Raw genomic sequence first — 54315 nt, forward strand, 5'->3', positions numbered from 1 at the left:
CCACGACCCGGCATCGGCCGGGCTCGGGCCCGCCGAGGCGGGCGTCGCGGCCGTGGAGGACAAGCTACGGGTGTCTCCCTTCGTCGCCCCGGAGAGCAGGGAGCTCGACGCGCTGGGTCTCGGCTCCACGGAGCTGGCCGCGGCCGCGCGGTTGGGGCGTCTGCTCCGGCTGCCCGACGAGGTCGTGCTACTGCCCGATGCGCCGGCGCGCGCGATGCGGGTGCTGGCCGCGCTCGAGCAGCCCTTCACCCTGAGCCAGGCCCGGCAGGCCCTCGGGACCACGCGGCGCGTCGCGGTGCCGCTGCTCGAACACCTCGATGCGCGTGGCTGGACCCGCCGGGTCGACGGGAGCCTGCGGCACGTCGTGCGCTAAGCGGAGGTGCCGGGCCTGAGGACGTGGAGGCCAGCTGACTCCGCCGCCGAACACAACTCCTGGTCGTAGGCGCCGATGACGTCGGCCTCGAGTCGGAGGGCAGTCGCCAGATGCAGCGCATCCTCGCTGCGAAGGCCCCACCCGCTCGTGGCTGCGCGATTGAGGTCCTCGCGCGTCAGGTCGACGAGGGAGACCATGTCCAGCACCGCATTGACCTCGGCCACATCCCAGACCGATCGCCGCTGCGCGGCGCAGTGCAGCTCGGTGAAGAGCAACCGCGAGGACAAGAGGACATCGGCTGCGTCCAAGGCGGTGAGGGCCTCCGCGAGGGCGTCCGACTCCGGCTCGGTGGCCAGGAGCTTGAATGCCGCAGACGTGTCGAGGTAGACGATCACCGGTCACCCCGGAGGTCCTGGAGGACCTCGGCGGTGTCGACACCCTCGACGCGGCGGATCGCCATGAAGTCGCGCCGTTCCCTGGCCGGCTGCACCTGCCCCGCGGACTCGGCCTCCTCGAGGGCCGTGGTGCCCAACGGGACCAACCGTGCGACCGGCTCCCCCCGGTTCGTGACGGTCAGGCTCTCGCCAGCGGCAACCCGACGCAAGACCTTCGGGCTGTCGTTGCGGAGCTCGCGGTGCGAGATGTTGGCCATGTAGCAAATGTAGCAACTGGCGGGTCCATGGACCACGCCCCCGGCCGAACGAACTACTGCAGGCCGCCCTTCGTAGCGTCGGCAGCACCTCGAGGTACTGCTGACGAGACGAACTGCTGCCTGCAGTAGTTCGTAGGCCGGGGGCCGGAGGGGTCAGGCGGCGGGCACCTCGACGGTCGTCGTCACCGGGACGCCGTGGGTGAGGTTGTCCAGGACGGGGCAGTGCGCGGCGACCTCCTGCTCGAGGCGGCGGTAGTCCGCCTCGCTCTCGGGGCCGCGCAGACGGACGGTGAGGTTGATGCCCTGGAATCCGGGGCGCACCGACTCATCCGTGCCGAGGAATCCGGCGAGGTCGAGGTCGCCGTCCAGCTCGACGTCGACGCCGTCGAGACGCAGGCCGAGCTTGTCCGACCACACCTGGTAGCTGATGACCGTGCACGAGGCGAGGGCCGCGAGGAGGTGCTCGACGGGGTTGGCACCCTTGTCCGTCCCGCCGAGGGTCGGCGGCTCGTCGATGGTGTAGCTGAACTGGCGGCTCGTGATCGCCACCTCGGTCCCGGTGACGAGGGACCCGGAGGTCGAGACGTTGAGCAGGGTCGTGGGGGCAGCAGTGGCCGTCATGGATGGCTCCTCTGATCAAGGGCTCGTGGTGAACCCATCGCTTGGCACGGCCGGTCGACCGCGCCCAGGTCCTCACCCGGGGCACCCCACCGACAGGTGGAGGGTTGCCGCCCAGCGAGCCGGGGCTTCGCGCTGGGACTCATGACCTGTACATAAGGTGACATGCGGTCATCCATAACGTCCAGTTATGTATCAGTGGTGGGACCGCGCATTCGCCCGGGCGGATGCGCGCACGGGAGGACCCCGCGACGCCGAGGCCCCGCCCGCGGGGACGGGTCCGGTCTAGCCTGAGGGAGCAGCCCCCTTCGCACTCCGCCGGCCCACCCAGGAGACGACATGACCGCATCGACGCCGACCGTCCCGGACACCGCGGGCCTGCGCGCCCTCTACATCAACTGCACCCTCAACAAGTCCCCGGCCATGAGCCACACCCAGGGACTGATCGACCGGAGCGCGGCAATCATGACGGCAGCCGGCGTCTCGGTGGACCAGTTCCGCGCGGTCGACCACGACATCGCGACCGGCGTCTACCCCGACATGACCGAGCACGGGTGGGCGAGCGACGAGTGGCCGCAGCTGCTCGAGCGCGTGCTCGCGGCCGACATCCTCGTCATCGCCGGACCGATCTGGCTCGGCGACAACAGCTCGGTGACCCGTCGGGTGATCGAGCGCCTGTACAGCCACTCCGGGGAGCTCAACGAGCACGGGCAGTACGACTACTACGGCCGGGTCGGCGGCGCGCTGCTCACCGGCAACGAGGACGGCATCAAGCACTGCTCGATGAACATCCTCTACAGCCTGCAGCACATCGGCTACGTCATCCCGCCGCAGGCCGACGCCGGCTGGATCGGTGAGGTGGGCCCGGGCCCGTCCTACCTCGACGAGGGATCCGGCGGCCCGGAGAACGACTTCACCAACCGCAACACAACCTTCATGACCCACAACCTCATGCACCTGGCGGCGATGCTGCGCGCCGCCGGCGGGATCCCGGCCCAGGGCAACCGCGTCGACGAGTGGGAGGCCGGGTCCACGCCCGACTCCACCAATCCCGAGTACCGCTGAGCGCCGGGGTCAGGCGTCGTCGTCCCGTCGCAACTCGACGGTGAAGAGGGGCAGGAAGAGCTGGGCGAGCGGCCCGATCGCGAGCGCGTAGAGCACGGTGCCGAGCCCCACGACACCCCCGAGGAACCACCCGACGACGACCACGGCGATCTCGATCCCGGTGCGCACCAACCGGATCGAGCCACCCGTCACGCGCGCGATGCCGGTCATCAGGCCGTCGCGCGGGCCGGGGCCGAACTGCGAGCCGATGTACATCCCGGTCGCGATGCCGTTGAGCACGATGCCGCCGATGAGCAGCGCGAACCGCCAGCCCAGATGGGTGGGCGCCTCGAGGACGGAGAGCACGAGGTCGGCGGAGGGTCCGATGAGCAGCGCGTTGCCGATCGTGCCGAGACCGGGCTTCTGCCGCAACGGGATCCAGCCGAGGAGGACGAGCAGCGAGACGCCGATGACGATCGTGCCGAAGCTCAGCGGGATGTGGTGCGAGACGCCGACGTGCAGGACGTCCCACGGGATCTGGCCAAGCGTGCCGCGCAGGACCATCGCCATCGAGGCCCCGTAGAGGAAGAGCCCGACGAGCAGCAGCGGCAGGCGTACGCCGAGCCGGCCAGCCCGCAGCTGGGCCAGGGGGCCGATGTCGGCGAGCTGTCGCCCGCGGGGTGGCGCGTCGTTGGTCGTCACCGGGTCAGCCTGCCTCCACGAGGCCGAGGGTGTCGACCTGCCGCTCCAGCAGCGCGGCGAAGAACTCGTCGGCCGGGTCCGCGCTGCCGACGAGGTGCCCGCCGAGCTCGAGCGTCACGGCCCCGACGAGCGCGGCCAGCTCCGCGATGACCGCGGCGGCGCGATCGCCCGTCAGACCGTCGGCGACCTCCGCGACCGTGGCCATCTGGGCCACAAGACCCGGCCGGACGAAGGGGGGCGCCTCCGCCCCCTTCGCCCCCACCTCGAGGAAGGGGGCCGCCACCGCCGCGGCCGCCGGGACCGTCTCGGGAGGGGCGACGTAGCCGGGGATGGGAGTGCCGTAGATGAGCTGGAACTCGTGCGGACGCCCCAGCGCCCAGGCGCGCAGCGCGTGGCCGAGGGCGACCCAGCGGCGGTCCGGACGGCGCGCGCCGACCTCGCCCAGCGCGCTCGCCAGCCCCTCGTAGCTCTCGAGGATCATCGCCGTGAGCAGCGCCTCCCGGGTCGGGAAGTACCGGTAGACCGCCGAGCTGACCATGCCGACCTCGCGGGCGACCGCCCGCATGGACAGCCCTCCCCCGCCGTGCTCGGCGATCTCCGCCCGCGCGGCCGCGAGGATCGCGGCGGTCGTCCGCGCCCTCGACTGCTCCCTGACTCCGACCATGCGACCGATCATGGCACACGAGCGAGAGCACTGCTCTTGTCAAGAGCAGTGCTCTCGTCTACGGTTGACGCAACCGAGAGCACCGCTCTCATTGCGGGAAGAGGGACACCATGCGATCGACCACCACCCACCACCTGGTCATGCCGGCCGCGTCGTCCGGCGTGCTCATCGCCGCCTACCTCCTGCTGCGGCCCTACGGCGACGCCGGCTCCCCGACCTCGCCCGAGGCGGCCGCGGCCTACGCAAGCACGTGGTGGGTCGTCGCCCACCTCGCCGGTGCCCTCGGGCTGGTCCAGCTGGCCCGCGTCGGGCTGCGCATCGACGACCTGCTCGGCACCACGACGACGATGATCGCCCGCTGGGCAGGGCTCGCCGGCGCGACGCTCGTCCTGCCGGTCTACGGGGCCGAGACCTTCGGCCTGCACTCGGTCGGGCAGGCCGCCGCCACGGACCCGTCGGTCATGTCACTGGTCGCCGGCGTGCGCGGCCAGGAGCACCCGGCGGGCATGACGATCTTCGGTCTCGGGCTGCTCCTGCTGGCCGTCAGCGGGATCGCGACGGCGCTCGCGTGGCGGGGCGCCGTGCGCTCGGGCCGGTGGACCGGGCCGGTTTGGGCCGCAACGCCGCTCGCCGTCGGCGCGGCGCTCGTGCTCCCGCAGTTCTTCCTGCCACCGGCGGGCCGGGTGGCCTTCGGGGTCGCCTACGCCGCGGCGGCCGCGCTCCTCGCGGTCACCGCCCAGTGGGCCGGCTCACGAGGGGGCGCGGGTGCCCCCTTCGTCCCGGCGGTGGAGGTCCGGGCCTGACGGACGCAGGGAGGTCAGTCGCCCACGATCTGCTTGCCGCGGGCGACGACCTTCTTGTCCGGGGCGTAGACGATCTGGGAGTCCTTGCCCTCGTACTCGAACTGGTTGAGGAAGAAGCGCATCGCGTTGATCCGGCCGCGCTTCTTGTCGTTGGACTTGATGACCGTCCACGGCGCGTGCTTGGTGTCGGTCCGCTCGAACATCGCCTCCTTGGCGGCGGTGTACGCGTCCCACTTGTCGAGGCTCTCGAGGTCCATCGGCGAGAGCTTCCACCGGCGCACCGGGTCGATCTGGCGGATGGCGAAGCGGGTGCGCTGCTCCTGCTGGGTCACGGAGAACCACAGCTTGGTCACGTGCACGCCCGCGTCGTTGAGCATCCGCTCGACCTTGGGCGCCTGGTCCATGAAGCCCTCGTACTGGTCGTCCGTGCAGAAGCCCATGACCCGCTCCACACCGGCGCGGTTGTACCAGGAGCGGTCGAAGAGGACGATCTCGCCGCTCGTCGGCAGGTGCTGCAGGTAGCGCTGGAAGTACCACTGGCCCAGCTCGCGGTCCGTGGGCTTGGTGAGCGCGACGACCCGGGCACCACGCGGGTTGAGGTGCTCGGTGAAGCGCTTGATCGTGCCGCCCTTGCCGGCCGCGTCGCGTCCCTCGAAGAGGAGGACGAACTTCTGCCCCGTGTCCTGCGCCCAGTACTGGAACTTCAGCAGCTCGATCTGCAGCAGGTACTTCTCGACGTCGTAGTCGTTGCGCGTCATCAGCTCGTTGTAGGGGTAGTTCTCCCGCCACGTCTCGACGGCCCGGCCGTCGGGCTGGATGAGCATCGGGTCGTCGCCCTGGTCGTCGCGGACGGTGTACCCCTCGGCGATGAGCCGGTCGATGTACTCGCGGAGGTTCTGCTGCATGAGGTGTGGATACCACGGCGAGGTGACCGGCAGGTGACGATGTACTGGCCGAGGCCACCACGCTGGCCGAGGTGCGAGGGACGAGCCTCGACCCAATGCTGGCCGAGGTGCGAGGAATGAGCCTCGACCCAATGCTGGCCGAGGTGCGAGGAACGAGCCTCGAGGCCCGCTGGCCGAGGTGCGAGGGACGAGCCTCGACCCAATGCTGGCCGAGGCGCGAGGAACGAGCCTCGAGGCCCGGTGGCAGGCTGGCCCCATGGCCAAGAGGACGAAGGGCGGCGGCGCCACCCCTGCGACGCGGGCTCTGGCGGCGGCAGGCCTCACGTACACGGAGCACCCGTACGAGCACGACCCCGCCGCGCCCTCCTACGGCCTCGAGGCGGCCGAGGTCCTCGGGGAGCCGCCCGAGCGGGTCTTCAAGACCCTGCTCGCCCAGACGGACCTGCCTCGCGACCACGGGCTCGTCGTCGGGATCGTGCCCGTCGCGGGCCAGCTCGACCTCAAGGCCCTGGCCGCTGCGGTCGGGGCGAAGAAGGCGACGATGGCCGACCCCGCCCTCGCGGAGCGCACCACCGGGTACGTGGTCGGCGGCATCAGCCCGATCGGCCAGAAGCGCCCTCTCACGACGGTCCTCGACGAGTCGGCGCTGGGGCACGACACGGTCTTCGTCAGCGGTGGGCGACGTGGGCTCGACCTGGAGATCGCGCCGGAGGACCTCGTCCGGGCCACGACCGCAGTGACGGCGGCCATCGCGAGAGTCTGAGACGCGACTGCGTGTCGTACTGCAGTTCGGCTCACCGGCCACGAGAGATCGCGGGCAGCAAGGGCGCGCCACCACGAACTGCAGTACGACACACCTCCGAGCTCAGCGCTCGAGCGGGTCGACCTGACTGACGCACCCCACCGGCAGGTCGCCGCCATAGACGTGCGGGAAGAGCTCGTCACCACCGAGGACCGCGGGCTCGTAGCGCACATCGAGGCCGTGGACGCCCAGGGACTGCTCGTCGAGGGTGAGCACGAGCAGCGGCTCGTTGACGCCGGCATAGAACCGGCCCAACACCCCGGCGAGCTGCTCCGCCGAGCCGCTGCAGTGCATGAACCCCTCCTCGGCGATGGAGCGGCCGAGCGTCGAGACCGGGTAGGTGCCGGTCTGCTGCGCAGCCTGCCAGTCGGACTCGAGGGCGATGTGCTGGAGCGTCATGGGTCCATGGTGCCCCCTTCGAGGCTCGTCGCAGGGCTCCTCGCACCTCAGGGAGCGTGTCAGGCTCGGCCGTGGGCGGCCTCGCACCCGAGGGAGCCGCAGGCGCGATACTCGACAGGTGAGCATGAGCCCGCGCGAGGACCAGAACCGGCGCCTCCTGCGTGCCCGCGACACGATGGACCGGGACTACGCGAGCCCGCTGGACATCCCTTCGCTCTCCCGGGTGGCACTGATGTCGCCGGCGCACTTCTCGCGACAGTTCACCCAGACCTTCGGCGAGACGCCGCACCGCTACCTGCAGCGGCGCAGGATCGAGCGGGCCATGGCCATGCTGCGTGACCACGACCGCAGCGTCACCGACGTCGCGCTCGCCGTGGGGTACGACAGCCTGGGGACCTTCAGCCGGACCTTCCGCGAGATCACCGGGCGGACGCCGAGCGAGTTCCGCGGCGACAGCGAGCTCGACGCCCCGGGGTGCGTCGTGCGGCGCTGGACGAGACCGAGCAGTTTCGGAGAAGCGCCCGGCACCCCACGTCCCTAGGTTGGAGCCATGTTCACAGGGATCAGCCACCACTCCGTCTACGTCCTCGACCAGGACCAGGCGCTCGACTTCTACTGCGGCAAGCTCGGCTTCGCGGTGAGTGCCGACGTCGACCTGGGCTTCATGCGCTGGCTCACCGTCGCGCTGCCCGCCCAGCCCGACCGGCAGATCATGCTGGAGGTTCCGGGCGCCCCCTTCGTCGACGAGGAGACCGCGGCGCAGCTGCGGGACCTGCTCACCAAGGGCGCGCTCGGAGCCGCCGCCATCCTCACGACCGACGACTGCCGGGGCACCTACGAGGACCTGCGGGCGAAGGGGGTGGAGTTCACCGAGGAGCCGACCGAGCGCCCCTACGGCATCGACTGCGCGCTGCGGGATCCCTTCGGCAACCACGTGCGGATCACGCAGCCGACCGAGGGGCCGGTGACGGCCAAGGACTTCGAGGAGCAGGGCGAGTACGCGCGCGACCTGACCTGAGCGTCACAAGGTCTCGAGGCTCGCTCGCTGCGCGAACTCACACCTCGACCCACGGTCACATCTTCACCCCGATGTACTTCGTCTCGAGGAACTCGTCGATCCCGCTCAGACCCCCTTCGCGGCCGAGGCCGGACTCCTTGATGCCGCCGAAGGGGGCGGCGGGGTTGGAGACGACGCCTTGGTTGAGGCCGACCATGCCGGCCTCGAGGGCCTCGCTGACCCGCAGCCCCCGGTCGAGGCCCTGGGTGAAGACGTACGAGATGAGGCCGAAGGGGGTGTCGTTGGCCATCGCGATCGCCTCCTCCTCGGTGTCGAACTCGGTGATCGCCGCGACCGGCCCGAAGATCTCCGCCTCGGCCATCTGGGCGTCGGCGGGCACGCCGGTCAGGACCGTCGCCGGGTAGAAGTAGCCCTCCCGGTCGACCGGCTCACCTCCGAGGGTCGCGGTCGCGCCCCGGCCGACCGCGTCGCGGACGAGCTCGTCGACCTTGTCCACCGCCTTCTGGTTGACGAGCGGGCCCACGACGACACCGTCCTCGACGCCCCGGCCCATCGGCAGTGCGCCCATGCGCTCGGCGAGCCGGCGGCCGAACTCGTCTGCGAAAGAACGCTGCACGAGGATCCGGTTGGCCGCGGTGCAGGCCTGGCCGATGTTGCGCATCTTCGCCGCCATGGCTCCGTCGACCGCGACGTCGAGGTCGGCGTCGTCGAAGACGATGAAGGGGGCATTGCCGCCGAGCTCCATCGACGTGCGCATGACCGTCTTGGCCGCGAGCTCGAGCAGGTGCTTGCCGACCGGCGTCGACCCGGTGAAGGAGAGCTTGCGCGAGCGCGGGTCGAGGATCATCGGGCGCATGACGTCGTCGCTCTTGCTCGTCGTGACGACGTTGACCACACCGGCGGGCAGCCCGGCCCGCACGAGGATGTCGGCGAGCGCGAGGGTCGACAGCGGGGTCTCGGCGGCCGGCTTGATGACCGAGGTGCAGCCGGCCGCGATGGCCGGGCCAATCTTGCGGGTGCCCATGGCCATCGGGAAGTTCCACGGCGTGATGAGCACGCACGGCCCGACGGGCTGGCGGGCGACGAGGAAGCGCGAGCCTCCGGCCGGCGCCGTCATGTAGCCGCCGTCGATGCGCACGGCCTCCTCGGCGAACCACCGGAAGAACTCGGCGGCGTACGCGATCTCCCCCTTCGCCTCCGCCAGCGGCTTGCCCATCTCGAGGGTCATGATCAGCGCGAGCCGGTCGACGTCGGCGAGCATGAGGTCGCGGGCACGGGTGAGGATCTCGCTGCGCTCGCGGGGCGCGGTCGCGGCCCACTCCGCCTGCGCGTCGGCGGCCGCGTCGAGGGCGGCCGCTGCTTCGTCGGGGTCGGCGTCGGCGATCTCGCACAGCGGCTGCCCCGTCGACGGGTCGACGACCGACATCGTCGCCCGGGTGGTGCGCCACTCCCCTGCGATGAAGAGACCCGTCGGCACGGAGGCGATGGCCTCGCGCTCCTGCTCCTGGGTGACTTCTGGCGTGTCCGTCGTGGTCATGGAAGGCTCCTTCGTCAGCGTCCTTGCCGTCCCCCTCACCGTAGACGTATTGTCAACAATCAGACGAACAACCCGGAGGTTCCGATGACAGCGCTGTCCCCCCTGCTCAAGCAGGCCACCCCCGTGACGATCGACCACGCCCTCGGCAGCGAGGTCTTCGACGTCGACGGCAACCGCCACCTCGACTTCACGGCCGGCATCGGCGTCGTGAGCACCGGCCACTGCCACCCCAAGGTCGTCGCGGCCGCGCAGGAGCAGGTCGGCAAGCTCATCCACGGCCAGTACACGACGGTCATGCACCAGCCGCTGCTGCGCCTCGTCGACAAGCTGCAGGACGTCCTCCCCTCGCACCTCGACTCGCTCTTCTTCGCCAACTCCGGCAGCGAGGCGCTCGAGGCCTCCCTCCGCCTGTCGCGTCAGGCGACCGGCCGGCCCAATGTCATCGTCTTCCACGGTGGATTCCACGGGCGCACCGTCGCGACGGCGACGATGACGACCTCCGGAACCCGCTTCTCGGCCGGCTTCTCGCCGCTCATGGGCGGGGTGCACGTCGCTCCCTTCCCCACCGCGTACCGCTACGGGTGGAGCGAGGAGGAGGCGACCGCCTTCGCGCTCAAGGAACTCGACTACATCCTCGCGACGCTCACCTCACCGCAGGAGACCGCCGCCTTCATCGTCGAGCCCGTGCTGGGCGAAGGGGGGTACATCCCGGGCAACACCGCCTTCTTCCAGGGTCTGCGGGAGCGGGCCGACAAGCACGGGATCCTGCTCGTCATGGACGAGGTCCAGACCGGATTCGGGCGGACGGGCAAGATGTTCGGCCACGAGCACTTCGACGTGCGCCCCGACATCATCACGCTGGCGAAGGGGATCGCCTCCGGCTTCCCGATCTCCGGCATCGCGGCCTCGCAGGAGCTGATGAGCAAGGCGTGGCCCGGCTCCCAGGGCGGCACCTACGGCGGCAATGCCGTCGCCTGCGCCGCCGCCGTCGCCACCCTCGAGGTCATCGAGGAGGAGGGCCTGGTCGCCAACTCCGCCGAGCGCGGCACGCAGCTGCTCGAGGGCGCCCGGGCGGCGGCCGTCGACGGGATCGGTGACGTGCGCGGTCTCGGCCTGCTCGTCGGCAACGAGTTCACCGCCGCCGACGGCACCCCTGACACCGCCCGCGCCCAGGCTGCCCAGCAGGCCGCGGCGAAGAAGGGCCTGCTCCTGCTCACCTGCGGCGCGCACATGAACGTCGTGCGGATGATCCCGCCGCTCGTCGTCACCGCCGAGCAGGTCGACGAGGCCCTGGAGATCTGGGGCAAGGTCCTGGCGGAGGTCTGAGCCAGTCGCCGATTGGAGGTAAACCCGCTGATCAATCGCCCGCGCGTTTACCTCCAATCGCAGCACATGAATATCCCGTTGGAGGTGCGCGTGAGTAGGTACATGTCGATCGCTCTCGAGTCGCGCGGCGTGGTGTGCCGGGCGCGGCTGCTCGACGACGAGGCGCCGCTGACCTGCGCCGCGGTGTGGGACGCGCTGCCGGCCGGCGGCGACGCCTTCCACGCGAAGTACGCGCGCAACGAGGTCTACACACTCATCCCGCGGATCACCGCGGCACCCCACCGGGAGAACCCCACGGTCACCCCGATCCCGGGCGACGTGTGCCTCTTCGATTTCGAGCCGTGGGAGATCGGCAACCCCGCCTACGGGTACGAGCCGGGGTCGACCGCGCACGCCGAGCAGGGCGCGACCGACCTGGCGATCTTCTACGGCCGCAACAACCTGCTCATCAACGGCGACATGGGGTGGGTCCCGGGGTCGGTGTTCGGCGCGATCGAGGAGGGCCTGTCCGAGATGGCCGAGGCCTGCAATGACCTGTGGCGCAACGGGTTCGCCGGGGAGCGGTTGGTCTTCGCCCGAGCCTGAGGGTGCGTGCGCACAAGGGTCTCCTGGTGCGGCCGGTGGCCGAATCCGGCATGTCGTGCACCAGGAGACCCTGTCGCGTACAGGCTCGGTGGGTCAGACGCCACGCGCAGCCGCCCGGGCAAATGCGCGCCCCGCGACGAGGACCGCCCCACCCGACAGGTCAGGCGAGCACCGACTCGATCCACCGGGCCACGGCCAGGACGAGGTCGTCGGAGTGCCTCGGGCCGATGATCTGCAGCCCGACGGGCAGGCCGGCCTCGGTGGTCCCGCACGGGATGCTGATCGCCGGCTGCTGGGTCATGTTGAAGGGGTAGGTGAACTGGGTCCACTGTGGCCAGGTCGTCAACCCGCTGCCCGGGGGGACGTCGTGGCCGGCTTCGAAGGCGGGGATCGGCATCGTCGGCGTGATGAGCACGTTGTGCTCCTCGTGGAAGGCGCCCATGGTGATCCCGAGGGCCGCCGCGACCGCCCGCGCCTGGAGGAACTCGACCCCACCGGTCCGCTCGCCGCGGTCCCAGAACTCCTCCAGGGCGGGGTCGATGGTCTCCCGCACCTTCGGCATGCTCCGCAGGAGCGTCGCCGCGCTGACGCCCCACAGCAGCTCGAAGTCCTCGAGCGGGTCCGCGAATCCCGGGTCGGTCGCCGTCACCGGCAGCCCGGCGGCATCGATCTTCGCCACCGCCTCGTCGCAGATGCGGCCGACCTCCGGGTCCACGTCGACGTACCCGAGGGTCTTGGAGTAGGCAACGGGCAGCCCCGTCACCTCACGGTTGAGCTCCCCGCGGAAGGTCGACCGCGGCGGCGCGAGCGAGGTCGGGTCGCGATGGTCGGGCAGGCTGATGATGTCCATGAGCAGCGCGGCGTCCTCGACGGTGCGCGTCATCGGTCCCGCGTGGGCTAGCGGCCCGAAGGGGCTCGCCGGGAACATCGGCACGCGCCCGTGGGTCGGCTTGAACCCGACGATGCCGCAGAAGGATGCCGGGATGCGGATGCTGCCGCCGGCGTCGGTCCCCACCGCCACCGTCGCCATCCCCCCGGCCACCGCGGCCGCAGCGCCGCCGGACGAGCCGCCGGCGGTCATCCGCGTGTCGACGGGGTTGCGCGTGACCCCGGTCAGGGGCGAGTCGGTCACGCCCTTCCACGCGATCTCGGGAGTGGTGTTCTTGCCGACGAAGACCATCCCGTCCTCGCGCAGCCGGGCGGTGACCGGCGCGTCGACGTCCCACGCCTGGTCGGGGTCGATCGCCCTGGAACCGCGCAACGTCGGCCAGCCCTTGGTGAGGAAGATGTCCTTCATCGAGGTCGGCACGCCGTCGAGCAGACCCTTGGGCGTCCCGGCCTGCCAGCGCGCCTCGGACTCGCGGGCCTGGACCAGGGCGCTCTCCCGGTCGACGAGGCACATCGCGTTGATCTCGCCGTCGACCTGCTCGATGCGGTCGACGATCGCATTCGTCACCTCGACGGGTGAGAGCTCCTTGGCGCCGTAGGCCGCGACGAGCTCGACGGCGGTCATCTCGGTGGGGGTCATCTCAGCTCCCGTCAGTCGGTACGTATCCCAGGGTCGTGTCGACGACGTGCCGCAGCGGCTCCTCGTCGACCCAGCGGACGAAGTTGTCGGCGAACAGCCGCACGAGCTCGTCGCGCCACCCGATGAAGTCCCCCGAGTTGTGCGGGGTGACGAGCACGCCCGGCAGGTCCCACAGCGGGTGGTCCGCGGGCAGCGGCTCGGTGGCGTGCACGTCGAGCGCGGCTCCGGCGATCGCCCCCTCGCGCACGGCGGTCACAAGGTCGTCGGTGACGACCGACTCGCCACGGCCGACGTTGACGAAGCGGGCGTGGTCGGGCATCGCGCGGAAGGCAGCGGCGTCGAACATCCCCCGCGTGTCGTCGGTGAGCGGGGCGATGCACACGACCCAGTCGGCGCCGGCGAGCGCGTGGTGCAGGTCCGCCTGCGCCGTCACCGTCCCGAAGTCCGGGTCGTCGGTGCGTGCTCGCCGCCCGGAGCCGGCGACCTCCATCCCCGCCGCCCGCAGCAGGCGGGCGACGGCGCGACCGATCTGGCCGGTGCCGACGACGAGCGCCCGGGAGCCGGCGACCCGCTCGGACTCGCGGTGCACCCAGCGGCGGGCCTGCTGCAGCTCCCACGAGCGGGGCAGGTCCTTGGCGAAGGCGAGAACCACACCGAGGACGTACTCGGCGATGGCGCCGTCGAAGACACCGCGGGAGTTGGTCAGGACCACGTCGCTGCCGCGCACCTCCGGCGAGAGGAGCGCGTCGACACCCGTCGAGGCCACGTGGATCCACTCGAGGGCGTCGGCCGACGGCCAAGCATCGGGGATGGCGCTGGAGAAGAAGTCGTAGGCGAAGAGGACCTGCGCGCCCCCGATGGCCTCCGGCAGCTCCTCTGCGGTCGCGTAGCGGACCTCACGGGCCCGCTCGACGACCGGCGCCATCGCCTGCTCGCCGGGGAGGTCACCGTCGTGGAGCACCACGACCACGGGCTGCCTGGGCATGTTGACAACGTATGAGCGGGTTCCTAGATTGTCAACAATCTGGCAATCCAAGGCGAAGGGCGGTCCTCGCGTGGAGCTGACTGGCGTCGAGTTCGACGGTCCGCTGGCCCAGCGCGGCATCGGCGTGATCGCCCCCTTCGACCTCGCGCTGGAGCGTGAGCTGTGGCGCTGGGCGCCTCTGGAGGTCACCTTCCACCTGGCGCGCACCCCCTTCGAGCCGTTGCCGGTGAGCCTCGAGATGGCGCAGCGGGTCTCCGACGTCGCCGCGCTGCAGACCGCCACCCGGGAGCTGCTCGGGGTCGAGCCCGAGGTGGTCGCCTACCTGTGCAGCTCGGGCAGCTTCATCCACGGCCGCGACGGCGAGGTCGCACTCGCCGACGCCATCCGCGCCGCCGGGGCCCCCGACGCGGTCACCTCCTCCGGCGCCCTCGCAGAGGCCGTCACCGCCCTTGGGCTGCAACGGATCTCGGTCATCACGCCCTACGACGCCCCGCTGACCGACCGGCTCGTCGCCTTCCTCGGGGAGCTGGGCGTCGAGGTCGTCACCGCCCAGCACCTCGGTCTCGGCGGTGGCATCTGGCGGGTCAACTACCGCACCGTCGCCGAGCTCGTCTGCGCCGCCGACGACCCGGCCAGCGAGGCGCTCTTCGTCTCCTGCACCAACCTGCCGACCTACGACATCATCGACCCGCTCGAGCGCGACCTCGGCAAGCCGGTGCTCACCGCCAACCAGCTGACCGTCTGGTCCTGCCTCGACCGCCTCGGGCTCCCGATGATGGGACCGGGTCGCTGGCTCGGGGAGGTGTTCGGGCGATGAGCACGACCTCCCGAGCCGAACCCGTGACGGCGGGGATCATCTACCCCGACCACGCGGCCGAGGACGAATACCCCTGGGCGGCAAAGCTGCTCGGTCACCACCTGCCGGTCACGCACGTCTACGGCACCGACCTGCACGCCGTGCCCGAGCTGCTCGACCTCGGCCGGCCCGACCGACTGGCCGGCGGCGCCGCCGCCCTCGCCGAGCACCGGCCGCAGTCGGTGATGTGGGCGTGCACCTCCGGCAGCTTCGTCTACGGCCCCGAGGGGGCGCGCGAGCAGATCGACCAGCTCGCCGCGGCCGCGGGCGTCCCCGCGTCGAGCACGAGCGCCGCCTTCGTCGGGGCGCTCGCCCACCTGGGCCTGACCCGCGTGGCGGTGGCCGCGAGCTACCCGCAGGCCGTGGCCACGCTCTTCGTCGACTACCTCGCCGCGGCGGGCGTCGAGGTGCTCGCCATGTCGAGTGCCGGCATCGACACCGCTGCCGAGGTCGGCGCGCTCACCCCGGAGCAGGTCGTCGACCTCGCCGCGGCGCACGACCATCCCGAGGCGCAGACGCTCCTCGTGCCGGACACGGCGATGCGTACCCTCGCGGTGATCCCCGACCTCGAGGCCCGCCTCGGCAAGCCGGTGCTCACCGCCAACCAGGTGACCATCTGGCAGGCCCTGCGGCTGGCCGGGGCGCGGCCGACGTCGTCCGCGCTGGGGGCCCTCTTCGCACGAAGGCAGGACGATGCCGGTCAGTGACCTCACTCCCCCACCGCGGCGCTCCACCGTCGAGCTCATCGCCGACGAGCTGCGCGGCGCCGTGATGTCCGGGCGCCTCGAGCCGGGCGAGCAGCTCGGCGAGGCGGAGCTGGCCGCGCACTTCGAGGTCTCGCGCGGACCGCTGCGCGAGGCGATGCAGCGTCTCGTCTCGGAGGGGATCCTGCACGCGATCACCAACCGTGGCGTCTTCGTCAGCGAGCTGACCCTCGACGACGTGCGCGACGTCTACCGCACCCGCTCGGTCATCGAGCGGGGCGCGCTCGAGATCGTCATCGCGGAGGGACGACGCGAGGAGACGGCGGCCGAGCTGGCGCAGGTCGTCGAGCGGATGCACACGGCCGCGGCGAAGGGGGACGGTCCGGCGGTCTCGGACGCGGACCAGCACTTCCACGAGGCGCTCGTCGAGGCCTCACGCAGCCCGCGGCTCACCCGGGCGATGCGCACCCTCATCGTCGAGACGCGGATGTGCCTGGGCGAGCTGCGCACGACCTACACCGACCTCGCGACCCAGGTCGAGGACCACGACGCCCTGCGCCTGGCGATCCTCGAGGCGACACCCGCGCGGGCCAAGGCGGCGCTGCAGGCCCACCTCGACGACGCGGTCGAGCGGCTCGTTGCCAAGCGCACCTGACCCGCGCGGGTTTCTCTCTCCTCCCCCGGACTCCGGGTGGGGCGCGCATCCCCCTGACTGACGCGCGCCCCGGCCCTCCACCCGCGCACGCCCCGAGGACGTACGCGGTGTCGGGCCATCCGGGTCTCGGTCGCCCCCTGCAGCGACCGAGGCCCGGACGTCATGCCCCCCGTTGCTGCAGCCCGCTGGCTGCTGGGCCCCCCTCCGGCACCTGGAGCGGCGGACCCGTGACCGGCTCGATGCCGCCGAAGGCCGCGAGGTCGGCCATGATCTCGCCGAGCGGACGTCCCCTGGGGGCCACCTCGACCAGTCCGCGGATCGTCGCCGCCAGGGTCAGGGCCACGAAGCTGCGCGGGTCGATCGACGGCAGTTGCGCGTGCAGCGGCCCGGTGGTCTCGTCCGTGAGGAACTCTGCGAGCACCTGCTGCATCTGCGGCGTGTACCCATCGGGCTGGCCGTTGGGCAGCTTGCGCTCCTCCGACACCGCCAGGCCGATGCCGAGGAGGGTCACGACATTGGTCAGCCCGATGGCGACGTCGGCGGTGTGGCCGCGACGGACGAGGGCGGCGATCTCGGCGGACAGCATCGTGCGCCCGGCCTGCCCGCGGGGGAAGAGCTGCTGCATGTACGCGCCGATGCCCGGGTGCTCGACGACGAAGTCGAAGAGCTGCATGCCGAAGGAGACGAGGTGCGGCTCGAGGGCTTGCTCCGGGTCCTCGACGATCTCGAGGTCGGCGAGCACGGCCTCGCCGACGAGGCGCTCCAGGTCCCAACGCCCGTCGACGTGGCGGTAGAGCGCGGCCCCGGTGACACCGAGACGGGCCGCGACGGCGCTCATGCTCAGGTCGCGCATGCCGATCTCGCGCCCCACCCGGACGATGTCGTCCGTGGTGATGGTCGCCGGCCGCCCACCCGTGCTGTTCACCGAACCTCCGCGAAGTTACACCCTCTAACTAAGGGTCGGAAGAAGGATAAACAGGGACCCTCGCCGCTGTCGAACCGGAATCCCCCCTCGACTCTGCATTGCCCTACGACAATGCAGAGTCTTGACGTCGAGAGGTCGTATTGCCGTAGGGCAACGCAGGGACCCGGCGATCAGGGGATGACGATCTCCACGCCCTCGAGCAGGTGCAGGTTGGTCGACGCCAGGGCGAAACCGGTGTCGCGCATCGGCGTGCCGTCCTGGGTCCAGCGCTCCGCGAGCACCGCGACCTTGGACTGCATCTCGGTGGCCAGCCGGCGGAAGGAGTCCTGCGGGTCGGTGCCCACCTGCCCCTGCAGCAGCCACCAGGCCCACGCAGCCGCACCGGCGTTGGCGATGAAATCGGGCACGACCGGCACGCCGCGGGCGGTGAGCGTGTCCTCGGCGCTCGACGTCGTGGCGGCGTTGGCCGCCTCGACGACGACCTTGGCGGCGACCTCGTGGACGTTGTCCTCGCGGATCGCGTAGGAGATCGCGGCGGGGACGAAGACCTCCGCCTCGAGCGAGAGGATCGCCTCGCGCGGCAGCTGCTGCACGTGCGCGGGCACGCGGGTCCGGTCGATCTCGCCGTACTCGTCGCGCAGCTCGAGCAGGGCCGGCACGTCGAGACCCCGGCGGTCGACGAGCGTGCCGGCGGCGTCGGCGACGGCGACGACCTTGGCACCGGCCTCGTGCAGGTACCAGGCGGCACCGCCGCCCATCGTCCCGACGCCCTGGATCGCCACCCGCGTCCGCTCGACCTCCCAGCCGAAGGCCCGGGCCGCGCCCAGGCAGGCCTGGGCCACGCCGTAGCCACCGATGACGTCACCGAGCGGCAGCCCGTCGGTGAGCACCTCCAGCCCGGCATGCACCCGGGCGAGCGCAGCCTCGGGCTGCGGGGCCCGGGAGATCGCCGCGTGGAAGGACTGACCCAGCCCGACCTCGGCGAAGGCCGCGTCGATCCGCTGCTGGGTGACCCCCAGGTCCTCCGCGGTGACCCACCGACCGTCGAGCCACGGGCGCATCGCCTCGAAGAATCTCGTGAGGACACCGAAGGCCCGCGGGTCCTTCGGGTCGAAGTCCACGCCCCCCTTCGCCCCACCGACGGGCAGGCCGAAGGCGGCCGTCTTGGTCGCCATGCCCCGCGCCAGGTCGGCGACCTCGGAGCGGGTGCACCCGGCGCGCATGCGGGTGCCACCCGTGGCGATGCCGCCGACGAGGGTGTGCACGACGAGGTGACCGGTCGCACCCGTCACCGCGTCGGTCCACGTGATCTCGTGGGCCGGCGCGCGATCGACGAAGTCGGCCGCCGGATCCGAGCCCGGGGTCCGCGTCAACCATCCCGTGTTGTCCGCCAGCGTCACGTGCGATCACCTCATCCGTGTCAGGAGCACCTACTCCTCCACCATCGGATGTGACCTGCTTCACGTCCAGTTACAGAAGGTGCACGTGATCGTGCACCCCAGCTGAACGATCCACGGACCGGCGCCGTGCGCCTAATGTGGCGTCATGGAGCTGTCCCTGCGACGACTGCAGATGCTGCGCGAGCTCCACCGGCGCGGCACGGTGACCGCTGCCGCCCAGGCCCTGCACTACAGCCCGTCGGGTGTCTCCCAGCAGCTGGCCCAGCTCGAGCGCGAGGTCGGCGTCAAGCTCATCGAGAAGACCGGCCGGCGGGTCCAGCTCACCGAGCTCGGCCTGCTCCTGTCGGAGCACGCGGAGGAGATCCTCGGCTCGGTCGAGCGGGCGACCGCGGCGATCGAGTCCGCGCAGGAGGGGATCACCGCGCGCCTGACCGTCGCCGTGTGGGCCTCGGTGGCCTCGGGCCTGCTGCCGCGCACGCTGTCCGTGCTCCACGCCGCCCACCCGGGCATCGCGGTCAGTTCGACCGAGCTCCTCCCGGAGGAGACCGCCGACGCCGTCCGCGAGGGACGGCTCGACATGTCCTTCGTCATCGACTACTCGCGCCTGGCCTCCGACTGGGAGCCGGCGCTGCACCGCTCGGTCGTCGCCGTCGAGCGCCTGCACGCGGCCGTTCCCGAAGGGGTCGTACCTGACGACACCGTGTCGCTGGCCGCCCTCGCGGAGTTCCCGTGGATCCTCGCGGGGCCGCGCTCGCACTTCGGCCGGGCGGTGCGGGCCGAGTGCCATGCGCACGGCTTCGAGCCGCGCATCGCGCACACGGTCGAGGAGCAGTTCACCGCCTTGGCGATGATCGCCGGCGGTCTGGGGGTCACCCTCGTCTCCGACCTCGGCCTGACCCTGCTGCCGCCCGGCGTGGACGTCGTCCCCCTCGAGGAGCCGGTGCTGCGGACCCTCTCGGTCGCCCATCGGGCGAGCTCGACTCCGCGCCCGTCGATCGACCTCTTCGTCGAGGCGGCGCGCACGGCGGCGGCCGAGCAGGGGCTCGGCGCGGCGACCTAGTCCCGCGACGCCGCCGGGGCAGCGAGCACGACGAGCCCGGCGACGACCTGCCAGACGATGACGGCGTCGACGGCCAGTCGCTCGGCGAGCCCGAACCCGACGCCACCCGTCCAGACCAACGCGATGCCGGCGCACGAGACGAGTGCGCAGAGCGCGGTCCAGGCCGCCAGCACCCGGTACCGGCGGGCGAGCGCGCCGGTGATCGCCACGAGCAGCGCCGTGCCGCCGCCGATCGCCAGCAGGGCGCCGAGCCCGTGCAGGTTGGCTCGGTCAGCGGTCAGGCCGATGGGGGCGAAGCCGACGAGCACCGTGCCGGCCCCGTGGACGATGGCGAGCGGGAGCACCGCCCAGCGCCACCTCGGGACGAAGGGGGCGAGCACGAGGGCCGCGAGGGCGACCCGCACCCCGCTGGCGACGAAGGTCGCGTTCATCGCCACGTGCCGGGTCGACTCCGTGTGTCCGGTGTCGGACGACATGACCTCGGGGACGCCGAGGAGGCTGATCGCGTCCTCGGTCCACTGGTAGGGCCGCCCCTGCCACCCGGCGACGGCCCAGGCCTCGCCGAGCAGGTAGGCGAGGGCGAGCAGGAGCAGCAGCCCGCCGACGCGGCGGCGCATCAGACCCCGGACGAAGGGGGTGCCCCGGGGGCGTCGTCAGCCGAAGGGGCGTCGCCGGCGGCGGGTCCGCTGGCGGCAGGAGCGTCGGGTGCCTGGTCGGCGACGATGTCGACTCCGGCCACCAGGCCGGAGCGCACCTTGCCGAGCAGGTCGGTGGCCCGACCGCCTGTGAGGCGGTCGGCCTCGCCCTCGGCTCGGCCGAGCAGGCCGTGCGCCTGGTCGCGGTGGTCGGCGGCGAAGGTCCCAGCCGCTGCCACGGCCTGCTGCGCGTACTTGGCCGCGGCCGCCCCGGCGGCCGCGAGGTGCTCCTCGAGGCGCAGGTCCTCGATGGCCTTGCGGGCGTCGTGCTTCTTGTCGACCACGGGACTCATGCCCCCTTCGTCGGGAGGTGCTCGTCGAGCCAGCCGATGATGTCGGCGGTGACCTCGTCGCGGTTGGTCTCGTTGAGCAGCTCGTGGCGGGCGCCGGGATAGAGCGTGGTGGTGACGTCCCGGACGCCACCGGCGCTGAAGGCCTCGCCGAGGGCACGTACGCCGGCGCCGTCCTTGCCACCGACGGGGTCGTCGGACCCGGAGACGACGAGCAGGGGCAGGTCGTGGGGGACGCGGGCGGCCAGCCCGCTCAGGCGGTTGACTCCACCGAGCATGTCGGCGAAGAACCCGGCGGTGAAGACCCCGCCGCAACGCGGGTCGTCGACGTAGGCGCGCACCTCGTCGCGATCCCGGGAGAGCCAGGCGAACTCGCCCTCGTCCTTGAACGGCTTGTTGTAGGCGCCGAAGGTCATCGTGTCCAGGAGCTTCGACGTCGCGCGACGACCCCGGATCCGGCCCTCCACGGTCGCCACTGCCTGACCGACCTTGCCCAGGAGTCCGGGGTCGGCCGCAGTACCGGACAGCACCGCGCCGGCGTAGTCCTGGCCGTAGCGGGTGATGTGGTCGCGGCCGAGGAGCGAGCCCATCGAGTGCCCGAAGAAGAAGACCGGCAGGCCGGGGTGCTCGTCGTTGATGGCCTGCGCGATCGTGTGCATGTCCTCGACCACCGTGTCCCACCCGTGCTCGTCGGCGTAGTAGCCGCGATCGTCGGGGGCGCTGGAGGTCGAGCCGTGGCCGCGGTGGTCGTGCATCCACGCGGCGTAACCCGCGTCGGTGAGCGCCTGGGCGAAGCGCGCGTAACGACCCGAGTGCTCGGCCATGCCGTGGGCCATCTGGACGACCGCCTTGGGCTCGCCGTCGGGTTGCCACACACGGACGAAGAGCGGCAGGCCATCCTGCGAGGAGGTGATGGTCGTCGTCGTCGATCGCATGGGTTCACACTAGTGGTGACGACCCTCAGCCGACCTTCAATTGACGGTGCAATAATCCGCGGCAGCCCCCGCCCCCCGACCCCGAGGGACCCATGAGCAGCAAGCAGCAGAAGTCCGCCCGCGAGGCCAAGTTGGCCCAGGCCCGCAAGGAGGCACAGGCCAGCGAGCGCAAGCGCGCCCTCCTCCTCGCCGGCGCCTCCGGTCTGGTCGTCCTCTTCATCGCCGGTGCCGTGGGCTGGGCGATCCTGAGCGAGCGCGAGGAGCGCGCCGCCTCGGGCGACCTGTCTGCCGTGAAGACCTTCGACTACAACGGCGGCAACCACGTCGACGGCACGATCGACTACAAGGAGTCCCCGCCCGTCGGCGGCGAGCACAACGACGTCTGGCTCAACTGCGGTACCTACGACGAGGCCGTACCCAACGAGCACGCCGTCCACTCCCTCGAGCACGGCGCCGTGTGGATCGCCTACGACCCCGAGCTGCCCGAGGCCGACGTCAAGAAGCTCGACGACGCCCTGCCCGACACCTACACCGTCCTCGCCCCCTACGAGGGCGAGATGGGCTCCAAGATCGTCATCTCCGCGTGGAACCACCAGCTCGAGCTCGACTCGGCCGACGACCCGCGGATCAAGGGCTTCGTCAAGGAGTACCGCCAGGGCCCGCAGACCCCCGAGCCGGGCGCGGCTTGCACGGGTGGGGTGACCCCTGAGACGAGCCTGGTCAAGTGACCCCCAAGGTCGTCCTCGCCGTCGTCGTCGCGCTCGCGCTCGGCCTGCTCGGCGGACTCTCCCTGAGCCGCACCGGCGAGGGCGACCACCCGGGTGACCGCAGCGTCGCCGCCGGCTTCGCCCGCGACATGCAGACCCACCACGACCAGGCGGTGCAGATGTCGTGGATCATCTACGACCGCACCGACGACCGGCTCGTCCGCTCGCTCGCCTACGACATCGCCCGCACGCAGTCGCACCAGTCCGGGCAGATGGCCGGCTGGCTGCAGGTGTGGGGCCTGTCCCCCACCGGTCCCGGCCAGCCGATGGACTGGATGAAGGGGCTGGGTCACGACCACGGGAGCGAGCCTTCGGAGCTGACCGACGAGGGCCTCATGCCCGGGATGGCCTCCCAGGAGGAGATCACCAAGCTCGAGGGCATGCGGGGCAAGGAGGCGGAGATCTACTTCCTCCAGCTGATGATCCGCCATCACAACGCCGGCGTCCCCATGGCCGAGGTCGCCCGTGACTACTCGCAGAACGAGGCCGTCGAGACCCTCGCCCAGTCGATCATCAACAGCCAGACGACCGAGGTCGAGACGATGACCACCATGCTCGAGGAGCGCGGGGCGCAGCCCATGCCCGAGTGACACGATGACGTCCATGGACTTCGGCATCGACAGCATCCGGGCCGCGGCGCAGCGCCTCGAGGGCCGGGTCCGGCGGACCCCCTTGCTCTCCTCCCCGATGCTCGACGAGCTCACGGGCGCAACGGCGCTCGTCAAGGCGGAGGCGCTCCAGCTGACCGGCTCGTTCAAGATCCGCGGCGCCCTCAACACCCTCCTTTCCCTGACGGACGCCGAGCGGGCGGCCGGGGTGCTCGCCTTTTCCACCGGCAACCACGGGCAGGCGGTCGCCGCGTCCGCGCGGATGACCGGCTCGACCGCGACAATCGTCATGCCGCAGGACGCGCCGCGGATCAAGGTCGACGGGTGCCGCTGGTGGGGCGCGGAGGTCGTCTTCTACGACCCCGCGACGCAGGATCGCGAGGAGGTCGGGCGCGGCCTCGTCGCCGAGCGCGGCCTGACGCTCGTGCACCCCTACGACGACGTCCGGGTGATGTCGGGTCAGGGCACCGTCGGTCTCGAGATCGTCGACCAGCTGCGCGAAGGGGGCCACTCGCCCGACGCGATCGTCCTCCCGTGCAGCGGTGGTGGGCTCTCGTCGGGAGTCATCACGTCGGTGCGGGAGACGCACCCTGGGGCGGCCCCCTTCGTCGTGGAGCGTGATGGCTACCCCAAGATGGCGCGGTCGCTCGCCTCCGGGCGAGTCGAGAAGGTGCCGGCCGTGCCGGTCTTCCTCGACGCGATCGGCTCGCCGACGGTCGGCGAGCACACGCTCGCCGCGCTCGCGCGGCACGGCGTGACCGGGCTCGAGGTCACCGACGACCAAGCGCGGGTCGCGATGCGTGAGGCGGCCCGCACCCTCAAGCTCGTCGTCGAGCCCGGCGGGTCGGCCGCGCTGGCGGCGCTCATCGCCCAGCGGGAGCGCTTCGCCGGGCAGACCGTGGTCGTCGTGGCGAGCGGCGGCAACGTCGACGCCTCGGTCCTCGCCGAGGTGCTGGCACCCGCGCCCTGAGTCACGCTGATCGAGGTGCGAGCGCCTCCGGGCGCGAGCCTCGAGATCGAGTCCTCGCCCTCAGCTCTCCGGCACCGTCGCGACCTGACCCGCCCGCTCGAGACTCTCCGCGACGAAGCCGCTCGCCTTGAGCTCGGCGACGATCTCGTCGAGCCCGGCCACGAGCCGCTCGGGCCGCTCCCGCGGGACGGCGACGGCCTGACGGATCGCCTGGAAGGCCGGCTCGAGCACCGTCAGCCCGTGCTCCTGCGCATAGGCCGTGATCGGCTGGCGCACGCCGGAGAGGATGTCGGCTCCCCCTGCGTAGGCCTGCTCGACCTCGTCACCCCGCACGATCGTCGCGTGCTCGATGGTGCGGGTCAGGTAGAGGTCGTAGGCGGATCCGCGGCGGGTGGCGATGGTCCTCCCCGGCCGGTCGACGTCGGCCACCGTGAGCGAGGCGTCACGGGTGGCGAAGACGCCCTCGATCTGGACATACGGGGTCGTGAAGCGCACGCCCTCCTCCCGCGCCGGCTCGATCGCGAGGAAGCCGAGGTCCGCGCTCCCATCGACCAGGGCCGCGTAGGCGTCGCGGGCCGCGGTCACGGGCAGCAGCTCGACGTCGACCCCGAGACGGGCCGCGACCTCCCGAGTGATGTCGACCGTCACGCCGGTGGGCTCCTGCGGCGTCCCCTGCACGAGGACGGGGTTGCCGAGGTTGATGACGGCGCGAAGGGGGCCGGCCGGGCAGAGGTCGGCGCGGAGTTCGTCGAGTGAGGTCATGGGACGAGTCTCTTCTTCGCTACGACTGCGTCAAGACAGGGCGGCCAGCAGTTCGTCCGAGACAGGTCGGTCGGCGAACAGCAGTCGGATGAGGGCAGGGTCCTTCCTGTCAGGACCCCTGTGCCAGCACGCCAGGCCGAGCTTGGCCGCGGTCCGCGCTGACGCCCGGTTGTCCTCGATGATTCGAGCGACGACAGGCGCCTCGGGGTGGACCCGGACTGCGGCGGCCAGGGCGGGACGGGTCGCCTCGGTGGCCAACCCTGCGCCCCACACCCGATGCGACAGCCCGTACCCGACGTTCCACCAGCCGGCCGGCCTGAGCCAGCACCCGGCATTGCCCAACACCGTGTCATCGCCGTGCGCCCTCACGATCCAGGGCGCGAGCCCGTCCGTGCGCCAAGACGCGATCCACCCCGACAACATGGCCCGCGTCGTGCTCTCGGCGTAGGCGCCGGCCGGGTCGTGCGGCCATGTCGCGGAGTCCGCGTAGATCGCGTGCAGGCCAGGCAGGTCATCCAAGGTCGGCACGTCCAGCCGCAGGCGCTCAGTCGTCAGATGCCGCAGATCGCCACCCCACGTGCCCAACCGTCCATCCGGGCTCATCATCGGGGGGCGATGACCGTCAGACCGAGCGCCTGCGACGCCTCCGCCATCCGTCGGTCGTACGTGACCACCGCGTCGACGCCGATGCGCACCGCAGCCGCGAGGTGAAGGGCGTCGAGCGACCTCAGGTGACGCCCCGCGATGAGTCCGGCCTCCCGGAAGAGTGACGCCGGCACGTCGTGGAGGTCGACCCCTGTCAGGAGTCGGGAGACACGCTCCTGCCCGAGCGCATCGTGTCGCTGGGCTGCTCTGCGCAACTCGGTCTCCAGGAGCAGGCAGGCCACGAGTTCCACCTCTCGGCCATCCAGCTCCTCGACCAACGAGCGCGTCTCGGCTTCCTCGACAAGGAGTTTGAGCGCTGCCGACGTGTCGAGGTACCAGCGCCTCACCGATCACCCCTCAAGTCGTCGAGGAGGTCGCTCGTCGACTCGGGGAGCCGCACGCGCTCGAGGTCGGCCCACGCGAAGGGTCGCGAGGCGGGCTTGACGATCCGCAGGTCCGGCTCGTCCACGAAGGGGGTCAACCGGGCGACCGGGACACCGCGGCGGGTCACCGTGTACGTCTCACCCTGCTCCACCCCACGCATGATCTCCGCATTGTCGTTGCGCAACTCGCGCTGGCTGATCGTGGTCATGGACCGAGCGTAGCGCTTCGTAGCACATCTACGCGAGGGTCGCCGCGCGCTCCTCGTGTGTGAGCGGCCGGTCCGCGCAGACGAGCCGGACCGCCGCCGGGTCGGGGTTGCCCGCGTCGGGCCCGCGGTGCTGGAGCATCAGGCCGAGCTTGTCCGCGACCCGACGTGACGCGTGGTTGTGCTCGAGCAGGAGGGCGACGACCGGCACGTCACGCACCCGGACCGCGGCCGCGAGCGCCGGCCGGGAGGCCTCCGTCGCCAGCCCCCGCCCGTGGGTCTCAGGGGCGAAGCGGTAGCCGAGGTTCCACCAGCCGTCCCGCGGCGAGCACCCGGCATGGCCGAGGACGACGTCGTCGTCGAGGGCGCGGACGATCCACGGCCCGAGGCCGATGTCGCCCCAAGCGGCCATCCAGACCTCGAGCATCGACCTCGTCCGCGCGGGCTCGGTGTGCCGCAGGGTCGGGAAGTGCGTCCACACCCGCGGGTCCGAGTAGATCGCGTGCATCTCGTCGAGGTCGTCGGCCGTCGGGATGTCGAGCCGCAGTCGCTGGGTCGTCAGGTGCCTCAGGTCGTCCACCCCTGCAGCCCATCGCATCCGTCAGGCAGCCCACCGCGCCGCGAGGTGCCGTCCGGTGTGCGTGTCGCTCTCGACCAGCTCGGCCACGGACCCGGTGAACTGGACGAGGCCGCCGTCGTGACCCCCTTCGGGCCCGAGGTCGATGACGTGGTCGGCCGCGGCGATGACGTCGAGGTCGTGCTCGATGACGACGACCGTGCGCCCGTCGTCGACCATCTCCTGCAGCAGCCCCAGCAGCCGGCCGGTGTCCTTGGCGTGCAGGCCGGTGGTCGGTTCGTCGAGGACGATGATCTCGGCGTCGCCGACGAGCTCGCGGGCCAGCCGCAGGCGCTGCCTCTCGCCGCCTGAGAGGGTCGTGAGGTCCTGGCCGAGGGTGAGGTAGCCCAGGCCGACCTGGTCGGCGCGCTCGAGGACGGCGCGGATCTTCTTCTGCGAGAAGGCCTCTCGCGCCTCCTCGATCGTCATCTCGAAGACGTCGGCGATGGACCGACCGTCCACCGTGTACTTGAGGACGGCGGGGCGGAAGCGCCGCCCTTCGCACGTCTCGCAGGGCGTCGTCACGGGATCGGTGAAGCCGAGGTCGACGTAGGTCTGCCCCGTCCCCTCGCACGCCCGGCACCCGCCGTCGCTGTTGGGCGAGAACGACGCCGCCGGCTGCCCGGTCGCCTTGGCGAAGACCCGCCGGATCTCGTCGAGCAGGCCCGTCCACGAGACCGGGGTCGAGCGCCGCGAGGCGTGGATCGGCGACTGGTCGACAAAGACCGCGTCCGGGGCGACCTGCGGCAGGTGCCCGTGGATCAGGCTCGACTTGCCCGACCCCGCGACGCCCGTGACGGCGGTGAGCACGCCGAGCGGGATGTCGACGGTCACGTCCCGCAGGTTGTGGGTGGAGGCGGCTTCGATCCGCAGGTGGCCGGTGGGGGTGCGCCTGCCCTCCGGGGGACGAAGGGGGTCGCGCAGCGCCCGGCCCGTCGGCGAGTCCGCGTCGAGCAGCTGCTCGAACGTCCCCTGGAAGACGACGTCACCCCCGTGGATCCCGGCCCCGGGACCGATCTCGACGACCTCGTCGGCGATCGCCATGATCGCCGGGTCGTGCTCGACGACGAGCACGGTGTTGCCCTGGTCGCGCAGCGTCTGCAGCATCCGCCCGAGGCGGGCGACGTCGCGGGCGTGCAGCCCGGTCGTCGGCTCGTCGAAGACGTAGAGCATGTCGTTGAGCGTGCTGCCGAGGTGGCGCACCATCTTCACCCGCTGTGCCTCCCCGCCGGAGAGGCTCGCGGTCTCGCGGCCGAGGTGCAGGTAGCCCAGGCCGAGGTCGACGAGCCGGTCGAGGCGGGTGGTGATGTCACCGACGAGGGGTGCGAGGGGTCCGAGGTCCCAGCCGCCCATGAGCTCGGAGAGGTCCCCGACCTGCATGAGGTGCGCCTCGGGGAGGGTGAGGCCCTCCACGGTGGCGGTGCGGGCAGCCTCGGACAGGCGCGAGCCGCCGCACTGGGTGCACGGACCGCTGGTGACGAGCCGCTCGTGGGCCGCCTTGGCCTCGCCCTTGAGCGTCGCCGGGTCCTTGGGCAGGTGGATCCGGCGGAAGCGCACCGCCGCGCCCTCGTAGTCGCCGGGCAGCGCGTGCGGTCCGGTGGCGTCGACCTCGCCGGCCTCGGCGTGCAGCAGCCGGTGCACCTCACGGTCGGAGTACTGCTCGACCGGGACGTCGACGTCGAAGAGCCCGCTGTCGGCGTAGCGCCGCCAGGTGAGCTTGCCGGGCTGGAAGTCGGGGTGGCGGAAGGGCCCCTCGCGCAGCGAGCGGCTCGGGTCGACGAACTCGTCGAGGTCGAGGATCCGCTCCACGCCGAGCCCGCGGCAGCCGGGGCACATGCCAGCCGGGTCGTTGGCGGAGAAGGCATTGGAGTAGCCGACGAGGGGGGTCGATGCCCGCGACCAGAGCATGCGCAGCCAGTCACCGATGTCGGTGATCGTCGCCAACGTGGAGCGCGGTCCGCCGCGCAGCCGGCGCTGGTCGATGACGACGACGGCCGACAGGTGGGCGATGCGGTCGGCGTCGGGCCGGCCGTACGAGGGCAGGTAGGTCTGGGCGAAGGCGCTGAAGGTCGAGTTGACCTGGCGCTGGGCCTCCGCGGCGATCGTGTCGAAGACGAGCGAGGACTTGCCCGACCCGGAGACGCCCGCGACGACGATGAGCGAACGCTTGGCCAGGTCGAGGTCGATGTCGCGCAGGTTGTGCTGGCGCACTCCGCGCAGCTGGATGGTGTCGAGACTCAATACGTGCCCTCCGTCGTGCCTGCAGTACGGTGTACGGTAGCAGTCAGCGCTCGAGGGCGCGCGGGTATTCCCGAGTGGCAGGAGGTCGTCGTGGAGCGGACCGGTGAGGGCGATCCCGCGCAGGTCGTGCCGCTGCTGTGGCGGCAGGGGACCGTGGTCGGGCGCACCGGCCTGACGGTCGACGCGGTCGTGACCGCGGGCTGCGAGCTGGCGGACGAAGGGGGCTTCGCCGCGGTCTCGATGCGCAAGGTCGCCGAGCGCCTGGGTCGAGGCGCGATGACGCTGTACGTCCATGTGCCGAACCGGGCGGTCCTCGTCGACCTCATGGTGGACGCGGCCTTCGGCGAGGTCTCGTACGACGCATCCGGCGACGACTGGCGGGCCGGGGTGCGCACGATCGTCGAGACCAACCGGGCGCTGCTCACCCGACACCCGTGGCTGCTCGACGTCGACACGTCGCGGCCGCCGCTCGGGCCCGGCACGATCGCCAAGTACGACGCCGAGCTCGCCCTCTTGGCCGCCACCGGGCTCCCCGACGTCGAGGTCGACCAGGCGCTCACCGTGCTGCTCGACCTCGTCCGCTCGGGCGTGCGGCGGGTGCTCGCCGCCGACGCGCAGGCGGAGGGAGAGTGGTGGGCCGTCGCCGGGCCGCTGCTGGCGCAGCTGATGGACCCGGCGGACTTCCCCTTCGCCTCCCGGGTGGGCCAGGCGGCCGGCGAGGAGTACGGCGCGGCCAGCGCCCCGGACCGGGCCCTGGACTTCGCCGTCGAGACCCTCGTCGCGGGCCTCGAGACGCGCCTGCCCTGATTCTTGACGTCGAGAGGTCGCATTTCCCCGGGGAAATGCGCGGTCCGGGGTCGTGGTCCACAGGTCGGCGGACGGTTGTCGGCCGGCGCGGATACGGTCTGACCGTGGCCCTTCACCTCCACCGCGCGCAGCGCACCGACACCCTCGCCGACGGGCTCGGCGAGCTGCTGGCGAGCCCGCTGCCCGACCCCTTCGCGCAGGAGGTCGTCGTCGTGCCCGAGCAGGGCATCGAGCGGTGGTTGGCGCAGCGACTCTCGCACCGCCTCGGCACGGGCGAAGGGGGTCAGGACGGCGTGTGCGCGGGCGTCACCTTCCTGCGGCCGCGGTCGCTCGTCACCATGCTCACCGGGCGTGACGACGACGACCCGTGGCTGCCGCAGCACCTCGTCTGGCCACTCCTCGAGGTCATCGACGCCTCGCTCGGGCAGCCGTGGTGCCGCGCGCTCAGCCGCCACCTCGGGCACGGGACCGAGCCCGGCGACCTCTTCGACGTGCGCGCCGGACGGCGCTACTCCGTCGCGCTGCGACTGGCCCGGCTGATCCACCGCTACGGCCAGAGCCGGCCGACGATGCTCACCGACTGGCGCGAGGGCCGCGACACCGACGGCACCGGCGCGGCGATCGACGCCGACCTGGCCTGGCAGCCCGAGCTGTGGCGCCGGCTCGTCGCGCAGGTCGACGCTCCCCCGCCCGACGTGCGGCACGCAGAGACGGTCGCGCGGTTGCGCGAGTTGGGGGGCTCCGGGACGCCAGCGGACTCGGGCGACGGGCTGGACCTGCCGCCGCGGCTGTCCCTCTTCGGCCACACCCGGTTGGCCGTCACCGAGGTCGAACTGCTCGACGCGCTCGCGGTCTCCCGCGACGTGCACCTGTGGCTGCCGCAGCCCTCGCCCGACCTGTGGGAGCGGCTCGCTCCCTTCGCGCAGGCAGGTGTGGTGGCGCGCGTGGAGGACCGCACGAGTGACCTCGTGCGCCACCCGCTGCTCGCCTCGCTCGGACGGGACTCGCGGGAGCTGACCCGGGTGCTGGCCTCCTCGGTGGTCGAGGAGCGAGGCCGTCCACGACCGAGCCTCGAGAAGCATGGGGCGTCGCACCTCGACCAGCGTGGGCCCACGAGCGTGCTCGAGTGGCTCCAGGCCGACATCCGCGACGACCACGTCCCCGACGAGGCCGAGCGGGTGGCCCGGCAGGTGCCGGCGGACGACCGGTCGATCCAGGTCCACGCCTGCCACGGACCGGCCCGGCAGGTCGAGGTGCTGCGCGAGGTGCTCGTCGGGCTCCTCGAGGACGACCCGACGCTCGAGCCGCGGGACGTGCTCGTCATGTGTCCCGACGTCGAGACCTATGCGCCCCTCATCGGAGCCGCCTTCGGCCTCGGCGACCACGGCACCGACGCCGAGGGCGTCGACACCCACCCCGCGCACCGGCTCCGCGTGCGGCTGGCCGACCGGTCGCTACGGGCGACCAACTCCCTGCTCGCCGTCGCCGACCGCGTCGTCGCGCTCGCCGGCGGTCGCCTGACCGCGAGCGAGGTCCTCGACCTCGCCGCGAGCGATCCCGTACGGCGCCGCTTCCGACTCGACGACGACGACCTCGCGACGATGACGCGATGGGTCGGCGAGTCCGGCATCCGGTGGGGCTACGACCAGGCGGGGCGGGCCCCCTTCGCCCTCGACGTGGAGCCGCAGGGCACCTGGCGCTTCGGCCTCGACCGGCTGCTGCTCGGTGTCGCCGTCTCCGCCGACGGGCCGCTGCAGGTCGGTGGCGTCATGCCCCTCGACGACGTCGGCAGTGGCTCGGTCGACCTCGTCGGTCGGGTCAGCGAGCTGCTCGCCCGCCTCGGCGACGGGCTCGACCGGCTCGAGGGCGCCGGCACCGCGACCGAGTGGATGGAGGGCCTGACCGAGACGGTCCTGTCCCTGACCGACGTGCCCACCCGTGAGCGGTGGCAGGTCGGTGACCTCCAGCGGACCCTGACCGCCGCCGCCCGGCACGCGACCGACGCGGTGCCGCTGCGCCTGGCCGACGTCCGCGTCCTGCTCGCCGACCAGCTGGCCGGACGGCCGAGCCGGGCGAGCTTCCGCACCGGCGGCCTCACCGTCTGCACGATGACCCCGATGCGCTCCGTGCCGCACCGCGTGGTCTGCCTGCTCGGCATGGACGACGACTCCTTCCCCCGGCAGCAGGTCGTCGACGGTGATGACGTGCTCGCCCGCCGGCCCCTCACCGGTGAGCGCGACGCCCGCAGCGAGGACCGGCAGCTGCTCCTCGACGCGGTGCTCGCCGCCCGCGAGCGCCTCGTCATCGCCTACACCGGCGCCGACGAGCACAGTGGCCAACCCTGCCCGCCCGCCGTCCCGCTCGGTGAGCTCGTCGACGCGGCCCGCGAGACGACCGCGGCCCCGGTGACGGTGGTCCAGCACCCACTGCAGCCCTTCGACGCCCGCAACCTCTCCGTCGGCGGTTCGGGCGGCGACCAGCCGTTCAGCTTCGACCGGTCGGCCCTGCTCGCCGCCCGGGCCAGCACCGGTCCGCGGACCGAGCCCGGCCGGCTGCTCACCGCACCGCTCCCCGGGCGGGCGGTCGACGACATCGCGCTGGCCGAGCTGATCGGCTTCTTCGACAACCCCGCTCGTGGGTTCCTGCGGCAGCGCCTGGGCGTGGGGGTCTCCCGGGAGACCGAAGAGGTCAGCGACCGGCTGCCCATCGATCTCGACGGCCTCGAGAAGTGGGCCGTCGGCGAGCGCGCCCTGCGCGCCCGGATCGCCGGGCACGACCCGCGCTCGATCTACCAGGCGGAGCTGCTGCGCGGCGAGCTGCCGCCTGCCGGTCTCGGCGAGGCGACGCTCGAGGAGATCGGTCGCTCCGTCGAGCAGCTCATGGGCCAGCTCGCCCAGGGGCCGCCGCAGGAGCCGCGCTCCGTCGACGTCGAGGTCGCCCTGCCCGGCGACCGGCGACTCACCGGCACCGTCGACGGTGTCCGCGGGCTGCACGTCGTCGATGCCAGCTACTCCCGGCTCGGGCCCAAGCACCGGCTCGCCTCCTGGATCCGGCTGCTCGCGCTCACCGCCGCAGGGCAGGACGACGAGGGATGGGAGGCCTCCGCCCTCGGCAAGCCGGCGGGCAAGGCCGCCAGCCGCGTCACCTACGCCGCGCTGCCACGTGCTGCTGCCCGCTCGCACCTCGCCGCGCTCATCGACCTCTACGTGCTCGGCCAGACCGCGCCCCTGCCGCTCCCGGTCAAGACCGCGTCCGCGTGGGCGCAGGTCCTGCACCACAAGCCCAACCTCGCCCGCGTCGCCCGGCAGAAGGCGGTCGGCGAGTGGGAGGCGACCCTGCTCAAGAACGGCGCCACCATGCCCGGCGAACGTGACGACGCGTGGTGGGGACTCGTCCACGGGAGCGACGCCCCCTTCGACGTGCTGCTCGAGGACGCCGCCGGGCCGGGCACCGACCTGGCCACGCTCGCCCCGCGGGTGTGGGGGCCGGCCATCGACAACGTCGGGAGCACGGGATGAGCGAGCTGACCCCCTTCGACATCGCGGGCGACCTGCCGACCGGCACGGTCCTGCTCGAGGCGAGCGCCGGCACCGGCAAGACGTGGACGATCGGTGCGCTCGTGGCCCGACACATCGCCGAAGGTGTCGTGCGGCTCGAGGACATGCTCGTCATCACCTTCGGCCGGGCCGCCTCCCGCGAGATGCGTGAGCGGGTCAGGGAGCACCTGCGGCACGTCCACCGGCACGTCGCCGACCCGAGCCTGCCGACCGACGACCCGGTCGTCATGCTGCTGCGCGACGGCAGCGCCGACGAGGTCGCCGAGCGCGCCCGGCGGCTGCGTGACGCACTGACGCACTTCGACGCGGCGACGATCGCGACGACCCACCAGTTCTGTCAGCTCGTGCTGCGCGGCCTGGGCGTGGCCGGCGACTCCGACCCGCACTCGCGGCTCGTCGAGGACCTGTCGGACCTGCGGGACGAGGTCGTCGACGACCTCTACGTCCGCGGCTTCGCGAAGGGGGGTCCCCCCGCCTTCTCCCGCCAGCGCGCCGGCGAGATCGCCCGCGCGGTCACGGAGAACCCGCACGCCGAGCTCGACCCGAGCGCCCTCGACGGCGACGGGGCCGACGCGCGCAGCCTGCGCTTCGCCCACCTCGTGCGCGCCGAACTCGACCGACGCAAGCGCCGGCTCGGGGTGCTCGGGTACGACGACCTGCTCTCGCACCTGGCCGCCGCCCTCGAGGACGAGGACTCCCCCGCGCGCGAGCGGATGCGCCAACGGTGGCGGGTGGTGCTCGTCGACGAGTTCCAGGACACCGACCCGGTGCAGTGGCAGATCCTCGACCGCGCCTTCTCCGGACACAGCACCCTCGTGCTCATCGGCGACCCGAAGCAGGCGATCTACGGGTTCCGCGGTGGCGACGTCGACACCTATCTCACCGCCTCGGAGACGGCGACGACCCGCCACACCCTCGCGGTCAACCACCGCTCCGACGGACCGCTCGTGCGCAGCCTCGGGGTCCTGCTCGGAAGCGCCCAGCTCGGCGACGAGCAGATCGTCGTGCACCCGGTGAGTGCGGCGCGCACCGACTCCCGCCTGGCTGTCGCCGAGGGCGTGGCGCCCGACGGGCTGCTGGCTCCCGTGCGCCTGCGGGTCGTCCCGACCGAACGCGTCCAGGCTCCCGGCGAGAGCTCGGTGCCGATCGGCAGGGTGCGCCCGCTCGTCGCCGCCGACTGCGCCGCCGAGATCACCCGCCTGCTCGCGGGGCGCACGACCTTCGACGGGCGACCGCTGCGCGCGGGCGACGTCGCCGTGCTCGCCCACACCCGCCGCCAGCTCGACGAGGTGCGCTCCGCCCTGACCGCCGTCGGGCTGCGCTCGGTCATCGTCTCGAGCGACAGCATCTACGACTCACCGGCCGCCAGCGCGTGGCTGACCCTGCTCGAGGCGATGGAGCTGACCCACCGCCCGGAGCGGGTGCGCGCGGCCGCGCTGACCCCCTTCGTCGGGCTGGGTGCACGCGATCTGGACGCGGGCGGCGACGACGTCACCGAAGAGGTCGCCCACCGGCTGCGGACCTGGGCCGCGCTGCTCGGTCGGCGCGGGGTCGCCGCCGTGCTCGCCGCCGCGACCGCCGACGGGCTCGACGCGCGGGTCCTCGCCCGCACCGACGGCGAGCGCCTGCTCACCGACCTGCGGCACATCGGCGAGACCCTCCACCAGCGGGTCGTGACCGAGGGCGACGGCCTCGCTTCGCTCACCGCGTGGCTGCGCGAGCGCATGGGCGCCACGCGCAAGGAGGAGCGCGCCCGCCGCCTCGACAGCGACGCCGACGCGGTGCACCTCGCGACGATCCACGCGAGCAAGGGGCTGCAGTACCCCGTCGTCATGCTCCCCTTCGTCTGCGACCGGTGGCTGCCGCGGCCGGACGTGCTGCACTTCCACCGGGCCGACCGCACCCGCTGTCTCGACATCGGGATCGACTCCGACCCCGGGCGCCGCGACCGGCTCGACCGGGCCGCCGCGGAGGAGAGCGGCGAGTCGCTCCGGCTGCTCTACGTCGCGATGACCCGCGCGCAGAGCCAGGTCGTCACGTGGTGGTTCCCCTCCGCCAAGAACACCGGTCCGTCATCACTGCACCGAGTGCTCCTCGGACGGTCGCAGGGGCAGGGGCCGGTGCCGCGCACCCACCCGGTGCCCGGAGACGCGACCCTGCAGGACCAGGTGACCGACTGGGAGCGCCGCGGCGCGCTGCGCGTCGAGTACGTCGACCAGCCCTCGCCCGTGTCGCTCGACCGCCCTGCGTCCGCCCCGGAGCTCGCGGTACGCGGATTCAGCCGCACGGTCGATGACACGTGGCGACGCACCTCGTACACCGCGCTCACCCGGCCCCTCGACGACGTCCCGCGCCCCAGTGCCGAGGACCTCGTCGCGAGCGAGCCGGAGGTCGGTGGCCGGGAGGACGACGAGGGCGCGACTCCGGTCGTCGAGCCGCTCGCCCCCTCCACACAGGACGAAGGGGGCGCCCCACCCTCCGAGGACCACGTCCCGTCACCCATGGCACAACTGCCGGTCGGCGCGGGCTTCGGCTCGCTCGTGCACGCGGTGCTCGAGGAGGCCGACGCCCAGGCTCCCGACCTGCTCGCCGAGCTGCGCGCGCACGTGGACGAGCAGATCGTCCAGTGGCCGGTGCCCGAGCTGGACCGTGACGAGCTGGCCGCCTCGCTCGTGCAGGTCGTCGACACGCCCCTCGGGCCGCTCGCCCCGGGCACGACGCTGCGCGACATCGCGGCGCGGGACCGACTGTGCGAGATGGAGTTCGAGCTGCCGCTCGGGGGTGGGGACGCGGCCCCCGGCAACGCGTCTGGCTTGACGGACGGGGAGGCCGTGCTCGGCGACCTCGCTGGGCTCATGCGGGCGCACCTGCCGGCCGACGACCCCGTGCTGCCCTTCGCCGAGGTCCTCGACGACCCCGTGCTGGGCGACCAGGCGCTGCGCGGTTACCTCACCGGGTCGGTCGACGTCGTGCTCCGCGTCGGTGAGCGCCACCTCGTCGTCGACTACAAGACCAACTGGCTCGGGCCGGTCGACACCCCGCTCACCACGGCCCACTACGACCCGACGGCTCTGCGCGAGGCGATGAACCACTCGTCCTACCCGCTCCAGGCGATCCTCTACGGCGTCGTGCTGCACCGATTCCTGCGGTGGCGGTTGCCGGGATACGACCCGGCGGTCCACTTCGGCGGGGTGCTCTACCTCTACCTGCGGGGGATGGCCGGGCCGGACACCCCCGTGATCGACGGTCATCCGACCGGCGTCTTTTCCTGGCAGCCGCCGATGGCCCTCATCGAGGGTGTGTCCGACCTGCTCGACGGGCGACGCCCGGGCACCGGGGACGCGGGTGCTACCGCGACCGCGGGTGCCACCACCACGAGCGCGGGGGGCACCGCCGCAGGCGCGCCCTCCGCCGAGCCGTCCGAGGAGACCCGATGACCGAGACCCTCGACCGTCACGACCGCCGACTCGCACTGTCCGCGACCGGCGAGCTCGCCCGACTCAACGCGGCAGGCATCCTCGAGTCCGCAGACGTCCACGTCGCCAGCCGGCTCGCCGAGCTCGTGCACGAGACGGACACGCTCGTGCAGGTCACGCTGGCCCTCGTCGTCCGGGCGGCCCGCGAGGGGTCGACGAGCCTGGACCCGCACCACGCCCGCGAGTTGCTGCTCGAGGAGGTCTCCACCCCAGCGCGCATGTCCCCGGGCACATGCACGGAGGGGGAGGCTGCAACGCGCATTTCCCCGGGCACATGCGCGGAGGGGGAGGCTGCAACGCGCATGTCCCCGGGGAAATGCGCGGATGGGGGCGTCGGGACCGCCAAGGGCGCACCGGTCGAGACCACGCCGGCCGAGGGCACGGGCGACGACCTGCCAGACGACACCGCGTGGCTCGAGCGGGTGCGCGAGAGCGCGCTCGCGCGTGCGGGTGTCATCGTCGTCGAGCACGGCCTGGTCCACCTCGACCGTTATCACCGCGAGGAGGTGCAGGTCGCGGACGACCTGCGCCGCCGCAGCCAGGGGCAGCAACCGACCGTCGACGAGGCCGTCCTCGAGGCCGGTCTGGATCGGGTCTTCCCCGGTGCGAGCTGGGCCGAGCAGCGCGCCGCCGTGCGCACCGCCGCGGGTCGGCTGACGACCGTCCTCGCCGGTGGCCCCGGCACGGGCAAGACCTCGACGGTCGCCGGCCTGCTCACCCTGCTCCTCGAGCAGGCCGAGGTCCGTGGCCACCGCCCACGCATCGCCCTGGCGGCACCGACCGGCAAGGCCGCTGCGCGGCTGCGCGAGTCCGTCCTCGGGTCGGTCGTCGACTGGCCGGCATCCGACCGTGAGCGCCTCGGCGCCGACATCGAGGCGGTGACGATCCACCGGCTCCTCGGCTGGCGCCCCGACAGCGGCAATCGATTCCGCCGGGACCGCGGCAACCCCCTCCCCCACGACATCGTCGTCGTCGATGAGGCGTCGATGCTTTCGCTGACCCTCACTGCACGGCTGCTCGAGGCCCTGCGCCCGACGACGCGTCTGCTGCTCGTCGGCGACCCCGACCAGTTGGCCTCCGTCGAGGCCGGCGCGGTCCTCGCGGACCTCGTCGCGGGCTACGGCGACGACGGGCCGGTCGTGCGGCTGAGCACCTCGCACAGGTTCGGCGCCGAGATCGGCGAGCTCGCCGAGGCCGTGCGCACGGGTGACGCCGACCGGGTCATCGGACTACTCGCCTCCGCCAGGCCGGGCGGGCCGGTCGAGCACCTGGCCGTCGACGACGTGCTCGCCGCCGACGAGGCCCTGCGACAGCGCCTGCTCGAGCACGCCACCAGCCTGCGCGACCTCGCCCTGCGCAGCCGCCACGCCGACGCGCTGCGCGCCCTCGGCGAGCACCGTCTCCTGTGCGCGCACCGCGACGGTCCCTGGGGCGTCGGCCCGTGGAACGACCGCGTGGAGCGCTGGCTCGCCGAGACCTCCGAGTACGCCGGTCGCCAGATGCTCGGCCGACCGCTCCTCGTCACGACCAACGACCGCGGCCTCGGTCTCTACAACGGCGACACGGGCGTGATGTCACTGCGCCCCGAGGACGGACGGGTCGTCGGCGTCTTCGGCGAGCCCGACGCACCACAGGTCCACGCCGCCTCCACCCTCGGGGAGGTCGACACCGCGCACGCGATGACGATCCACAAGAGCCAGGGCAGCCAGGCTCGATCGATCACCGTCCTGCTGCCCGACGCCGACTCGCGGCTGCTGACCCGCGAGCTGCTCTACACCGCCATCACGCGAGCCCAGGAGTCCGTCACCCTCGTCGGCTCCGAGGAGGCCGTGCGCGCGGCCGTCACCCGTCGCACCCAGCGCGCGACCGGGCTGCGCCACCGCGTCTGACGTCCTGCGACCTGCGCTACTCCGAGTACAGGACCCGCAGCTCCTCGAGCACGACGGGCATGTCCGTGGCGAAGCCCCGGTCATGGCTCGCGTGCTGCGTGAAGAAGTCCTCGTGCACCCGTCGCCAGAACTCGAGGGACCGGTCGCCTTCCCCTTCGGCCGTGGCGTGCTCCGCGTCCACCTCGTCGAAGGGAACGGTCCGCACCCGCGAGGTCACGACGAGTGCCCGCGGCCGGCCCTCCCCGTCCGTCACGATGCCGAGCGTGCCCTCGGTGGGGAGGTCCTCCCCTTCGGCCTCGTAGTCCCACAACGCGGAGGCGGTCGCGGTCTTGGTCCCCGCGAGGACCAGCTCGAGCAGCTCGTCCGCCTGCTCCGGCGTCGCGCCGAAGGCCCAGGCCGGCGGCCTGAGGACCGCGAGCTGGTTGACGCCCATGTAGGAGGGGACGGACGCGAGGTCCGCATGCTGCTGCGCGCGCTGCCAGAAGGCCTCGATGTCGTCCATCTGCCCATCATGCCCCCGGACACGCGTCGAGGACGCGGCCACGGGCCACGTCCTCGACCGGAGAGGTCAGCGCTCGATCAGAACGAGCGGCACTGACCCTCCTTGTCGGCCTTGACGACGTTGTACTTGCCAGCGGGGGCCGGGCGGTTGTTCTTGCACTGCAGGTTGCCGTCGACGCGGTTGCTCCAGATGTTCTTCGACCAGGCGTAGTTGTCGAAGACCTGGATGTCACCGTCGACGGTGTTGCGACGGATGTTCATGCCCTTGCCCTTCTCGGCCTGGGTGTTGCCCTCGACGTCGGAGAAGGTGACGGTGAGCCAGCGGTGGCCCTGGGTCTGGATGTTGCCATCGACGCTGACGTAGGTGGCGCTGAGGTAGGAGTCGTAGTTGACCTTGACGTTGCCCTTGACCCGGGTGCCCCGCAGCTTGCAGGTGGCGCCCTTGGGCACGGTGACGTTGTCCACCGTGACCGCGCCGATGGTCCCGCGGCAGGTGCGGTCCGAGGCGGAGGCGGTGGGGGCCGTGGCGACCGCCGCGGTGAGGAGCAGCCCGGAGGCGGCGATCGTGGAGAGAAGACGCTTCATGGTGGCGTACCTTTGAGCATCCGGGCCCGCCCCTGCGGCTGGCCTCGTGGATGAATCTAGGGAGGATCGGTGAAGCCACCATGAACCGATCATGAGGACCCCTTCATCATCGCGAGGGGCCCGCACCCCGCTCGTGGACGGCACGACGCCCCCTTCGCCCGGGGAGGAAATCCGGACGAAGGGGGCGCCGCTCACGCACCCGAGCGGTCGCTCAGGAGCCGTACACCGAGCGGATGCCCTCGCGGTCCGCTGAGGTCATGCTCAGGTCATCGCTCGTGCCGTTGCACTGCGGGTAGTGCATGATCGACGACGAGTCGTAGGGCGTCAGCGGACGCCAGTTGTTGTCCTCGAAGCAGGTGCCCGCCTCGGGCCGGGTGTGCTCGTGGCGGAAGCCGAGGGTGTGGCCGAGCTCGTGGGCCATGATGTTGCTCGGGGTCCACGACCCGGCGTTGAAGAGCTGGCTCGTCGAGACGAGGACATTGCGCTGCCGCTTCGGGGTGCTGGGGAAGAAGGCGCGGGCGATGTAGCTCTTCGTCCTGGTCGGCTCGACGGAGAAGAGGACGTTGTTGTTGCGGGTGGTGCACTTGCCGTCCTGCGCGGCGACGTACGTGAAGTCGACGCCGGAGCTGGCGGCCTCCCACTGGGCGGCGCCGCTGGCCATGGCGTCGCGGACCCGGGCGTGGTCCGAGCCGAACTTCGTGCTGACGCAGTAGGTGAGGTTCTTCGCCTGGCTGGCGGACCAGACGTCGTCCTTGCCGTAGACCGTGTTGACGACGAGGTTGGCCTCGTGCGACGGCTCCACCAGACCCTGGTAGAAATCGCGCAGCTGCCGCTCCCCGGAGACCGGGATGTCCCCGTTGACGATGTACTGGCGGTCCTCGTCCTGGAGGGTCTGCGTCTTGAACTCCTGGTAGGTCGGCTCCTCGGTCTCACCCGCGTGGACGACGCTCGTCGCCCCCAGGGAGACGGTGGCGGCCAGGGCCAGGACGGTGGCGGAACGCTTCATTCGATGCACCCTTCGGTCGGTCCGGGGCGCGGTCGCGCCGGCCGGGTGAAGGGAATGTACGGCCGCGGCAGGGCCCGTTCGACCAGACTTCGGTCAGGGTATGCACCGGATCCTTCCGGACTTTCGTCAGGAGGTTCCCGCGGACACAGGATGCCCCCTTCGCACCGGGGAGGAGATCCGTGCGAAGGGGGCATCCATCAGGGGTGGTCCCGGGGCCAGGGAGCCTCGGAACCGGGGCGGTCGGGACCCCCTCGCGGTCCGTCCGACCCCTCACCTCGACGCTAGACGAGGACCTCGTCACGACTCCATCCCCGGGGCGTCAGGGATCGGACAGCAACCGTGCGGACTTGGTCAGATCGGCATCCGCGGGGTCGAAGGGGGGTCAGCTCGCCGCGCGCAGGCCGGCGACGATCTCAAGGGTGCGCAGGCGCCGGTCGAGGCCGGTGGCGGGGTTGGTGAGCATCAGCTCGTCGGCGTCGGCGAGCTCGGCGAACTCCGCCAGACCCGCGGCGACGCCGTCGGGGTCTCCGACGATCGTGTGGGTGAGCATGTGCCGCGCCTGGGCGCCGACGGCCGTGTCCATGAGGGCCGTGACCATGTCGTCGTCGATGGTCGCGTCGGTGCCCACCCGACCGGCGAGCATGCGCACCCGGGCGCGCAGCACCTGGTCGGCGGCCTCGGCAGCCGACGCCGCGTCGTCGGCGGCGATGACGTTGGCGGCCGCGATGACGTACGGCGCGGCGAGCTGGTCGCTCGGGGTGAACCGCTCGCGGTAGACGCGCACGGCCTGCTGCAGGGCATCGGGGGCGAAGTGGCTGGCGAAGGCGTACGGCAAGCCGTGGGCGGCGGCCAGCTGGGCGCCGAAGAGGGAGGAACCGAGGATGTAGAGCGGCACGCCGGTGCCGCGGCCGGGGTAGGCGTGGATGCCGTCGATGAGGGTCTCGCCGCTGAGGTAGCCCTGCAGCTCGCGCACGTCCTGGGGGAAGGCCTCCGCGGCCCGGGGGTCGGTCCGCAGCGCGCGCAGGGTGGCGCCGTCGGTGCCGGGGGCGCGGCCGAGGCCGAGGTCGATGCGGCCGGGGTGGAGCTCGGCGAGGGTGCCGAACTGCTCGGCGATGACCAGCGGTGAGTGGTTGGGCAACATGACGCCGCCGGAGCCGACGCGGATGCGCTCGGTGCGGGCGGCGATGTGGGCGATGAGCACGGAGGTCGCGGCCGAGGCGATGCGCGACATGTTGTGGTGCTCGGCGAACCACAACCGCTCGAAGGCGCCGAGCTCGTCGGCGCGCTGCGCCAGGGTGACGGTGTCGGCGAGCGCCTCGCTGATCGGCTGGTCGCGGCCCACGGTGGCCAGGTCGAGGAGTGAGAGCTTGGGGAGCACACCATCCACAACCTCCCGTCCAGCCGGGGTTATTCCACAGCCCCACGGCGCGAAGGGGGGTTGTCACCCACGCCGCCTAATCTCCTGCCATGGACATCGGGGAGGCACGGCTCATGGCTCGCGAGCTCATGGACGAGCACGGGCTGCACGACTGGCACCTCGTCCTCGACCGGGCCAAGAAGCGCGCGGGCGTGTGCCGCTCCGCCGAGCGCACGATCGGCCTGAGCGCGCCCCTGACCCGACTGCACTCGGCCGAGCAGGTCCGCGACACGGTCCTGCACGAGATCGCCCACGCCCTCGTCGGTCCCCGGCACGGGCACGGGCCCACGTGGCGGGCGATGGCGCGCCGGGTCGGCGCCTCTCCCGAGCGCTGCCTGCCGGAGGACGCACCGAGCGTCCCCGGGGCCTGGGTGGGCACCTGTCCTGCCGGCCACACCATCGACCGGCACCGGCGCCCGACCCAGGTCAGCTCCTGCCGGCAGTGCAGCAGCAGATTCGACCCGGACGCCGTCTTCACCTGGACCCACCACGGCGTGCCTGCGGTGATGTCCGCCGCCTACGAGCGCCAGCTCACCGCGCTGCGCTTCGCCGCCGAGCGCGAGGGGTCCGGGGACGCGGTGTCCGTCGGTGACCGGGTGCGGGTGCTCACCCCGGGGCGCTACCAGGGGTTCGTCGGGGTCGTCGTCAAACGGGGCCGCACCCGCTTCCACGTGCGCGGCCGCGGGGCGGTGCTCACGGTCCCCTTCGACCACGTCGAGGCCGCCTGAGGCGCCCCGGGTGCGGGATTTCCGGGGAACTCGTGGTTGGCTGGTGGGGTGAACGTGCGCGAGATCCTGCCCCCCGGCCTCGACCTGCCCGCTGACGGCACGGTCACGATGTTCTCCACGAGCTGGTGCGGCTACTGCCGCCGGCTGAAGTCGCAGCTCGACCGCGAGGGCATCGGGTACACGGAGATCAACATCGAGACCACGCCCGGCACCGCCGAGCTGGTCGAGACGATCAACGCCGGCAACCAGACGGTGCCGACGGTGCTCTACCCCGACGGCTCCTCCGCGACCAACCCCTCGCTCGCCGACGTCAAGAAGGCGCTGGGCTGACATGGCGCGCATGTCCTCCGCCACCCGCACGGCCGTCGGCACGACGATCGCCGGCACCGCCCTGTCGGCGCTGTCGACCGCGCCGCACCAGCTGAGCCACCTCTTCCGGGGCCGCTTCCCCGCGGTCGCCGTCACCGGGATGACCGGCGTCGGCAAGACCCGGCTGGCTGACCGGCTCGCCCGACGCACCTCCGCCGAGAGCACGGTCGAGGTCGGCTCCGCGACGATGGAGCGGCGCACGCGGCGCTCGGCGAAGGGGCGCGGCTTCCGCTTCCGGGTCGTCCCCGGCGACAACGCCGCGACGCGTCTGGGTGCCCTCGACGAGGTCTTCCACGATGACCCGGTCGACGGCGTCCTGCACGTCGTCGCCTGGGGTCACGCCACCCCGCGGCGCACCGGCGGCACCACCGGCGAGGGTCAGGCCACCCGCGAGGAGCAACTGGCCGCCGAGCTCGAGGACTGGACGATCACCGCGCACCGCATCGCGTCCATGGCGCTGCGCCGTGACAAGCCGGTGTGGCTGGTCATCGTCGTCACCAAGTCCGACCTCTTCCCCGACGACGTCGACGAGGCCGTGCGCTACTACTCCCCCGGCAGCGGGTCCCCCTTCGCCGCGAAGCTGGACGAGCTGCGCTCCCTCGCCGGCGGCGCGCGCCTGTCCGTCGACGTGCTGCCGATGTGCACCGAGCCCGGCGAGGCGACGGGCAAGGCGGCCCGCAAGGACGCCGACAAGCGTTGCAGCGCGATGCTCACCGCCCTCGAGACCCGGATGGCCCAGCTCAGCGGGCACGTCTGAGTCGGTTCCACCCGAAGGGGGCAGACCGACCCCGGCCCCGGCCGACGTCCCCGCCCACCCGCGCATGTGCCCGGGGAGATGCGCGTCCGTCAGGGACATCCGCGCATTTGCCCGGGGAGATGCGCGTCAGAAGGTGTGCCGCAGCGGGTAGCCGCTGCCCCCGCGGTCATCGGTCCTCGTCGCGAGGATGTGCGTCAGCTCGACATCACGCCGCTCGAAACCGATCCGTGAGCCGACGAGGTACAGGCCCCACAGCCGCGCGGTGCCCTCACCCACTTCGGCGACGGCCTCGTCCCAGTGCTCGACGAGGTTGTCGACCCAGCCGGCGAGGGTGCGGGCGTAGTGCATGCGGAAGTTCTCCGCGTGCTGCATCTCCAGCCCGGCGTCCTGCAGGTGGGTCAGGACCGTCCCCGAGCCGGTGAGCTCCCCGTCCGGGAAGACGTAGCGGTCGATGAAGGCGCCGGTGCGGGTCGAGCGGTTGTGGTCGCGCGTGATGCAGTGGTTGAGCAGCCGACCGTGGGGGCGCAGCCGCTCCCGCAGCGCCGCGAAGTACGCCGGGTAGTTGCGCACCCCGATGTGCTCGGTCAGGCCGATCGAGCTCACCGCGTCGAAGTCGCCCTCGGTCACGTCGCGGTAGTCCATGTGCCGCACCTCGGCGAGGCCGCCCAGGCCCTCACGCTCGATGGCCTCCTGCGCCCAGGTGGCCTGCTCCCGCGAGAGCGTCACGCCCAGCGCCCGCACCCCCTGCCGGGCCGCGTGCCGCACCATCCCGCCCCAGCCACAACCGACGTCGAGCAACCGCTGCCCCGGCTGCAGGTCGAGCTTGCGCGCGATGAGCTCGTACTTGTGCTCCTGCGCCTGCTCGAGCGTCGCATCCGCCGTCGGGTAGACCGCACACGTGTAGGTCATCGACGGCCCGAGCACCAGCTCGTAGAAGCGGTTGGACACGTCGTAGTGGTGGTGGATCACGTCGGCGTCGCGGGAGCGGCTGTGGCGGACGCCTTCGACGAACCGACGCCAGGGCGGCAGGTGCTCCTGGGGCGGAGGCGGTGGCGGGTTCAGGTGCTGCCACCCCAGGCCGCGCACGAGGGCCAGCGCGTCGGCCGGGCCGGGCACCCGCCACCGGTCGGTGCTGCTCATGAGGTCGAGCACCGGGTAGAGGTCGCCGGGGTGGAAGCCCGTGCCGACGAGGTCGCCCGCCACCCAGGCGCGGGCCATGCCGAGGTCGCCGGGTGCGGTGAGCAGGTAGCGCAGGCCGCGCTCGGTGCGCAGCTCGAGTCCGATCGGGGCATCGGGCGGCCCGGCATCGCTGCCGTCGTAGGCGGAGAGGCGCACGGGCAGGTCCGCCGGCATGATGTCCGCCAGCGCATCGGCGATCCGGATCGCGCTCACTGGGTATGCACCACCTTGTCGTGGAGACCGGTCAGGCGGCCGGTCGGGTCGTAGCGTCGCCGGACCTCGGCGAGCGCGATCCCCCCGTACAGCTCGTCGAAGACCTCGCGCGGGTGGAACGCCTCCGAGTACAACGACTTGTGGCCACCGAGCTCGTGCACCTTGGCCTCGATGGCGCGGTTGGTCGGCCCCTGCGGGGCGTCGTCACCGACGTGGACCGTGCCCCAGAACCCGACGTTGACGTAGGTGCGGCGGGGCTCGAGCGGGTAGCCGGGCCACGTGCGGACGTCGCCGTCGACCTCCCGCAGACGAAGGGGGCACAGCCAGACCGGCCGCATGCCCACCTCGGCGTCGAACCACTCGAGGAACTCGGGCAGGCGCTCACCGAGCACCTCGATGTCCTGGATGACCCGCTCGCGCTGCGGGCGCCCGGCCCGACGGTCGAGCCGCCCGACGACGTCGAACCGGCGGTCGAGCCCGACGAGCCGGTGGTAGACGTCGGAGCGCCGCCAGCGCCGCGGCCAGACCCGTCGGACGAGGGGATGCTGCACGCCGAAGGCGCCCGAGCACCAGAACCAGTCGGTGTCCCACCGCCACAGGTAGTCGTGCATCGTCAGCAGGTCGCGCGTGCGCTCCTGCAGCGAGCGGTAGTAGATCTGCTGGCCGGTGTAGTCGCTCGTCGGCCCGTCCTCGTCGGTCCAGGTCGCGAGGGTCAGGTACACCTCGTCGGGAGCAAAGGCCGCCCCGTCGAGCGCGTCGACGCGCACGCCCGCGTGCTCGCCGGCCTCAACGATCTTCTCGATCGCCCCGGTGGCAGACGTGACGTCGTCGAACCGTAGGTGCCGCAACGCCACTCGCGGCGGCACCGCCTCGAGCTCGATGTGCAGGCGGGTCGCGTAGCCGAGTGACCCGTAGGAGTTGGGGAAGGAGCGGAAGAGGTCGGCGTGCTCCCCGTCCGGCCGCGCGGTGACGACCTCCCCGGACCCGGTGAGCACGTCCATCTCGAGGACCGACTCGTGCGGCAGACCGTTGCGAAAGCTCGTCGCCTCGATGCCCAGCCCGGTGACCGCGCCACCGAGGGTGATCGTGCGCAGCTGCGGGACGACGAGCGGGATGAGGCCGTGCGGGAGCGTCGCCGCGACGAGGTCCTCGTAGGTGCACATGCCCTGCACCTGCGCGGTCCGGGTTGCCGGGTCGACCTCGATGACCCCAGCCAGCCCGGAGACGTCGAGCCCGGGGGTGTCGGACGCGGCCCGCGCCCGGAAGAGGTTGGACGTGCGCTTGGCCAGGCGCACCGGTGCACCGTCGGGGATCGCTGCGTGCGACCGGACGAGCTGCTCGACCGCCGCCTCGTGGGCGGCCCAGCCGACTATCTGCACCATGCACACATCCTAGTCCTCGAGGTCCTGCGTGACGGCACCCCCCGCGAAGTCGGCCACGACCCGCAGGCACTCGCTCGGCGCCTCCCACAGGTCGTTGTGCGTGCGCCCGGGGACGACCACTCGCTCGGCCGTCGCCAGGCCGAGTGCGAGCTGCTCGCTCATCGCGGGTGGGACGAGGTCGTCGCGTTCGCCGTGCACGAGCAGCGTTGGCACGTCGATGCGCTCGATCAGGGTGTCGGTCTCCCAGCCGTCCGGCACGAGCCTGCGGGGGAAGATCCGCACCACCCGCTGGACCATCGCGGTCATCGACGTGAACGGGGAGACGAGCACGAGTCTGCCCCTCCCGGCCCCATCGCTCAGCAGGCCCTCGGCGGCGAGGTGCGCGGCGACGGAGGACCCGAGCGACTCCCCGACGAGCACGGTCCGCTCCGCGACGAGACCCTCGGCCCGCAGGTGCGCCAGGCCGTCGCGGGCGGCGTCGAGGATCGCGCGCTGGCTGATCGGCCGACCCGCGGCCGGCCCGTACCCGGGGTACTCCACGGCGGCGAAGCCGAGCCCGTGCCGAGCGAAGAGGCCGGCGAGCGGGCTGATCGAGGCCAGGTCCGACCCGTTGCCGTGCAGGTAGACGATGGTGCGCCCACCCTCGGGGGCGCGGTGGTGGATCAGATGGGTGCCACCCTTCGTCGTCTCGTGGTCGACACCGGCGAAGGGCGGGACGGGATAGATCAGGCGGCGCAGCACGGTCACACCGACGAAGGGAGCGGCTCGAGCAGGCGGCCGTCGCCCGGATCGGGATCGGGCAGGACGTCGTCGGGATCGACGAGATGGACCTCGTAGCCGTCGAGCCGCATCCGCCGGGTTGCCTCGAGGAGCATCATCCGGGCCGGACCGTGCAGGGCGTGCACCCCGGAGAGGTCGATGGCCACCCGACGCTCCTCCAGCGGGTGCTCGGCCAGGCGGCGCAGGATCCGCTCGGCACCGGTGAAGCCGATGGTCCCGGAGAGCTCGAGGACCCGCACCGCATCATCACCACTGCCCTCCACGCGCGTGGCGTGCACGACCGAGCGCGCCGGCGGCGCGACCTCCATCAGGTGCAGCCCCATGTCGCGGGAGAGCCGCTCGAAGACCTCGATCCCGCGCACGCTGTTGCCGTGCGCGTCGAGCCGCGGAGAAAAGGTCGCGATGCCGACCTGGCCGGGCAGGGCACCGATGATGCCGCCGCCGACGCCGCTCTTGGCGGGGATGCCGACGGAGGAGACCCAGTCGCCGGCGGAGTCGTACATGCCGCAGGTGAGCATGACCGAGAGCAGGTGACGCACCTGGTCGCCGGAGAAGACCCGCTGACCGGTGACCGGCTGCACGCCCGCGTTGGTCAGGGTCGCGGCCATGACCGCGAGGTCCTCGGCGGTGACGAGCACGGCGCACTGTCGGGCATAGGCGCTGACGACCTCTTCGGGAGAGTCGCTGATCATGCCGTGGCTGCGCAGCAGGTGGGCGATCGCGAGGTTGCGGTCGCTCGTCGTCATCTCGGAGCGCCACACCTCGTCGTCGACCGCGAGCTCGCGACCGGCGAGGTCGCACAGCAGGCGGTGGATCGCCTCGAAGCGCCCCATCGGGCAGATGTCGGGACCGCCGATCATCGCGTGCGTCGTGATCGCCCCCGCGTTGATCATCGGGTTGCGCGGGCGGCCGGTGCTCGGCTCGAGCGACAGCTCGTCGAAGGGGTCGCCCGACGGCTCGACGTCGACCTTGGTCAGCACCGCCTCGAGCCCGAGCTCGCGCACCGCCAGCCCGTAGGCGAAGGCCTTGGAGATCGACTGGATCGTGAACTCGTGCCGGGCGTCGCCGACGGAGTAGAGCGTGCCGTCGACGGTGGCCATCGCGACGCCGAAGCGGTCGGGGTCGACGGTGGCCAGCTCGGGGATGTAGGAGGCGGGTTCGCCGGAGGTCGTGACGGCACAGGCGTCGGCGACCTCGGCCAGGTAGTCGGGCACGGGAGAGTGCATGCCCCGATCCTGTCAGGCCCGCTGGCGAAGGGGTGACCGCGCGTCGAGCTGCGCGGTCACCCCCCTTCGTCCGGTCGGGTCAGGCGAGCGGCACGCAGACCTCGGTCACGAGGTCCTCGGGTGCGGCCTGCGAGGGGTCGACGAGGTAGCGGTTGAACCCGAGCGTCGCGATCGGGTCGTCCAGCCCCTGACGCGGCGCGGGGGTCAGGCCCGCGGAGCGCAGGTGCTCCTCGATCCGGGTGTGTGCCTCGCTGATGAGGGTGTAGGGGCCCTCGACCCGCGCCATGACGACCTGCTGCTCGGGGAGCTCGTGCACCTCGAGCGGCGCCTCGACGGTGGTGCCCGCCGGGACCGGGAGCCAGATGGACAGGGTCGGGTCGGACTCGCGGTACTCCGGGTCGTGCTCGAAGACCCCGCAGGGACCGATGGGGGTGATCTGCTGCTGCCCGACGGCAGGCATGAGCTGCCCCCACAGGCGGCCCTCCTGGTCGTAGGCGGGGACGGTGCCCCTCAGGGCGACGACGGTGCGGGCCGGGACGGTCTCGCGGGTGACGGTGATGGTGGACATGGTGGATCCTTCCTGATCCAGGAGCTGGTCGATGAGTGCCAGTCGCTCCCGGGCGGCGCGCAGCTCGTCATCGAGGGCCGACCGTTGCAGGACCAGAGCCTGCCGGTAGCTCTCGGTGCCGCGGGCGGCGAGGAGGACCGAGATGGCGGACACGGTGAACCCCACGTCGCGAAGGCGGCGGACGTGCGCCGCCTCGACCAGCTGCTCCTCGACGTAGCGGCGGTAGCCGCTGCTCGGGTCCACCTCGGCGGGCACGAGGATGCCGTGGTCGCCGTAGTGGCGCAGCATCCGCACGCTGAGGCGGCTCCGGGAGGAGAACTGCCCGATCGACATGGGCTTCGCGGTGTCGGTCATGGACCCAGCGTGCTGCCTCACACGATGTGAGGGTCAAGACCGCCCGTCAGAAGATCGACTCGACCCACTCCGGGTGGTCGACGAAGGGGTTGCGGTTGCCCTGCCAGTTGCTGAAGATCCGCTCGTTGCGGCGCTCCTCGAAGGCGCTCGGCGGGTCGGTCTCGTTCCACTCCTTCAGGACCGAGAGCCTGCCCATGTAGGGAGCCGAGCCGTTGTCGACCTGGTCGTTGACCTCGAGGTCGGCGAAGCCGTCGTCCCCCCTCGTAGCGCACGGCCATGTAGAAGATCATCCGCGCGACATCACCCTTGACCGCGTCGCGCGGCTCCCAGGAGTCGGAGTCGCTGTGGTTGCCGGGTGCTTCGTCGTTCTCACTCCCGCCGTTGTCGAAGTCGAGGTTGCCGCGGTCGCTGTTGACCGTCACGTCGGTCGGGCGCAGGTGATGCAGGTCGGTGCCGGGTCCGGCGGCGGTGCGGAAGTCGCCGTGGCTCTTGGCCCAGACGTGCTCGCGGTTCCAGTTGTCCACTCCCCCACCGTTGTTCGACTTCGGCGAGCTGGTGCCCTTGTAGAGGAGGCGAACGCTGCTCGTGTCCTGCGGGTCCTCGTCGACGTCCTTGATGCCGTCCCAGACCTCGGAGTACGAGAGCACCTGCTGGTCGCTGATGATCGTGTGCAGCCGGTCCTTGAGCGCCTGTCCGCTCAGCCCCTCGGTGCCGGTGTAGTAGCTGCCGGGGTCGGTCGGCTCGCCCGGGTCACCCGGCTCCTCGGGCTCCTCCGGCTCGCTCCCGTCGGCGAGGGCGATCGTGCTCGGGCCCTTCAGCCCCGCGTGGGAGAAGTAGGCCTCGAGGGATCCGGTGACGTCGACCTGCTCACCCCTGAGCGAGGGGTTGGAGGCCAGGCCCCACTGCGAGCGCAGCGCGGACGGGATCTGCACGTAGAGCATGCGCGAGGTGTCGCTCTCGGACGGACTCGCCGCGATGGCCATCGCGTAGTCGTTGGGGAAGCCGCTCGTCACGACCTCGTTGCTGGCTACCGGCTGACCGACGACGTATCCGCGGACGGTCTGCGTCGAACCGTCCTGCCGGCCGATGGCGTCGGCGACGGTCAGGGGCGTCGCCGTCGTGGCGAGGGCGGTCGTGGACTGCGTCGTGGCCTGGTCGGCGGCCTGCGACGGGAGCGACGGGACGGCGACCAGCGCGGCGGCGCCGGCCAGGCCGACGAGGCGACGGAGCGTGCGGGACATGGGTGGACCTCACGGGTGGGCGAAGGGGGGTCGCGCCCATGCTCCCGACCCGCACCTCCCCGAGGGTGAACGGGAGGTCAGGGATGAGTCGAGGTTCCCCCTTCGTCACGCGGCGGCGCTCCCCGGCACGCGCTCCACGGACTCGGGCACGCACTGCACGGTCACCCTCGACGGGTGACCGTGCAGCGACCCGGGCCTCAGATCGTCGCGGCGTCGATGACGAAGCGGTAGCGCACGTCGGAGGCGACGACCCGCTCCCAGGCCTCGTTGACCTTCTCGGCCGGGATGACCTCGATCTTGGCGCCGATGCCCTTGTCGGCGCAGAAGTCGAGCATCTCCTGGGTCTGCGGGATGCCGCCGATGTTGGACCCCGCGAGCGAGCGGCCGCCCATGATGAGGGAGAAGGCCGGCACCTCGAAGGGCTCGACCGGTCCGCCGACGTTGACGAGCGTGCCCTCGGGCTTGAGCAGGCCGAGGTACTTGCGGATCGGCAGCTGCGCGCTCACCGTGTTGAGCACGAGGTCGAACTTCCCGCGCAGGTCCTTGAAGGTCTCGTCATCGCTCGTGGCGCGGTAGTCGACCGCGCCGAGCGCGAGGCCGTCCTCCTGCTTCTTCAGCGATTGCGACAGGACGGTCACCTCGGCGCCGAGCGCGACGGCGAGCTGGACGCCCATGTGGCCGAGCCCGCCGAGGCCGACGACCGCGACCTTCGAGCCCTCGCCGACGCCCCAGCGGCGCAGCGGCGACCACGTCGTGATCCCGGCGCACAGCAGCGGGGCGGCGACGTCGAGGCCGATGCCCTCGGGGATCTTCAGCGCGAAGTCGGCGTCGACGACGATGTGCGTCGAGTAGCCGCCCTGGGTGATGGTGCCGTCGCGGTCGGTCGAGTTGTAGGTGCCGACCTGCTGGGGGCAGTACTGCTCGTTGCCGGCGCGGCACTGCTCGCACTCGCGGCAGGAGTTGACCATGCAGCCGACGCCGACCCGGTCGCCGACGGCGTGCCGGGTGACCGCGGAGCCGACCTCGGCGACGGTGCCGGCGATCTCGTGGCCGACGACGAGCGGGTACGGGGCCTCGCCCCACTCGCTGCGTGCGGTGTGGATGTCGCTGTGGCAGATGCCGGCGTAGGCGATCTCGATGAGGATGTCGTTGTCCCCGAGGTCGCGACGCTCGATGGTGGTCGCCTCGAGGGGTTCGGTGGCGGACGGAGCCGCCCAGGCCTTGACGGTGCGCACGATGCATTCCTCTCGGATGACGAAGGGGGGACCTGCCTAGTCAACTCCTCGCCCCCCTTCTCTGCCAAACGCAGGCCAAGCGACCGCATTGCCGTCGGGAAATACGGTCTGTTGACGTCGAGACCCTGCAGTGCCGTAGGGCAATGCGGTCTCAGTGCCCCGCCTCGTGCGCCCACTCCGGGTCGACGACTTCCCTGAGGTCCTCGAGGGCGCGGCGAAGGGCGGCGGCGCGCCGGGCGCCGAGGACCCGGGTCCACTCCTCGTCGGTCTCGACCTCCGCCGCGCGGGCGGGCGGGACGAGTGCGGAGCCGCGGTCGGTGAGGACGACGAGGCGGGCGCGGCCGTCGCTCGGGTCCGGCTCGCGGGTCACGTACCCGGCCTCCTCGAGCTTGTCGACGAGCGCGACGGCGGTCTGCTTGGCCACGCGGGCCCGCTCGGCGAGGACGACGAGACGGGTCCCCCCTTCGTCCATGCCGGCGAGCAGGCGTCCCTGGGCGCGGGTGATGTCCTCGTGCCCGGCCTCGCCGAGCCGCTCGAAGACCCGGTCCTCGGCCGCGCGGTGGGCCAGGAACATCAACATGCTGAGCGGTAGCCGACGGGCCACGGATTCCCTCCTCGGAGCCCTTCCCACGGACTCTTAATAGTCCTAGGATCGTACTACTTGATGGGTCCGCACAGCGGGAGGACGCCATGGACACCGACATCCTGTGGGCAGCCGTCGACACCCGGCGCCGCTACCTCGTCGACCTCTTCGAGACGCTGACCCCACAGCAGTGGGACACCGCCTCGCTGTGCGCGGGATGGACCGTCCGCGACGTCGCCGGCCACCTGACGATGCTCGACATGTCCACCCTCGACATCGTGCGGCTCGCGCTCCGCCACCCCGGCAGCACCAACAGGCTGATCCACAAGGGCTCCCAGGAGATCGCCAGCCGCCACTCGACCGAGGAACTCGTCGCCAAGATCCGCGCGCTCATCGGCAGCCGTCGCACCTTCCCCGGACTCGGAGGGATGGAGGCCCTGCTCGACCTGCACGCGCACACCCTCGACGTCACCCTGCCCCTCGGCATCGACCCCGAACTGCCGCCCGACCAACTGGCCCCGTGCGCCGACCACGTCATCGGCTACGCCGGCGGCAGGAACAGCAAGGTCTTCGCCCACCTGCCCATCGACGGCGTCACCCTGCGCGCGACCGACACGGACTGGACCCATGGCACCGGACCGGAGGCGAGCGGTCGCATGCAGGACCTCTACCTCGTCGTCACCGGCCGCCGAGCCGGGTTCGACGGCGTCACCGGACCTGGCGTGGCGGCCCTGCGCGACTGAGGCTCAGCGGGACTCGGCCGGCAGGCCGGTGTCGCGCACGAGGTAGACCCAGGGGAAGGCGCGCACGGCGACCTCCCAGCCGTCCCGCTCCCAGCGGCGCATCGGCCCGGTCCACACGATGCGCTTGTGCTCCCACTGCGTCGGCGTGCGCCGCACCCGGTGCTTGAGCATCCCGGCACCCACGGTGCGCCACCCCTGGCGCCCGGCGAGCTCGAGCTCGGCCATCTCGTCGAAGGCGGTGACCGGACCGAGCCAGCGCTCGGCGTCCTCGCCGTCCTCGGCGTCGACCGCGACCCCCTTGCGGTCACCGAAGCGCTGCTGGGCCGCCTGCCGACTCATGCCGAGCTCCGCGCCGAGCGCGGCCCAGCTGTGGCCGGCCGCCCGGGCGGCGAGGACGGACTGACGCAGCAACTCGGCGACCTCGTCCTCCGCGGCCGCGGCGCGCCGGACGAGCGCCAGGTGCTGGGCCGGGTCACCATCGGCGTCGAGGCCCTGGAGGATCGCGGCGCCGAGGCCCTCGGCGAGGCGGTCGCGCTCAGCCCCGGTCGTCACGACTCGGCAGCCAGGTCTCGGGGGTCTCGCCACGGTCGGCCCGGCCGTCGGCTCGGTGCCGCATGCCGAGCCCGTAGACGCCGAGCAGGACGAGCGCGAGCCCGGCCCCCTGCAGCATCCCGCCGAAGAAGCCGTCGATCCCCACGCCGACGACCAGCGCGACCGCACCCAGGCCGACGAGCACGCCGAGGGGTGTTCCGTTGCCCTTGAGGTTCATGCGTCAACCCTAGGTTGACTTCTGACGTGACGTCAACCATTCATTGACAGGTTGTGCGGCGGCAGCTCGCCCCGTCGGATGAGCTCGGCGACGGCCTCGATCCTTCGACCGCTCTCTCCCCAATCTCCCGCTTCGTCCTCCCAGACCGGATCCCAGCCGCGTCGGGCCTCGACCCGCCAGTGCCGTCCCAAGACCACCCGCCCGAGCACGACGAAGGGCAGCAGGAGCAGCAGCAGGAGCAGCTCGAGCGCCACGAGGACCGCCAGGACGACGAAGGGGATGAGCAGGAGC

General features: G+C 72.1%; 59 protein-coding genes and 1 riboswitch (1 of these 60 only partly in view). Of the genes, 23 read left to right on the top strand and 36 right to left on the bottom strand.

The window, feature by feature from the left end:
• Window positions 1–373, top strand: a 373-nt coding sequence (locus tag JAN01S_RS05540; protein WP_174522272.1) for a SelB domain-containing protein, incomplete at its 5' end; no start/stop codon positions are given.
• On the opposite strand, the gene JAN01S_RS05545 is transcribed toward JAN01S_RS05540, so the two are convergent.
• From JAN01S_RS05545 to JAN01S_RS05555, 3 genes are all read right to left on the bottom strand, one after another.
• Window positions 370–768, bottom strand: coding sequence for a type II toxin-antitoxin system VapC family toxin (locus tag JAN01S_RS05545; protein ID WP_068314913.1), 399 nt, complete (start codon window positions 766–768; stop codon window positions 370–372). The two genes, JAN01S_RS05540 and JAN01S_RS05545, sit on opposite strands and share 4 nt — an antisense overlap.
• Window positions 765–1025: a type II toxin-antitoxin system Phd/YefM family antitoxin gene (locus JAN01S_RS05550; RefSeq protein ID WP_068314916.1), complete on the bottom strand. Its 261-nt coding sequence runs from the start codon at window positions 1023–1025 to the stop codon at window positions 765–767. Before JAN01S_RS05550 ends, JAN01S_RS05545 begins: the two co-directional genes overlap by 4 nt.
• Window positions 1026–1178: 153 nt before the next feature.
• A complete protein-coding gene (locus tag JAN01S_RS05555) occupies window positions 1179–1646 on the bottom strand; it encodes an OsmC family protein (protein ID WP_068314919.1) in 468 nt (155 codons plus the stop codon).
• A 32-nt stretch (window positions 1647–1678) separates the two neighbouring features.
• A riboswitch (SAM riboswitch) is annotated at window positions 1679–1793 on the bottom strand.
• 189 nt (window positions 1794–1982) lie between these two features.
• Here JAN01S_RS05555 and JAN01S_RS05560 point away from each other — a divergent pair.
• Window positions 1983–2708: a flavodoxin family protein gene (locus tag JAN01S_RS05560; RefSeq protein WP_068314922.1), complete on the top strand. Its 726-nt coding sequence runs from the start codon at window positions 1983–1985 to the stop codon at window positions 2706–2708.
• A gap of 9 nt (window positions 2709–2717) precedes the next feature.
• Here the strand turns inward: JAN01S_RS05560 and yczE are convergent, their stop codons facing one another.
• Window positions 2718–3389: a membrane protein YczE gene (yczE, locus tag JAN01S_RS05565; protein ID WP_068314925.1), complete on the bottom strand. Its 672-nt coding sequence runs from the start codon at window positions 3387–3389 to the stop codon at window positions 2718–2720.
• Window positions 3390–3393: 4 nt separating this feature from the next.
• A complete protein-coding gene (locus tag JAN01S_RS05570; RefSeq protein WP_068315075.1) occupies window positions 3394–4053 on the bottom strand; it encodes a TetR/AcrR family transcriptional regulator in 660 nt (219 codons plus the stop codon).
• Between the two features lie 110 nt (window positions 4054–4163).
• On the opposite strand from JAN01S_RS05570, the gene JAN01S_RS05575 reads away from it, so the two are divergent.
• Window positions 4164–4856, top strand: a complete 693-nt coding sequence (locus JAN01S_RS05575) for a hypothetical protein (RefSeq protein WP_068314928.1) — start codon at window positions 4164–4166, stop codon at window positions 4854–4856.
• Between the two features lie 14 nt (window positions 4857–4870).
• Here JAN01S_RS05575 and ppk2 read toward each other — a convergent pair whose 3' ends face one another.
• Window positions 4871–5761, bottom strand: coding sequence for a polyphosphate kinase 2 (gene ppk2 / locus JAN01S_RS05580; RefSeq protein WP_084360051.1), 891 nt, complete (start codon window positions 5759–5761; stop codon window positions 4871–4873).
• 256 nt (window positions 5762–6017) lie between these two features.
• Here ppk2 and ybaK point away from each other — a divergent pair, with 256 nt between their 5' ends.
• Window positions 6018–6524: a Cys-tRNA(Pro) deacylase gene (gene ybaK / locus JAN01S_RS05585; RefSeq protein ID WP_068315078.1), complete on the top strand. Its 507-nt coding sequence runs from the start codon at window positions 6018–6020 to the stop codon at window positions 6522–6524.
• Window positions 6525–6626: 102 nt separating this feature from the next.
• Here ybaK and JAN01S_RS05590 read toward each other — a convergent pair whose 3' ends face one another.
• Window positions 6627–6962: a DUF952 domain-containing protein gene (locus tag JAN01S_RS05590; RefSeq protein ID WP_068314934.1), complete on the bottom strand. Its 336-nt coding sequence runs from the start codon at window positions 6960–6962 to the stop codon at window positions 6627–6629.
• A gap of 124 nt (window positions 6963–7086) precedes the next feature.
• Here JAN01S_RS05590 and JAN01S_RS05595 point away from each other — a divergent pair, with 124 nt between their 5' ends.
• Window positions 7087–7503 carry a helix-turn-helix transcriptional regulator gene (locus JAN01S_RS05595; protein ID WP_068315081.1) on the top strand — a complete coding sequence of 139 codons (417 nt, stop codon included), beginning with the start codon at window positions 7087–7089 and terminating at the stop codon, window positions 7501–7503.
• 9 nt (window positions 7504–7512) lie between these two features.
• A complete protein-coding gene (locus JAN01S_RS05600) occupies window positions 7513–7980 on the top strand; it encodes a VOC family protein (RefSeq protein ID WP_068314937.1) in 468 nt (155 codons plus the stop codon).
• A gap of 55 nt (window positions 7981–8035) precedes the next feature.
• On the opposite strand, the gene JAN01S_RS05605 is transcribed toward JAN01S_RS05600, so the two are convergent.
• On the bottom strand, window positions 8036–9517 hold the full coding sequence (locus JAN01S_RS05605) for an NAD-dependent succinate-semialdehyde dehydrogenase (protein ID WP_068314940.1): 1482 nt from the start codon (window positions 9515–9517) through the stop codon (window positions 8036–8038).
• 84 nt (window positions 9518–9601) lie between these two features.
• Between JAN01S_RS05605 and JAN01S_RS05610 the strand changes: the two genes are divergently transcribed.
• A complete protein-coding gene (locus tag JAN01S_RS05610; protein WP_068314944.1) occupies window positions 9602–10843 on the top strand; it encodes an aspartate aminotransferase family protein in 1242 nt (413 codons plus the stop codon).
• A 66-nt stretch (window positions 10844–10909) separates the two neighbouring features.
• Entirely contained in the window at window positions 10910–11428 is a 519-nt protein-coding gene (locus JAN01S_RS05615; RefSeq protein ID WP_244884765.1) for a DUF3830 family protein, read from the top strand.
• Window positions 11429–11588: 160 nt separating this feature from the next.
• On the opposite strand, the gene JAN01S_RS05620 is transcribed toward JAN01S_RS05615, so the two are convergent.
• Together JAN01S_RS05620 and JAN01S_RS05625 are read right to left on the bottom strand one after the other, a co-directional pair.
• Window positions 11589–12956 (bottom strand): amidase, encoded by a 1368-nt coding sequence (locus tag JAN01S_RS05620; RefSeq protein ID WP_068314948.1) that lies wholly within the window; start codon window positions 12954–12956, stop codon window positions 11589–11591.
• Window position 12957: 1 nt separating this feature from the next.
• Window positions 12958–13941 (bottom strand): D-2-hydroxyacid dehydrogenase, encoded by a 984-nt coding sequence (locus tag JAN01S_RS05625; RefSeq protein ID WP_174522273.1) that lies wholly within the window; start codon window positions 13939–13941, stop codon window positions 12958–12960.
• A 70-nt stretch (window positions 13942–14011) separates the two neighbouring features.
• Here JAN01S_RS05625 and JAN01S_RS05630 point away from each other — a divergent pair, with 70 nt between their 5' ends.
• The 3 genes from JAN01S_RS05630 to JAN01S_RS05640 are packed head-to-tail and all read left to right on the top strand — an operon-like array spanning window position 14012 to window position 16156.
• The gene (locus tag JAN01S_RS05630; RefSeq protein WP_068314951.1) at window positions 14012–14758 is read left to right on the top strand and encodes a maleate cis-trans isomerase family protein; all 747 of its coding nucleotides are present in this window, start codon (window positions 14012–14014) and stop codon (window positions 14756–14758) included.
• Window positions 14755–15504, top strand: a complete 750-nt coding sequence (locus JAN01S_RS05635; RefSeq protein WP_068314954.1) for a maleate cis-trans isomerase family protein — start codon at window positions 14755–14757, stop codon at window positions 15502–15504. The genes JAN01S_RS05630 and JAN01S_RS05635 overlap by 4 nt, the downstream gene beginning before the upstream one ends.
• The gene (locus JAN01S_RS05640; RefSeq protein WP_068314957.1) at window positions 15491–16156 is read left to right on the top strand and encodes a GntR family transcriptional regulator; all 666 of its coding nucleotides are present in this window, start codon (window positions 15491–15493) and stop codon (window positions 16154–16156) included. The genes JAN01S_RS05635 and JAN01S_RS05640 overlap by 14 nt, the downstream gene beginning before the upstream one ends.
• A 160-nt stretch (window positions 16157–16316) precedes the next feature.
• On the opposite strand, the gene JAN01S_RS05645 is transcribed toward JAN01S_RS05640, so the two are convergent.
• Together JAN01S_RS05645 and JAN01S_RS05650 are read right to left on the bottom strand one after the other, a co-directional pair.
• A complete protein-coding gene (locus JAN01S_RS05645) occupies window positions 16317–17081 on the bottom strand; it encodes a TetR/AcrR family transcriptional regulator (protein ID WP_218000005.1) in 765 nt (254 codons plus the stop codon).
• 170 nt (window positions 17082–17251) lie between these two features.
• Window positions 17252–18481 carry a Glu/Leu/Phe/Val dehydrogenase dimerization domain-containing protein gene (locus JAN01S_RS05650; protein WP_244884766.1) on the bottom strand — a complete coding sequence of 410 codons (1230 nt, stop codon included), beginning with the start codon at window positions 18479–18481 and terminating at the stop codon, window positions 17252–17254.
• A 145-nt stretch (window positions 18482–18626) separates the two neighbouring features.
• Here JAN01S_RS05650 and JAN01S_RS05655 point away from each other — a divergent pair, with 145 nt between their 5' ends.
• Window positions 18627–19541 (top strand): LysR family transcriptional regulator, encoded by a 915-nt coding sequence (locus JAN01S_RS05655; protein WP_068314960.1) that lies wholly within the window; start codon window positions 18627–18629, stop codon window positions 19539–19541.
• Here JAN01S_RS05655 and JAN01S_RS05660 read toward each other — a convergent pair.
• From JAN01S_RS05660 to JAN01S_RS05670, 3 genes are read right to left on the bottom strand one after another with little or no spacing between them, the layout of a single operon-like run.
• Entirely contained in the window at window positions 19538–20158 is a 621-nt protein-coding gene (locus JAN01S_RS05660; protein WP_068314963.1) for a DUF998 domain-containing protein, read from the bottom strand. The two genes, JAN01S_RS05655 and JAN01S_RS05660, sit on opposite strands and share 4 nt — an antisense overlap.
• Complete coding sequence (locus JAN01S_RS05665; protein WP_157075614.1) at window positions 20158–20529, bottom strand: hypothetical protein; 372 nt, start codon at window positions 20527–20529, stop codon at window positions 20158–20160. Before JAN01S_RS05665 ends, JAN01S_RS05660 begins: the two co-directional genes overlap by 1 nt.
• Window positions 20526–21461: an alpha/beta hydrolase gene (locus JAN01S_RS05670; protein WP_068314969.1), complete on the bottom strand. Its 936-nt coding sequence runs from the start codon at window positions 21459–21461 to the stop codon at window positions 20526–20528. Before JAN01S_RS05670 ends, JAN01S_RS05665 begins: the two co-directional genes overlap by 4 nt.
• Before the next feature lie 92 nt (window positions 21462–21553).
• Here JAN01S_RS05670 and JAN01S_RS05675 point away from each other — a divergent pair, with 92 nt between their 5' ends.
• From JAN01S_RS05675 to JAN01S_RS05685, 3 genes are read left to right on the top strand one after another with little or no spacing between them, the layout of a single operon-like run.
• Window positions 21554–22189 carry a thioredoxin-like domain-containing protein gene (locus JAN01S_RS05675; protein WP_084360052.1) on the top strand — a complete coding sequence of 212 codons (636 nt, stop codon included), beginning with the start codon at window positions 21554–21556 and terminating at the stop codon, window positions 22187–22189.
• On the top strand, window positions 22186–22818 hold the full coding sequence (locus JAN01S_RS05680; RefSeq protein ID WP_084360053.1) for a DUF305 domain-containing protein: 633 nt from the start codon (window positions 22186–22188) through the stop codon (window positions 22816–22818). The genes JAN01S_RS05675 and JAN01S_RS05680 overlap by 4 nt, the downstream gene beginning before the upstream one ends.
• A 13-nt stretch (window positions 22819–22831) precedes the next feature.
• The gene (locus tag JAN01S_RS05685) at window positions 22832–23806 is read left to right on the top strand and encodes a threonine ammonia-lyase (protein ID WP_068314975.1); all 975 of its coding nucleotides are present in this window, start codon (window positions 22832–22834) and stop codon (window positions 23804–23806) included.
• 60 nt (window positions 23807–23866) lie between these two features.
• On the opposite strand, the gene JAN01S_RS05690 is transcribed toward JAN01S_RS05685, so the two are convergent.
• From JAN01S_RS05690 to JAN01S_RS05715, 6 genes are read right to left on the bottom strand one after another with little or no spacing between them, the layout of a single operon-like run.
• On the bottom strand, window positions 23867–24568 hold the full coding sequence (locus tag JAN01S_RS05690) for a transporter substrate-binding domain-containing protein (RefSeq protein WP_068314978.1): 702 nt from the start codon (window positions 24566–24568) through the stop codon (window positions 23867–23869).
• 30 nt (window positions 24569–24598) lie between these two features.
• Entirely contained in the window at window positions 24599–25174 is a 576-nt protein-coding gene (locus tag JAN01S_RS05695) for a GNAT family N-acetyltransferase (protein ID WP_068314981.1), read from the bottom strand.
• Window positions 25171–25560, bottom strand: a complete 390-nt coding sequence (locus JAN01S_RS05700; RefSeq protein ID WP_068314984.1) for a type II toxin-antitoxin system VapC family toxin — start codon at window positions 25558–25560, stop codon at window positions 25171–25173. Before JAN01S_RS05700 ends, JAN01S_RS05695 begins: the two co-directional genes overlap by 4 nt.
• Window positions 25557–25805 carry a type II toxin-antitoxin system Phd/YefM family antitoxin gene (locus JAN01S_RS05705; protein ID WP_068314987.1) on the bottom strand — a complete coding sequence of 83 codons (249 nt, stop codon included), beginning with the start codon at window positions 25803–25805 and terminating at the stop codon, window positions 25557–25559. Before JAN01S_RS05705 ends, JAN01S_RS05700 begins: the two co-directional genes overlap by 4 nt.
• Window positions 25806–25833: 28 nt before the next feature.
• Window positions 25834–26382 (bottom strand): GNAT family N-acetyltransferase, encoded by a 549-nt coding sequence (locus JAN01S_RS05710; protein ID WP_244884767.1) that lies wholly within the window; start codon window positions 26380–26382, stop codon window positions 25834–25836.
• Window positions 26383–26403: 21 nt separating this feature from the next.
• The gene (locus tag JAN01S_RS05715; RefSeq protein ID WP_068314993.1) at window positions 26404–28659 is read right to left on the bottom strand and encodes an ATP-binding cassette domain-containing protein; all 2256 of its coding nucleotides are present in this window, start codon (window positions 28657–28659) and stop codon (window positions 26404–26406) included.
• 90 nt (window positions 28660–28749) lie between these two features.
• Here JAN01S_RS05715 and JAN01S_RS05720 point away from each other — a divergent pair, with 90 nt between their 5' ends.
• The 4 genes from JAN01S_RS05720 (at window position 28750) to recD (ending at window position 38388) form a co-directional block, all read left to right on the top strand.
• Complete coding sequence (locus JAN01S_RS05720) at window positions 28750–29466, top strand: TetR/AcrR family transcriptional regulator C-terminal domain-containing protein (protein ID WP_068314996.1); 717 nt, start codon at window positions 28750–28752, stop codon at window positions 29464–29466.
• A 104-nt stretch (window positions 29467–29570) separates the two neighbouring features.
• Window positions 29571–32984, top strand: coding sequence for an exodeoxyribonuclease V subunit gamma (recC, locus tag JAN01S_RS05725; RefSeq protein ID WP_068314999.1), 3414 nt, complete (start codon window positions 29571–29573; stop codon window positions 32982–32984).
• Window positions 32981–36460, top strand: coding sequence for a UvrD-helicase domain-containing protein (locus JAN01S_RS05730; protein ID WP_084360054.1), 3480 nt, complete (start codon window positions 32981–32983; stop codon window positions 36458–36460). Before recC ends, JAN01S_RS05730 begins: the two co-directional genes overlap by 4 nt.
• Window positions 36457–38388: an exodeoxyribonuclease V subunit alpha gene (gene recD / locus JAN01S_RS05735; RefSeq protein WP_068315002.1), complete on the top strand. Its 1932-nt coding sequence runs from the start codon at window positions 36457–36459 to the stop codon at window positions 38386–38388. Before JAN01S_RS05730 ends, recD begins: the two co-directional genes overlap by 4 nt.
• A 16-nt stretch (window positions 38389–38404) precedes the next feature.
• Here recD and JAN01S_RS05740 read toward each other — a convergent pair whose 3' ends face one another.
• From JAN01S_RS05740 to JAN01S_RS05755, 4 genes are all read right to left on the bottom strand, one after another.
• Window positions 38405–38890 (bottom strand): ASCH domain-containing protein, encoded by a 486-nt coding sequence (locus JAN01S_RS05740; RefSeq protein ID WP_068315005.1) that lies wholly within the window; start codon window positions 38888–38890, stop codon window positions 38405–38407.
• A gap of 77 nt (window positions 38891–38967) precedes the next feature.
• Complete coding sequence (locus JAN01S_RS05745) at window positions 38968–39474, bottom strand: hypothetical protein (RefSeq protein ID WP_068315008.1); 507 nt, start codon at window positions 39472–39474, stop codon at window positions 38968–38970.
• Window positions 39475–39685: 211 nt separating this feature from the next.
• Window positions 39686–40480: a M57 family metalloprotease gene (locus JAN01S_RS05750; RefSeq protein WP_068315011.1), complete on the bottom strand. Its 795-nt coding sequence runs from the start codon at window positions 40478–40480 to the stop codon at window positions 39686–39688.
• Between the two features lie 382 nt (window positions 40481–40862).
• Window positions 40863–41858: an LLM class flavin-dependent oxidoreductase gene (locus JAN01S_RS05755; RefSeq protein WP_068315014.1), complete on the bottom strand. Its 996-nt coding sequence runs from the start codon at window positions 41856–41858 to the stop codon at window positions 40863–40865.
• A gap of 89 nt (window positions 41859–41947) precedes the next feature.
• On the opposite strand from JAN01S_RS05755, the gene JAN01S_RS05760 reads away from it, so the two are divergent.
• The 3 genes from JAN01S_RS05760 to JAN01S_RS05770 all read left to right on the top strand — a co-directional run bounded on the left by JAN01S_RS05760 (window position 41948) and on the right by JAN01S_RS05770 (window position 43751).
• On the top strand, window positions 41948–42625 hold the full coding sequence (locus tag JAN01S_RS05760; protein WP_068315017.1) for a SprT family zinc-dependent metalloprotease: 678 nt from the start codon (window positions 41948–41950) through the stop codon (window positions 42623–42625).
• A 108-nt stretch (window positions 42626–42733) separates the two neighbouring features.
• Window positions 42734–42955, top strand: coding sequence for a mycoredoxin (locus JAN01S_RS05765; RefSeq protein ID WP_068315092.1), 222 nt, complete (start codon window positions 42734–42736; stop codon window positions 42953–42955).
• A 10-nt stretch (window positions 42956–42965) separates the two neighbouring features.
• Complete coding sequence (locus JAN01S_RS05770; RefSeq protein WP_244884768.1) at window positions 42966–43751, top strand: GTPase domain-containing protein; 786 nt, start codon at window positions 42966–42968, stop codon at window positions 43749–43751.
• A 126-nt stretch (window positions 43752–43877) separates the two neighbouring features.
• On the opposite strand, the gene JAN01S_RS05775 is transcribed toward JAN01S_RS05770, so the two are convergent.
• From JAN01S_RS05775 to JAN01S_RS05810, 8 genes are all read right to left on the bottom strand, one after another.
• On the bottom strand, window positions 43878–45143 hold the full coding sequence (locus JAN01S_RS05775) for an SAM-dependent methyltransferase (RefSeq protein WP_068315023.1): 1266 nt from the start codon (window positions 45141–45143) through the stop codon (window positions 43878–43880).
• A complete protein-coding gene (locus JAN01S_RS05780) occupies window positions 45140–46525 on the bottom strand; it encodes an FAD-binding oxidoreductase (RefSeq protein ID WP_068315025.1) in 1386 nt (461 codons plus the stop codon). Before JAN01S_RS05780 ends, JAN01S_RS05775 begins: the two co-directional genes overlap by 4 nt.
• Window positions 46526–46534: 9 nt before the next feature.
• A complete protein-coding gene (locus tag JAN01S_RS05785) occupies window positions 46535–47272 on the bottom strand; it encodes an alpha/beta hydrolase (protein WP_068315029.1) in 738 nt (245 codons plus the stop codon).
• Window positions 47269–48531, bottom strand: a complete 1263-nt coding sequence (locus JAN01S_RS05790; RefSeq protein WP_068315032.1) for a glutaminase — start codon at window positions 48529–48531, stop codon at window positions 47269–47271. The genes JAN01S_RS05785 and JAN01S_RS05790 overlap by 4 nt, the downstream gene beginning before the upstream one ends.
• Window positions 48532–48610: 79 nt before the next feature.
• The gene (locus JAN01S_RS05795; RefSeq protein ID WP_068315035.1) at window positions 48611–49453 is read right to left on the bottom strand and encodes a MerR family transcriptional regulator; all 843 of its coding nucleotides are present in this window, start codon (window positions 49451–49453) and stop codon (window positions 48611–48613) included.
• Between the two features lie 17 nt (window positions 49454–49470).
• Window positions 49471–50694, bottom strand: a complete 1224-nt coding sequence (locus tag JAN01S_RS17305; RefSeq protein WP_068315038.1) for an endonuclease — start codon at window positions 50692–50694, stop codon at window positions 49471–49473.
• 197 nt (window positions 50695–50891) lie between these two features.
• Window positions 50892–51929 carry an NAD(P)-dependent alcohol dehydrogenase gene (locus tag JAN01S_RS05805; protein WP_068315041.1) on the bottom strand — a complete coding sequence of 346 codons (1038 nt, stop codon included), beginning with the start codon at window positions 51927–51929 and terminating at the stop codon, window positions 50892–50894.
• A 151-nt stretch (window positions 51930–52080) separates the two neighbouring features.
• Window positions 52081–52509 carry a MarR family winged helix-turn-helix transcriptional regulator gene (locus JAN01S_RS05810; RefSeq protein ID WP_068315044.1) on the bottom strand — a complete coding sequence of 143 codons (429 nt, stop codon included), beginning with the start codon at window positions 52507–52509 and terminating at the stop codon, window positions 52081–52083.
• Between the two features lie 110 nt (window positions 52510–52619).
• Here JAN01S_RS05810 and JAN01S_RS05815 point away from each other — a divergent pair, with 110 nt between their 5' ends.
• Window positions 52620–53255, top strand: a complete 636-nt coding sequence (locus JAN01S_RS05815; RefSeq protein WP_068315047.1) for a maleylpyruvate isomerase family mycothiol-dependent enzyme — start codon at window positions 52620–52622, stop codon at window positions 53253–53255.
• Window positions 53256–53258: 3 nt separating this feature from the next.
• On the opposite strand, the gene JAN01S_RS05820 is transcribed toward JAN01S_RS05815, so the two are convergent.
• The 3 genes in view from JAN01S_RS05820 to JAN01S_RS05830 are tightly spaced (at most 32 nt apart) and all read right to left on the bottom strand, a layout consistent with a single transcriptional unit that may run on beyond the window.
• Window positions 53259–53807, bottom strand: a complete 549-nt coding sequence (locus JAN01S_RS05820; protein WP_068315050.1) for a hypothetical protein — start codon at window positions 53805–53807, stop codon at window positions 53259–53261.
• Complete coding sequence (locus JAN01S_RS05825) at window positions 53791–54024, bottom strand: hypothetical protein (RefSeq protein ID WP_068315053.1); 234 nt, start codon at window positions 54022–54024, stop codon at window positions 53791–53793. The genes JAN01S_RS05820 and JAN01S_RS05825 overlap by 17 nt, the downstream gene beginning before the upstream one ends.
• Window positions 54025–54056: 32 nt before the next feature.
• A protein-coding gene (locus JAN01S_RS05830; protein WP_068315056.1) for a hypothetical protein crosses the window boundary here: on the bottom strand, window positions 54057–54315 show its 3' portion. 155 nt of this gene lie beyond the right edge of the window; 259 of the gene's 414 nt are visible here — the last part of the coding sequence; its start codon lies beyond the right edge, outside the window — the gene reads right to left on this strand; it ends in the stop codon at window positions 54057–54059.

Source organism: Janibacter anophelis NBRC 107843, assembly GCF_001570945.1.
In the GTDB taxonomy this organism is placed as follows: domain Bacteria; phylum Actinomycetota; class Actinomycetes; order Actinomycetales; family Dermatophilaceae; genus Janibacter; species Janibacter anophelis.

Bases quoted from the DNA above. Each gene is read 5' to 3' on its own strand.
- JAN01S_RS05790 (WP_068315032.1), bottom strand. From the start codon at position 48,531: ATGCACTCTCCCGTGCCCGACTACCTGGCCGAGGTCGCCGACGCCTGT.
- JAN01S_RS05620 (WP_068314948.1), bottom strand. From the start codon at position 12,956: ATGACCCCCACCGAGATGACCGCCGTCGAGCTCGTCGCGGCCTACGGC.
- JAN01S_RS05570 (WP_068315075.1), bottom strand. From the start codon at position 4,053: ATGGTCGGAGTCAGGGAGCAGTCGAGGGCGCGGACGACCGCCGCGATC.
- JAN01S_RS05815 (WP_068315047.1), top strand. From the start codon at position 52,620: ATGGACACCGACATCCTGTGGGCAGCCGTCGACACCCGGCGCCGCTAC.
- JAN01S_RS05750 (WP_068315011.1), bottom strand. From the start codon at position 40,480: ATGAAGCGTTCCGCCACCGTCCTGGCCCTGGCCGCCACCGTCTCCCTG.
- JAN01S_RS05605 (WP_068314940.1), bottom strand. From the start codon at position 9,517: ATGACCACGACGGACACGCCAGAAGTCACCCAGGAGCAGGAGCGCGAG.
- JAN01S_RS05560 (WP_068314922.1), top strand. From the start codon at position 1,983: ATGACCGCATCGACGCCGACCGTCCCGGACACCGCGGGCCTGCGCGCC.
- JAN01S_RS05655 (WP_068314960.1), top strand. From the start codon at position 18,627: ATGGAGCTGTCCCTGCGACGACTGCAGATGCTGCGCGAGCTCCACCGG.
- JAN01S_RS05610 (WP_068314944.1), top strand. From the start codon at position 9,602: ATGACAGCGCTGTCCCCCCTGCTCAAGCAGGCCACCCCCGTGACGATC.
- JAN01S_RS05555 (WP_068314919.1), bottom strand. From the start codon at position 1,646: ATGACGGCCACTGCTGCCCCCACGACCCTGCTCAACGTCTCGACCTCC.
- JAN01S_RS05825 (WP_068315053.1), bottom strand. From the start codon at position 54,024: ATGAACCTCAAGGGCAACGGAACACCCCTCGGCGTGCTCGTCGGCCTG.
- JAN01S_RS17305 (WP_068315038.1), bottom strand. From the start codon at position 50,694: ATGTCCCGCACGCTCCGTCGCCTCGTCGGCCTGGCCGGCGCCGCCGCG.
- JAN01S_RS05675 (WP_084360052.1), top strand. From the start codon at position 21,554: ATGAGCAGCAAGCAGCAGAAGTCCGCCCGCGAGGCCAAGTTGGCCCAG.
- JAN01S_RS05690 (WP_068314978.1), bottom strand. From the start codon at position 24,568: ATGACCTCACTCGACGAACTCCGCGCCGACCTCTGCCCGGCCGGCCCC.
- JAN01S_RS05705 (WP_068314987.1), bottom strand. From the start codon at position 25,805: ATGACCACGATCAGCCAGCGCGAGTTGCGCAACGACAATGCGGAGATC.
- JAN01S_RS05780 (WP_068315025.1), bottom strand. From the start codon at position 46,525: ATGGTGCAGATAGTCGGCTGGGCCGCCCACGAGGCGGCGGTCGAGCAG.
- JAN01S_RS05660 (WP_068314963.1), bottom strand. From the start codon at position 20,158: ATGCGCCGCCGCGTCGGCGGGCTGCTGCTCCTGCTCGCCCTCGCCTAC.
- ppk2 (WP_084360051.1), bottom strand. From the start codon at position 5,761: ATGCAGCAGAACCTCCGCGAGTACATCGACCGGCTCATCGCCGAGGGG.
- JAN01S_RS05730 (WP_084360054.1), top strand. From the start codon at position 32,981: ATGAGCGAGCTGACCCCCTTCGACATCGCGGGCGACCTGCCGACCGGC.
- JAN01S_RS05595 (WP_068315081.1), top strand. From the start codon at position 7,087: ATGAGCCCGCGCGAGGACCAGAACCGGCGCCTCCTGCGTGCCCGCGAC.
- JAN01S_RS05740 (WP_068315005.1), bottom strand. From the start codon at position 38,890: ATGGACGACATCGAGGCCTTCTGGCAGCGCGCGCAGCAGCATGCGGAC.
- JAN01S_RS05745 (WP_068315008.1), bottom strand. From the start codon at position 39,474: ATGAAGCGTCTTCTCTCCACGATCGCCGCCTCCGGGCTGCTCCTCACC.
- JAN01S_RS05665 (WP_157075614.1), bottom strand. From the start codon at position 20,529: ATGAGTCCCGTGGTCGACAAGAAGCACGACGCCCGCAAGGCCATCGAG.
- JAN01S_RS05600 (WP_068314937.1), top strand. From the start codon at position 7,513: ATGTTCACAGGGATCAGCCACCACTCCGTCTACGTCCTCGACCAGGAC.
- JAN01S_RS05795 (WP_068315035.1), bottom strand. From the start codon at position 49,453: ATGACCGACACCGCGAAGCCCATGTCGATCGGGCAGTTCTCCTCCCGG.
- JAN01S_RS05640 (WP_068314957.1), top strand. From the start codon at position 15,491: ATGCCGGTCAGTGACCTCACTCCCCCACCGCGGCGCTCCACCGTCGAG.
- JAN01S_RS05810 (WP_068315044.1), bottom strand. From the start codon at position 52,509: ATGTTGATGTTCCTGGCCCACCGCGCGGCCGAGGACCGGGTCTTCGAG.
- JAN01S_RS05550 (WP_068314916.1), bottom strand. From the start codon at position 1,025: ATGGCCAACATCTCGCACCGCGAGCTCCGCAACGACAGCCCGAAGGTC.
- JAN01S_RS05765 (WP_068315092.1), top strand. From the start codon at position 42,734: ATGTTCTCCACGAGCTGGTGCGGCTACTGCCGCCGGCTGAAGTCGCAG.
- JAN01S_RS05670 (WP_068314969.1), bottom strand. From the start codon at position 21,461: ATGCGATCGACGACGACGACCATCACCTCCTCGCAGGATGGCCTGCCG.
- JAN01S_RS05695 (WP_068314981.1), bottom strand. From the start codon at position 25,174: ATGATGAGCCCGGATGGACGGTTGGGCACGTGGGGTGGCGATCTGCGG.
- JAN01S_RS05575 (WP_068314928.1), top strand. From the start codon at position 4,164: ATGCGATCGACCACCACCCACCACCTGGTCATGCCGGCCGCGTCGTCC.
- JAN01S_RS05635 (WP_068314954.1), top strand. From the start codon at position 14,755: ATGAGCACGACCTCCCGAGCCGAACCCGTGACGGCGGGGATCATCTAC.
- JAN01S_RS05590 (WP_068314934.1), bottom strand. From the start codon at position 6,962: ATGACGCTCCAGCACATCGCCCTCGAGTCCGACTGGCAGGCTGCGCAG.
- recD (WP_068315002.1), top strand. From the start codon at position 36,457: ATGACCGAGACCCTCGACCGTCACGACCGCCGACTCGCACTGTCCGCG.
- JAN01S_RS05760 (WP_068315017.1), top strand. From the start codon at position 41,948: ATGGACATCGGGGAGGCACGGCTCATGGCTCGCGAGCTCATGGACGAG.
- JAN01S_RS05625 (WP_174522273.1), bottom strand. From the start codon at position 13,941: ATGCCCAGGCAGCCCGTGGTCGTGGTGCTCCACGACGGTGACCTCCCC.
- JAN01S_RS05770 (WP_244884768.1), top strand. From the start codon at position 42,966: ATGTCCTCCGCCACCCGCACGGCCGTCGGCACGACGATCGCCGGCACC.
- ybaK (WP_068315078.1), top strand. From the start codon at position 6,018: ATGGCCAAGAGGACGAAGGGCGGCGGCGCCACCCCTGCGACGCGGGCT.
- JAN01S_RS05685 (WP_068314975.1), top strand. From the start codon at position 22,832: ATGGACTTCGGCATCGACAGCATCCGGGCCGCGGCGCAGCGCCTCGAG.
- JAN01S_RS05615 (WP_244884765.1), top strand. From the start codon at position 10,910: ATGAATATCCCGTTGGAGGTGCGCGTGAGTAGGTACATGTCGATCGCT.